Below are 40470 nucleotides of genomic sequence, written 5' to 3'. Positions count from 1 at the left end.
CGCTCTCGGCGAACCGCCGGCCGGCTGGCACCTGCGCAACAATCTCTTCAAATACCATGCCGCCTGTTACCTGACGCACGCGCCCATCGAATGCGCCAAGGAAATCAGGCTGAAGAACAACTTCCCGCCGGAACGAGTGAAGAAGATCCTGCTGCGTATCGATTCGGGCTCGAACAAGGTCTGCAACATCCCGCATCCGACGACCGGCCTGGAAGCCAAGTTCTCGCTGCGTCAGACCATCGCCATGGCGCTCACAGGTATCGATACGGCCAACCTCGATTCCTACAACGACGCGGTGACACAGGATCCGCGCATCCAGGCACTGCGCGGAAAGGTCGACATCGACTTCAAGCCCGACTGGGCCCACTCCCTGGCCGAGATGGCGATCCAGCTTGACGACGGCACGACCATCGAGGCCTCGCACGACTCGGGCATTCCCTGGGCCGACGTCGCCAAGCAGCGCCAGGCGATCGAGGCCAAATACGAAAGCCTGGTGACGCCGGTCCTGGGCGCCCCGGGCGCCAGGCGCCTGCACGATGCCATCGAACGCATCGACAGCCTCGCCGACGTAGGCGAACTCGCCCGCGCCTCTGCCAAGAACTGACGGAGACAGAATGTCGGAGGATTTCAGGGCCCGTGCCCGGTTGGTGCCGAAGGGTAACCGATACGAGGATTTCGAGGTCGGGCGGGTCTTCAAACACCATTGGGGTCGCACCATCACCGAGTCGGAGAGCACCCTCTTCTCGACGCTGACGCTGCATTTCAATCCGCACTACTTCAACGCCGCCTATGCCCGCGCCCATGGCCATCCCGGCATGGTCGCCAACCCGCTGCTGGTCTTCACCACGGTCTTCGGCCTCACGGTCGAGGATCTGAGCGAGGGCGGCGGGCCATTCCTGGGCGTAAACGAACTCACCTATCACCAGTCCGTCTATCCCGGCGATTCGCTTCGCGCCGAATCGGTTGTGCTCGACCGGCGTGTCTCGGACTCGCACAAGGGGTTCGGCATCGTCACCTGGCACACCAAGGGTCTCAACCAGCGCGAAGAGCTCGCCATCGACTTCAAGCGCACCAATCTCGTCCGCCTCAGGAACCCGTAAAGATGCCTTTCCTCACCGAAGAACGCCGCATGATCCAGGAGCAGGCGCGCGAGTTCACGCTAAACGAGGTCCTGCCCGTCGCCAACAAGCTCGACCCCGAGAAGGGCGACATCCCGATGGACCTGCGCGACAAGATGGCCGCGCTCGGCTACTTCGGCATCCTCATCCCCGAGCAGTATGGTGGCTTGGGTCTCGGCTGTTCCGAGTACTGCATTGTCACCGAAGAACTCTCGCGCGGTTGGATGAGCGTTGCCTCCATCATCGCGCGCGGCAACCTGCTGATCGGCTCGCAGATGATGAGCGAGGAACAGCGCACGCGCTACCTGCCACGCATGGCCAAGGGCGAGTTCCTTGGTGCCTTCTCCATGTCGGAACCCAATGCAGGCTCCGACATCTCCAACATCTCCTGCCGCGCCAGGAAGGACGGCTCGGGTTATCTGATCAGCGGCAACAAGTACTGGTGCACCTTCGCCGACGGCGCCGACTTCCTGATCATCATCGCTCGCACCTCCGACGCGCCCACGAGCAAACGCCATCTCGGCCTCTCCATGTTCTTCGTCGAGAAGAAGCGCGGCGAACTGCCCAAGGGTGTCAACGGCGCCCCAATTCCCAAGATCGGCTATTTCGGCTGGAAGACATGGGAATTGGCCTTCGACAATTTCCGCGTCGATGCAGCCGACATGATCGGCGAGGAAGGTCAGGCCTTCTACTACGCCACTGCCGGTCTCGAGACGGCGCGCGCCCACACCGCGGCCCGCGCCATCGGCCTCGCCCAGGGTGCGCTCGACGATTCGATCCGCTACGCCGGCGAGCGCCGCCAGTTCGGCCAATCGATCTCGGAATTCCAGGCGATCCGCTTCAAGATCGCCGACATGGCGACGCAGATCGAGGCAGCGCGCCAGCTCAACTACTTCGTCTGCGAGCAGATCGACACCGGCCAGCGCTGCGACAAGGAGGCCTCGATGGCCAAGCTCTTCGCCTCGGAGATGGCCGAGCGCGTGTGCAGCGAGGGCCTGCAGATCCACGGCGGCGCCGGCTACACCACGCTTCATGCCGTGGAGCGGCACTGGCGCGATGCCCGTCTCACCAAGATCTTCGAGGGCACTTCCGAGATCCAGAAGCGCATCATCTCGGATCGCCTGCTCGGACGCGGGAGGAACTGATGAAAGTCTCCGCCCTCACCGGGAAGACCAACTACTTCGAGGACTTCAAGGTCGGCGACGTGATGAAGCACGCGCGCGGCAAGACCGTGGAGCCGATGGAACAGGTCTGGATCACCAACGTGACCATGAACACGGCCGAGGCCCACTTCAACGAGCACCTGACCAAGTCGACGCCCTACGGCCAGCGGCTGGGCTTCGGCGGCGTCACCATCTCGATGTGCATCGGCCTCGCCGCCGAAGACACCGCCGAGAACGCGCTGATGGAGATCGGCATGGACAAGATCCGCCTGAAGGGCCCGCTCCATCACGGCGATACGCTCTATTGCTACACCGAGGTGCTGGAAAAGAAGGACGCCCAGCAAGCCGACGCCGGTATCGTGCGCTTCAAGCACTACGGCGTGAATCAAGACGACAAGCACATCTTCGAGGGCGAGCGCACGGTGCTGATCAAGAGGCGCAGTCACTGGGGAGACAAGTGAGCGACGCCCAGCCACTGGGAGCGCTGGATGGAGTCCGCATCGTCGATCTCACCCAGATGCTGGCAGGGCCGTTCTGCACGATGCTCATGGCCGATCAGGGCGCAGAAATCATCAAGGTCGAGCCACTCGACGGCGATCACACCCGAATCATCGGCCCCTACCACGCCGATGATCAACTGAAGGCGTTCGGCGGCTACTTCGCCTCGGTGAATCGCAACAAGATGTCGATCGCCATCGACCTCAAGCGACCCGAAGGCCGCGATCTCGTGATGCAATTGTGCAAGGATGCTGACGCCGTAGTCGAGAACTACCGCGGTGGCGTCATGGATCGCCTCGGTCTCGGCTACGAAGCGCTGCACGAGCGCCATCCCAAGCTGGTCTATGCCACCATCCGCGGTTTCGGCGACTGGCGCACCGGCCGCAGCCCCTACACCGACTGGCCCGCCTACGACGTCGTGTCCCAGGCCTTCGGCGGCATCATGGCGATCACCGGTCCCGACAGGACCACGCCGATGAAAGTCGGCCCCGGCATCGGCGACCTGATGCCCGCCACCATGTGTGCCTTCGGGATCGTCAGCGCCATCTTCCGCGCCCACAAGACCGGCAAGGGTCAGTTCGTCGATGTAGGCATGGTCGACGCGATCCTGTCGCTTTGCGAGCGCATCGTGCACCAGCATGCCTATACCGGTGGCGTGCCGACGCCCGAGGGCAACCACCATCCTCTGCTCTGCCCGTTCGGCATGTTCCCGGCCAAGGATGGCTTCATCACCATCGCGGCCCATGCCGACGCCCACTGGCCGATCCTCTGCCGGCTGATCGGCAAGCCGGAGCTCGGCAACGACCCGCGGCTTGCCAACGTGCAAGACCGGCGGGCGAACCAGGACGAGATCATCGCCGTTGTGTCGGCCTTCACCAGCCGGCACACCAAGAAGGAGCTGCTCGCCCATCTCGGCGGCCAGGTACCGTTCGCGCCCGTCAACGACGTGCGTGACGTCTTCAGCGATCCGCACTTCGCCGCCCGCGACATGATCGTCTCGGTGCCCCATCCCGGCCTCGACCATGAGACCAAGGTGGCGGGCGTGGCGATCAAGATGACCGAGACCCCCGGCCGTGTGCGCCATCGCGCCCCCTTGCTGGGCGAGCATACGGACCGCTATCTGACTGAACTCGGCCTCGGTGGCGCGGAAATTGCCCGCCTGAGGGCTGAAAAGATCGTTGCCTGAGGAGATTTGCCATGACCGACCGCCCTCCCCGCCGCCCGCGCCGCGTCCAGCTCTCCACGCCGGGCTCAAGCGAGAAGATGATCCAGAAGGCATCCGAGTCGAAGGCGGACCATGTCTTCCTCGACCTCGAGGATGCCGTGGCGCCCAGCCAGAAGCGCGACGCCCGCAAGAAGATCATCGAGGGCCTGAAGACGCTCAACTGGAAGGGCAAGACGCGCTGCGTGCGCATCAACGATCTCACCACCGAGTACGCCTATGAGGACATCATCGAGGTCGTCGAGGGCGCGGGCGAGCATCTCGACACCATCATGATGACCAAGGTCATGACGCCTGCCGATGTGCTGTTCGCCGACAAGCTGCTTTTTCAGATGGAGAAGAAGCTGAAGCTCAAGCGCCGCATCGGCCTCGAAGCCCTGATCGAGGAAGTCGAGGGCATGCAGAATGTCGATGCCATCGCCAAGAGCACGCCTCGTCTGGAATGCCTGGTGTTCGGCATGGGTGATTTCTCGGCCTCGATGGGCGTCACCAACAAGAATGTCGGCGAGAACGACGGTTACCCGGGCGACATCTGGCACTATGCCCGCTTCCGCCTGGTCATGGCCTGCCGCGCCGCCGGCATCGATCCGGTCGATGGCCCGTTCGCCGATTTCAAGAATCCCGAGGTCTATCGCGAGGAGTGCCGGCGCTCGATGATCCTGGGTTGCGTCGGCAAATGGGCCATTCATCCCTCGCAGATCGACGTCGCGCTCGACGTCTATTCGCCCAAGCCCGAGGACATTGCCCGCGCCCGAATGCTCGAGAAGGCCTATGCCGAGGCCGAGGCCAAGGGCCTGGGCGCCATCAACGTCGACGGCATAATGGTCGACGTGGCGTCCATTCGCATCCTGCGCAACACCATCCTGAACAAGGCCGACCTCTACGGGATGTAAGCCAACACCATGAAACGCGCGATCATACCGGTGGCCAGCATGCTGGCCATCCAGGCGATGATCTCGCTCTCGGTGATATCGCTCAGCGTCATGATGCCCGAGGTCGCGCGCGACCTCGCGATCGACCCCAAGCTGGTCGGCGTCTTTACGGCGATCATCTACGCCATCGCGGCAGGCGTGGCCCTGGCCGCGGCCGGCCCGATTGTGCGGCTGGGCGCAGTGCGCGTCTGCCAGGCGGCTCTTCTCATGGCCGCCATCGGTCTCGCCCTCAATGCCATGGCGCTGGTCGCCGCGACCGTTTTAGCCGTGGCCTTCATCGGCGCGGCGCAAGGACCGATCAACCCCGCGTCAGCCCATGTGCTCTCACAGCGCGTGCCGCGCGAATATTTCGGCATGGTCTTCTCGGTGAAGCAGACCGGTGTGCCGATCGGCTTCGCGCTGGCGGGCATAATCTTCCCTTTTCTGCTGTCGCTGGTCGGTTGGCAGGGCGCCAGCCTTATCGCGGCCGGTGCGGCGGTGCTGGCGGCAATCATCATCGAGCCTCTGCGTCCCAGTCTCGACACCGTGGCGACGACCGGCAAGGCGCCACGCAACATATGGTCGTCGATCCGCTTCGTGCTGGGCCACAGCCAGCTTCGCGTGCTGGGCTGGTCGGCTTTCGTCTACGTCATCGCCCAACACACCTTCACCTTCTATCTCGTCACTTACCTCTACGAACATTGCAGCCTGTCGATTGTCGAGGCCGGCGCCCTGCTCTCGGCGTCGCAGCTCGTCGGCACCGGTGTGCGACTGCTGAGCGGCGGCGCGGGCGATCGTATTCCGCGCATGCAGCTTCTGGGCTGGACCGGCATCGCCATGACGGTCGGCTGCATCGCGACGGGCCTGTTGGCCGCCGACACGCCCCTTTGGCTGATCACCCTTGTTGTGGTCGGCTACGGCTCGGTCGTGATCAGCTGGAACGGCACCTCGCAGGCCGAGTTCGCCCATCTCTCGCCGCCCGGCGAGGCCGCCGCCACCGCTGCGGTGCAAACGGCGCTCGCCTTCTCCGGCGCCGTCTTCGGTCCGCCGATCTTCGCCCTCATCGCCTGGGCGGTCAGCTATCGCATGGCTTTCTTTTTCGTGGCGGCCTGCGTGCTCGTGGCCGCTGTCTGGCAGATCGCGGCGGCTCGGCGGAGACGGCAGGGCGCCTAGGGCTCCCTCATGCCTGCGATCCTCACGACCTCGCCCCACTTGCGGGTCTCGCTCTCCTGGAACGCAGCGAGCTCTTCCGGCGAGCCAGGAAACGGAACGCCTAGGGTCGTGCGCATCAGACCCCGATAAGCCTCGGAGGCTACCGCCTCGCGAATCAGCTGGTTCAGCTTGTCGATGATCGGCCTTGGCGTGCCGGCTGGCGCGTAGGCGGCGTTCCACGGCCGCGACTCGTAGCCAGGCAGGCCGCCCTCGGCCACTGTCGGGAATTGTTCGAGGCCGGGATAACGCTGGGGGCTGGTCACTGCCAGGCCGCGCGCTCGACCGTCCCGCACCGGCGGCAGGCCGGTGGTGAAATCACTGAAAGTGACGTCAATGCGGCCGCCCAGCAGGTCGGCGATGACCTGCGGCTGGGCCTTGTAGGGCACGCCGAGCAGGTCGACCTTGGCCATGATCTTAAACAGCTCCGCGGCGCCGCGGGCCGAGCCGTTGCCGCTCCCGAAAGTGAGTTTTCCGGGCTGCGCGCGGGCAAGCGCGACGAGATCGGTGATCGATTTCACCGGCAGTTCGTTACGCACCATGACGATCTGCGCGCCGCTCGACAGCCCGCTGATCGGCGCGAACCCCTTCACAGGATCGTAGGGCAACGCCTTGTAGACATGCTGGTTGATGGCCTGCGTCGTCTGCGTCGTGACAAAGATCGTGTATCCATCGGGCGGCGCCGCGGCCGCCATCTGGGCGCCGATCTGGCCTTCGGCGCCCGGCTTGTTCTCGACGACAACGCTCTGGCCGGTTCGGCGCGACAATTCGGAAGCGATGACGCGCGCCACCGTGTCCGTCGCTGTTCCCGGCCCGAACGGTGCAATGATCCGGATGGGCTTGCTGGGATAGTCCTGGGCGGCGACGGGCGCTGCCCATGCCGCCAACGCCATTGTGATCAGGAGAGCAACCATTCGCATGGCCGCACTCTACGCCGGTTGCCCGGCGGGTGGTAAGATGGTGGCTTGCGGTCGATCCGCAGGGAGGAAGCGATGAAGCTCTATATGCACCCCGTCTCCACCACCAGCCGGCCGGTGATGCAGTTCATCTCCGACAGCAAGATCGATGTCGACATGCAGGTCGTCGATATCCTCAAGGGCGAGCAGTACGAACCTGCCTACAGCAAGATCAATCCCAACCATCTCATTCCGACGTTGGAGGACGGCGATTTCCGGCTCACCGAAAGCGCCGCCATCCTGCGCTATCTTGCCGAGAAGTCCGGATCTTCCGCCTATCCGAAGGACCTGAAGCAACGCGCCCGGGTCAACGAGGTGATGGACTGGTTCAATTCCAACTTCTACCGCGACTGGGGCTACGGCCTGGTCTATCCGCAGGTCTTCCCCCACCTCAAACGCGAGGACGCCAAGGTGCAGGAGGCGGTGGTGGCGTGGGGCAAGGACAAATCAAAGGGCTGGTTGCAGATCCTGAACGACCATTGGCTCGGCCCGAAGGGCCAGTATCTGTGTGGTAACGAAATCACCATCGCCGACTATTTTGGAGCCGCGATGGTGACCGCCGGCGAGTTGGTGCATTGCAATCTGGCGGCCTATCCCAATGTCGAGCGGTGGCTCGGCAACATCAAGAAGCGGCCGAGCTACGCGAAGGTCTACGAGACCTTCAACGGCTTCTGCGCCTCGACCAAGGGACAGGCTTGGCAGGCGATCTGAAAGGGAGAGCATCCATGATCAAGGGTCTGCACCACAATGCCTACCGCTGCCGCGACTCCGAGGAGACCCGCCGCTTCTACGAGGACTTCCTCGGCCTGCCGCTCGTGCACACGCTGAAGATCGAGCAGACGAAGACAGGCCGCGCGACCGGCGTGCTGCATACCTTCTTCCAGCTCGACGACGGCTCGTGCCTCGCTTTCTTCGAAGCGCCCGACATGCCGTTCGAGTTCAAGGAACAGCACGACTTCGACCTGCACATCGCGCTCGAGGTCGAGCCGGAGGCCCTCGAGAAGATGCAGGCCAAGGGTAAGGCCGAAGGCCGTGAGGTCCGCGGCGTTTCCGACCACCATTTCATCCGGTCAATCTACTTCCGCGATCCCAACGGCTACGTGATCGAGTTGGCCGCCAAGGTGGCCGGCCGTGAGAGCGACATGGATCCCGGGAAGAACCACGCCCGCGACATGCTCGACAAATGGCAAAACGCAAAGCCGGCGGCTGCCCGGGCGGCCTAGCTCAAACGACGGCGGTAAAGCGCGATCAACCGTTCCCAGTGCCGCTCGGCGGCCGGCTTGTCGTAGCACCAGCGTTGCGGGAAGGCGAAACCGTGATGGACGCCCATGTGGACTTCCAGCTCGCCAGCGTTGCCTGACTTGTCGAACAGCGCCTTCAGCTCCTTGACCATCTCCGGCGGCGCCAGATCGTCGTGTTCGGCACAGGAAATGTAGAGTTCGCCTTTTGCCTTGCCGAGCGTGAGATGCGGACTCTCGACCGCGTCGCTTACCAACCAGGTGCCGTAGAACGACGCGGCGGCGGCAACCCGATCGGGATAGCGCGCGGCTGCGGCTAGTGAATAAGGTCCACTCATGCAATAGCCGTGGGTGCCGACCGGTCCCTTCTTCGCTGCCTTCTGCTTGTCGGCGAAGGCAATCATCGCGGCGACATCGTCCATCACCGGTGGAATGGTCATTTTGGTGCGCACGGCGCGCATGCGCCCGTGCTCCTCGCTGCCATGCTTGAGAACGTCTGGTCCATATTTCGTATCGCGGCCGGCGCGGTAGTAGAGGTTCGGCAACATCACGTAGTAGCCCGACGTTGCCAGGCGACGCGCCATGTCGTGCAGCTCCTCACGAATGCCGGGCGCATCCATCAGAAAAAGTACCGGCGGACACGGCCCGCCGCGCTCCGGATGACAAATGAAGGTCTCCATCGCGCCGTCCCTGGTCGCGATGTCGAGAGTCTGTTCGATCATTTCGGGGCTTCCTCCCATTTGCAGCATGCCAGCACCTTGCTAGGCTTCAGACAACAAGAAAGCCTAGGGAGCGAAACGATGAAGCGTCTTATGTTTTGCGGCGCGGCGTTGGCCGTCGCGGCGTTGGCTGCACCTGCGCCGGCGCAGCAAATGACCGACGGTGTGGTGAAGCTGGGCGTGCTCACCGACATGTCGAGCCTCTACTCCGATATCAATGGGATCGGCGCCGTCATCGCCGTGCAGATGGCTATCGAAGACTTCGGCGGCGCCGTCGGCGGCAAGAAGATCGAGATCGTGCAGGCCGACGTGCAGAACAAGGCCGACGTGGCCGCGACCATTTCCGGCCGCTGGTTCGACACCGAGCAGGTCGACGTGATCCTGGGCACCGGCGCGTCGTCCTCATCGATCGCGACGTCGCGCGTGGCCAATGACAAGAAGAAGATCTATCTGGCGACCGATCCCGCGTCGTCCGACCTCACCGGCAAGCTCTGCAACGCCTACACAGTCCACTGGACCTACGACACCTTCGCCCTCGCCAACGGCACCGGCTCGGCCGTCGTCAAGGCTGGCGGCAAGTCCTGGTTCTTTCTCACCGCCGACTACGCATTCGGTTACGCCCTGGAGCGCGACGTCAGCACCGTGGTGAAAAAGTCGGGCGGAACGGTGATCGGCGGCGTCAAGCATCCGATCAACACCAACGACTTCTCGTCGTTCCTGCTGCAGGCCCAGGCCTCCAAGGCGCAGATCATCGGCCTCGCAAATGCCGGCGGCGACACCATCAACTCGATCAAACAGGCGGCCGAGTTCGGCATCGTCAAGGGTGGTCAAAAGCTGGCGGGCTTGCTGGTGTTCGTTTCCGACGTGCACTCGCTTGGCCTCGAGCGTGCCCAGGGTCTCAGCCTCACCGAAGCCTTCTACTGGGACCTCAACGACAAGACCCGCGCCTTCTCCAAGCGCTTCGCCGCCAAGAACAACGGCAAGATGCCGACCAGCATCCAGGCCGGCTTCTATTCGGCCGCCCTGCAGTACCTCAACTCGGTCAAGGCTGCGGGTAGCGACAACAGCGACGCGGTGATGGCCAAGCTCAAGGAGATCAAGTGGGACGACCCGGTCTTCGGGCTGAGCTACATTCGCGCCGACGGCCGCAAGATGCACAACATGTATCTGTTCGAGGTCAAGAAGCCGTCGGAGTCCAAGGGACCCTGGGACTATTACAAGCTGGTCTCGACGATGGCCGGCGAGGAGGCGTTCCGTCCGCTGGACCAGGGCGAGTGTCCGCTGGTCGCCAAGAAGAACTGACCCGACAGAAACCCGACGAGGGAGCGTCCGACATGGCCGATCAATCCAACATCTATGTGGGCGTTGCCGGCTACTTCGGGAAACCCGACCATCCGGGCCGCGTCGGTGTCTTCCGGCGCGGTGCGAAAGGCGGCGACTGGCAGCATGTGCTGGGCACCGTCCAGGCGTTCACGGTGTTCGTCCATCCCACCGATCCGACGATCGTATTCGCCGGCACCAACGACGGCGTGTGGCGTAGCACCGATGCAGGCGCCACTTTCCGTCGGACCGACTTCCCCGACGCCAAGACGCAAGTCTGGTCGTTCCTGGTGGACTTGCGCGATCCCCGAAGGATCTTCGCCGGGGCCTCGCCGATCGACGTCTATCGCAGCGACGACGGCGGCACGAGCTGGCGTAAGCTGCCCCATCCCGGCATGGCCACCCACTGCAAGGGGCCCTTCGCCTCGCGGGTGATGCGCCTGGTGCAGCATCCCAAGCGGCCGGACGAGATCTACGCCGCGCTCGAGATCAACGGCGTCATGCGCAGCACCGATTCGGGCGAGACATGGACCGACTGCAGCGCCGGCCTGATCAAGCTCGCCGAACTGCCGCACCTCCAGAGCAAGATCGTGAGCGACACCACTGCCGAGGGCATGCTCGACAGCCATGCAGTCACCATCAATCCGGCCGATCCAGACGCCGTGATCGCGGCGATGCGCATGGGCCTGTTCCGCAGTGCCGACCAGGGCCGCACCTGGCAGGACATGGACGTCGGCCGCTTCTCGCCCACAACCTACGGACGCGACGTCAAGGTTTCGACTGTCGAGCCCAACACGCTCTACTCGGCGCTGAGTGTCGCTGCTTCCAGCCACGACGGCGGCCTCTACCGCAGCCAGGACGGCGGCCAGAGCTGGAAACGCTTCGACAAGGTACAGGTTCACGGAACCATCATGTCGATCGGCCTGCACCCCAGCGACGCCGCGCAAGTCTATATCGGCGCGCGCTACGACGGCGAGGTGTTCGGCACGCGGGATGCCGGCAAGACCTGGCAGGCAATGCCCCTGCCCGGCGAGGTCCAGCACATCTACTCGGTGGCCTGCGGGTAAGACCTTCGGCCGCGCCGGCACAAAAAAGGCGGCCCGGAGGCCGCCTTTTCCATGAAGAGATGGCCGGCCCAGAGGCCGGCCATCCATCTAATCTGGCTTCTAGATCATCTTCTTCGCGGGAAGCTGAACCTTCGAATCCGTCAGCGCCTTTTCGAGGACCGGGATGCCCAGGTCGTACTTGCCGGCGGTGCAATTCGCGATAGCTTCCGGAACGGGACCCTGAGCCGGCGAAGCCGTGCTGGTCTTCCGCCACGAAGCCGCCAAGTCCGAGCAGTAGGCGGCCTTGTCGTAGGCAGCCATCTGAACGACGACCACGATCTCGACGCGGCGGTTCTGCGGCTCACGCACGCCGTCGCCCGTCTGAACGAGCAGGCCTGCTTCGCCACGACCGACGGTGGTGATAGCCGTCGCCGGCACGCCTTCCTTGACGAGGGCATCCTTGACGGTGTTCGCGCGACGCAGCGACAGCGCCATGTTGTAGGCTTCCGGGCCCGACGTATCGGTGTGGCCGGTCGCGGTGACGCGGGCACCGCCGCGAGTCTTATAGGCAGTAGCCGCCTGCTGGATGGTGCTCAGCGCCTGAGGTGACAGGTTGGACCTATCCCAATCGAAGAACACCATAAAGGTCGGCGGTGCGGGTGGCGGCGGCGGCGCAGCGGCCGGCGGCGGCGGCTCGTCGCAAGCGCCCAACAACAGCGCTGCGGCGATAACGGCGAACAGTGACTTCAACATGGATATCATCCCCCCATTAAAAGGCGTGTAGCACGGACCATGATGGAACACTCCGCGTAAAACGTAAAGCGTACGTTTTGACTTGGCCGAGTGCCCGTAAAGGCCGTTCTTCCGAATTGGCGTCCCCAGCGGGATTCGAACCCGCGTCGCCGCCGTGAAAGGGCGGTGTCCTAGGCCTCTAGACGATGGGGACGAAGCCGAAAGAGCGGCTGCATGTAGCGGCTAGAGGCCCTGAAATCAAGCAAACACCGACCCAACGGCCGCTGCGGCGTCGTCGATTTGCAGGCGGACCGATTCACGCCCTCCGAAACGATCGATCCGGAGGGCTCCTGCGACATGGAGTACCGGCCGGGCCGGGTCCAGGAGAGCCGGCCCCAGCGCTGTCTGATTGGCCCGGAAGGCGATTGCGTCGACCCGGCCGCGCTCGGCCCCCACCAGGGTGCAGCGCACATGCCCCTCGCCCACGGTCTGGGCGTAACTGACCCGAACGCTTGTGAGAACGAACCGCGGCAACGCGTTGCCGGCACCAAACGGGCCGACACGCTCGATCATGCTCACCAGTTCCTGGGTCGCTGCCCCCGGCGAGAGCGCCGCATCGATGCCGAGTTCACGCACCGGCGGCGCCGCCCCGAGCTGAGGAGCGATGCGCTCGTCGAGGAAGCGCGCAAGGCCAGGCAGCGCCTCGCGCGTCACCGTCAACCCCGCCGCCATGGCATGACCACCGCCATTCACCAACAGTCCGGCCTGGCGGGCCGCGATCACTGCCGCGCCAAGATCGACGCCGCGCACCGAGCGTCCCGAACCTTTGCCCAGATCTCCGTCGAGACCTATCACGAAGGCCGGCCGGCCATAGCGCTCGACCAGGCGGCTGGCGACGATTCCGATCACACCCACATGCCAACCGTCGCTCTCGACCACGAGCGCCGCCGGCAGCCCCTTGCGGTCCGGTCCGTAGAGCCCTTCCACCCGTGAGATCGCCTGGTCGAGAACGTCACGCTCTATGGCCCGCCTTTCGGCGTTGAATTCATCCAGGCGGAGCGCCAGGGCACCGACTTCATGAGGATCGTCGCTCGACAGCAGCCGAGCGCCGAGATCCGCCTGCCCGACACGGCCGCCGGCATTGACCCGAGGTCCCAGCAGAAATCCGAGATGGTAGGCGCCCGGCACCTCTTTCAGGCGGGCGACGTCGGCCAGGGCGGCGAGCCCGACATTGCGGCGCTCGGCCATCACCTTCAGGCCTTGGCGCACCAGCGCGCGGTTGACCCCGGTGAGCGGCACGACATCGCACACCGTGCCCAGCGCCACGAGATCGAGCCACTGGCGCAGGTCCGGCTCGGGCCGTGACGTCTCGTACCAGCCGGCTTCGCGCAGCGCGCGGTTGACGCCGACGGCCAGCAGGAACGCCACCCCCACTGCCGCCATCTGCTTGTGCGGACTCTCGTCGTCGATCCGGTTGGGATCGACCACCGCAAGCGCCTCGGGCAGCGCAATCTCGGCCATGTGATGGTCGATAACGATCGTATCGAGCCCTGCCCGCTTGGCTTCGGCCAACGGTTCGAAGGCCGTGACGCCGCAATCGACGGTGACCACGACGGTCGCACCCTCGGCCTTGAGCTTCAGGAGCGCCGCCGAATTGGGGCCGTAGCCTTCCTTGCGACGATCAGGAATGTAGACACCGATATTGCCGCCAACAGCGCGGAAGAAACGCAGCAGAAGCGCCGAGGAGGTGGCGCCGTCGACGTCGTAATCGCCGAACACGACGACGCGCTCCCCGCTCTTTACTGCCCGCACCAGCCGCGCGACGGCAGTATCCATGTCTTTGAGATGCAGCGGGTCGGGCAGGAAGCGTCGCAGCGTCGGCTCGAGGAACTCGGTCACGGAATCGAGGTCGACGTCGCGGGCCGCCAGCAACCGCGCCACCGGATCGGGCAGGCCGTGGCGCTGGGCGATGGCCAGCGCCGTGCGCTCGTCGGCCAGCCGCGCCGCCCAGCGGCGTCCGGTCAGCGATCGCTCGACGCCGAGGAACGCCGCACGCTCGACCCTGGAATCATCGGACATGCCGGCACCTTAGCCCAAAGCGCTGTGGACGACTTGGCACATGCCGCCTGCTAACATTCATGCGGGGCTTGGAGGGAACGGCATGACGAGAATCCTGGTCGCTGCGCTGCTGGCGGCCGCCGCGCTTGCAACGCCTGCGGCCGCGCAAAGCAGCCCGGACTGGATCACCGGATTTCCGCGCGAGCAGATGCAAGTCAAAGCCTGGCCGGAGGGCCGCAAGGTCGCGATCTGCTTCGTCCTCTACGTGGAGGTGTGGGGCAAAGGCAACGGCCCGAACTTCCGGCCCGACATGGCCGATCGCAAGCCCGACATCGTCGACGAATCCTTCCGCCAGTACTCAATCGAATGGGGCGTCCCGCGAGTCGGCCGCTTGTTCAAGGAACAGGGCGCGCCGCTCAGCATCGCGCTCAACGCGCAATTCCCCGAGCAGCATCCCGAGGTCTGGAAGCAGTTCCGCGCCTTGGTGCCCAAGGCGCCGATCGTGGCGCACGGCATCAACAACTCGACCGACCAGTTGCCGCTCGACAAGGGCACCGACGCGCAGAGCGCCTATGTCCGCCGCACGCTCGACATGATCCAGAAAAGCACGGGAATACGTCCGACCGGCTGGTCGAGCCCCAGTGTCTATTCCAACGTCGAAACCTTTCCCGCGACGGCGGCCGAAGGCATCAAATACACGCTCGACGGCATGGACTCCGACGTGCTGTCGCGGCTCGTCACGCCCCTGGGCAAGTTGATCATGGTCCCCTACCCGGCCGTCACGGTCGACATGGGTCACTATCTCTCGCGCTTCAAGGAGCCGCTCGATCTGGAGCGCTTCTGGATCGACTACATCTCCGAGCTGGCGCGCGAGGCGGAAAGGGACCCCGGCCGGCCCGCTGCTGTCGTTGCGATCGGCATCCATCCGTTCGTCGTCGGCACACCCGCCGGCGCCGCGTCGCTGCGACGCGTGCTCGACGTCGTCAAGACGCAGAAGCTCGTCTGGATCACCGACGTCGAAGCTGTCGTGACGGCAGCCGGCGAGAAACTCTAGGCCCAGCTCGGCAAGCCGGTCTTGATCGAGAAATTGTGGTTGGCCGAGATCCAGCGCACCGTGCCGGTCTTCGAGCGCATGACGATGGAATGGGTCTCGGCGCCGTTCGCGAAGCGGCGCACACCCTTCAGCATCGAGCCCGACGTCACGCCGGTTGCAGCAAACATGACGTCGCCCTTGGCCATCTCGGTCATCGAATATTTGCGGTTGAGGTCGGTGATGCCCCACTTGCGCGCGCGACCCTTCTCGTCGTCGTTGCGAAACAGTAGACGGCCCTGGATCTGGCCACCGATGGCGCGCAGCGCCGCCGCCGCCAGTACGCCCTCCGGCGCACCGCCCGAGCCCATATAGATGTCGATGCCGGAATCGCCGGTCGAGGTGGCGATCACGCCCGACACATCACCATCGCCGATCAGCATGATGCGGGCGCCCGCGTCACGAACCTTGGCGATCAGTTCGGCATGCCGCGGCCGGTCGAGGATGCAGACCACGAGATCGGCGACATCCACTTTCTTGGCCTTGGCGAGGTCGACCAGGTTCTGCTTGGCTGTCTTGTCGAGGTCAACGATACCGTCGGGCAGGCCACCGCCGACGGCGATCTTGTCCATGTAGACGTCGGGCGCGTTGAGGAACCCACCATGCTCGGCCATCGCCATGACGGCGAGCCCGTTGGGCAGGCCCTTGGCTGTGATGGTGGTGCCCTCGAGCGGATCGAGGGCGATGTCGATCTTGGGCCCGCCAGCCCCGACCTTTTCACCGATATAGAGCATCGGCGCCTCGTCGCGCTCGCCCTCGCCGATCACCACGGTTCCTTCGATCGACAGCGTGTTCAGCGCGCTGCGCATGGCGTCGACGGCCGCCTGGTCGGCCGCCTTTTCGTCACCCCGTCCCATTAGCTTGGACGCCGCCAGCGCGGCGGCTTCAGTCACCCTCACCGCTTCCATTGCCAGATTGCGATCCATCTTGCCTGTGTCGGCCATCACTTCCTCCGTCCGGCGTCTAAGGCGCCTTCCTAGAATGCCTCTATCCTGATCACGCAGGGCTCCTCGGCCACCGCCTTCAGCTTGGCGATGCGCGCCAGAGCGCGCCGCATCGCCGCCTCTTCCGTCTCGTGCGTCGTCAGCACCACCGGTACTTCTCCCGACTGCGAGCGCCCGCGCTGGAGCATTGATTCCAGCGAGATATGTTCCTTGGCGAGTGCCCCCGATACCGCCGAGATCACGCCGGGCCGATCCTGCACCATCAGGCGCATGTAGTAGGCGCCGACATGGCGGTCCATCGGCGAAACCTTCTTGTCGGCAAGCCGCGCCGCCGGCACGACGAAGGCCGGCATGTGACGGCCGCGCGCGACATCGACCAGATCAGCGACCACCGCCGAGGCGGTCGGTCCCTGCCCGGCGCCGCGGCCCTGGAACATCGTGGTGCCCACGAAATCGCCTTCGACCACCACGGCATTGAACACGCCTTCGATATGGGCGATCGGTGTGGCCAGCGGCACCATGCACGGATGCACGCGCTGCTCGATACCATATCGGGTCTCGCGGGCGAGGCCCAGCAGCTTGATCCGGTAGCCGAGCTCCTCGGCGAACTGGATGTCCATCGAGGTGACGCGGCGGATGCCCTCGATATGAACGCCGGCGAAATTGACCTTGGCGCCGAAGGCCGCCCCCGTCAGCACGGCGAGCTTGTGCGCGGCGTCGATACCATCGACGTCGAAACTCGGGTCGGCCTCGGCGTAGCCCGCCGCCTGCGCCTCGGCCAGGACGACGTCGAAGTCGCGTCCGGTCTCGCGCATGGTGGTCAGGATGTAATTACAGGTGCCATTCAGGATGCCGTAGAGCCGGCTGACCTTGTTGCCGACCAGGCCTTCGCGCAGTGCCTTGATGATCGGGATGCCGCCCGCGACCGCCGCCTCGAAGGCGAGAATGCGGTCCTTCTTCTCGGCCGCAGCCGCGATTTCCGCCCCGTGCAGCGCCAGGAGCGCCTTGTTGGCGGTGACGACGTGCTTGCCCGAGGCAAGCGCCTTCTGCACCAGCCGGCGCGCAATGCCGCCCGAGCCGCCGATCAGCTCGACCACGACGTCGATGTCGGGAGCCGTCGCCAGTGCCAGCGGATCCTTCTCCCAGCGCACGCGGGAGACGTCGATGTCGCGCTTCTTGGTACGCGAGCGGGCGCTGACGGCCACGAGCTTCAACGGACGGCCGCCGCGCAGCGAGAGAAGCCGGCCGTGCTCGGCCAGCAGCTTGACGACGCCGGCGCCAACGGTGCCGAGACCGGCGATGCCGATTCTGAGGGGAGATTTCATGGACGCCTGATACGACAGGATGATGCTAGGCGCGAGCCTTGATCAGCGTGACGTTGTCCCCAACGCCGCGCAGATAAAGATCGATGGCGCGCGCCGGGTCGGCCATCACCTGGCGGATGTTGCGGACGGCCTGGCGGATGCGGTGCTTGTTCTCGACCAGCGCGATCCGAACATGCGCATCGCCGTGCTCACCGAAGCCGATGCCCGGCGAGACCGCGACATTGGCCTGCGTCAGCAGCAGCTTGGAGAAGGCGAGCGAGCCCAGCTCGGCGAAGTCCTTGGGGATCGGCGCCCAGGCGAACATGCTGGCCGACGGTGCCGGCAGATCCCAGCCGGCCGCGAGCAAGCCTTCCATCAGCACGTCGCGGCGTTCCTTGTAGGTATTGCGCGCTTCGGCAACGCAATCCTGCGGACCGTTCAGCGCCGCCGTCGCGGCCACCTGGATCGGCGTGAAGGCGCCGTAGTCGAGGTAGGACTTGATGCGCGTCAGCGCCGTGATCAGCGTCTTGTTGCCGGCGGCAAAACCGATGCGCCAGCCCGCCATCGAGTAGGTCTTGCTCATCGAGGTGAATTCGATGGCGATGTCGCGCGCGCCCGGCACCTGAAGCACCGACGGCGGCGGCACGCCATCGAAGTAGATCTCGGCATAGGCGAGGTCCGACAGGATCCAGATGCCCTGGCGTTTGCAGAAATCGACGATGGCGCCATAGAAGTCGAGATCGACGACCTGCGCCGTCGGGTTGGACGGATAGTTCAGCACCAGCGCCAACGGCTTGGGCACCGCATGCTGTACGGCACGCTCGAGCGCCGGCAGGAACTCGGCGAGCGAGGTGCTGCCCGGCACCGGAATGTGGCGCACTGAGCCGCCGGCAATGATGAAACCGTAGGGGTGGATGGGATAGCTCGGGTTCGGCACCAGCACCGTGTCGCCCGGCGAAGTAATGGCCTGCGCGAGATTGGCGAGCCCCTCCTTCGATCCCAGGGTAACGATGATCTCGCTCTCGGGATCGAGGTCGACATTGAAGCGGCGCGCGTAATAGGCCGCCTGCGCCTTGCGCAGGCCCGGAATGCCGCGCGAGGCGGAGTAGCCATGCGCGCGCGGATTGGCGGCGGCTTCGGCGAGCTTGGCGACGATGTGCGGCGCCGTCGGCAGGTCGGGATTGCCCATGCCAAGATCGATCACGTCCTGTCCGGCGCCGCGGGCACGCGCTTTCATGGCGTTTACTTCGGCAAACACATAAGGCGGCAGGCGCTTCAGCCGGTGAAATTCCGAATCGTCCATCGTGTTCTTCCCTGGCGTCCTAGAAATCGATGAAGACTTCGGCACGCCGGTTGGCGGCGATGCCGCGGGCGGTGTTGGTCTGGTAGACAGGTTCGTCGTCGGAGGCTGCCTCGGCCACGATGCGGTCGCGCGGCACACCGAGTGCCCGGAGCTGCTGGGCGACGGCCAGTGCCCGGCGCCGCGACACTTCGAAATTGCCGCGTTCGATCTGCGTCGCCGAAGCGCCGTAGGCATCCTGGTCGGCGTGCGCCACGACACGGATGGTGCCGCCATTGCGGCGCTGGATCTGCGCCACCTGGGCCAGCACGTTGTAGTCGTTTTCGCCGAGGCCTGATGACGCGCGGCCGAACTGGATGACCGCGACCTGCATCGGCCCGCCGAACGGCGGTGATTTGATGTCGCTGAACGGCACCGCACCCGATCGCGCGGTCGCGATGTTGGCTTCGATCGGCATCGGCGGCGCGGGGGTTGGCGTCACTACCACCGGCTCGGGCCGCGGCGGCGCGGCAGCAACAGGCGCCGGCATCGGCGTCGTGGCCGCCACCGCATCGGGAGCACGACTGGGCGGCGTCCAATCCGGCGGTGGTACGAAGGCCTTGGCCGGATCGGCCGCGCGGGCGGGCGGCGGAACCGCCGGCTCAGGCTGAGGCGCCGGCGCCACGGCAGCCGTCATGACGGGCGCCGGCGGAGGCGATGCGACAGACGTTGCGGCCGGAGCCTGACCGGGCGGTGTCCAGCCCGGTGGCGGCACGAAAGCCTTGCTCGGATCGGCCGAGCGCGTGGGCGGCATTGCAGCCGGCGGCGGGGTTGGCTCCGGTTGAGGCGCCGGTGCCGCCGCAGCCGTCATCACCGATGTGGGCTGAGGCGCAGGCGACACGACAGGCGTCGGCGTTGCCGCCGGAGCCTGACCGGGCGGTGTCCAGCCCGGCGGTGGCACGAAAGCCTTGCTCGGATCGGCCGAACGCGTGGGCTGTATTGCAGCCGGCGGCGGGGTCGGCTCCGGTTGAGGCGCAGGCGACGCAACAGGCGTCGGCGTCGCGGCCGGAGCCTGACCGGGTGGTGTCCAACCCGGGGGCGGTACGAAAGCCTTGCTCGGATCGGCCGAGCGCGAGGGCTGTATTGCAGCCGGCGCCGGGGTCGGCTCCGGCTGAGGCGTCGGTGCCACGGCAGCCGTAATCACGGGCGCGGGTGGCGGCGCAGGCGACTCGATAGGCGTCGCGGCCGACGCCTGTCCGGGCGGTGTCCAACCCGGGGGCGGCACGAAAGCCCGGTTCGGATCGGCCGAACGCACCGGCGGCCTCGCCGCTGGTGGCGCCTCGGCAGACGCCATCACGATCGGCGTCGGTGCGGAAGCAGGAGCCGGAGCAGGTGTGGCCGTTCCGACGGCGACGGATGCCGCAGCCTGACCTGGCGGTGCCCAGCCCGGCGGCGGCACGAACGCCTTGTTGGGATCCCCTTGCGGTACCGGCGCGGCAGCGACCACCACCGGCTCGGGTGCCGGCGTGGGCATTGGTGTTGGCGGAGGTGTGGCGGCAGCAGCCATTTCGACCGGTGCCGGCGCGCTTGTCACCGGCGCAGGTGCAGGTGGTGTGGCCGTTCCGACAGCGACGGACGCCGCGGTCTGACCGGGCGGTGCCCAGCCCGGCGGCGGGACAAAAGCCTTGTTGGGATCGGCCGGCGGCGACGGCGCCGCGGCAACGACAACCGGCTCGGGCGCAGGTGCTGCGGTCGCTGGAGGACTGGGCACTGCGGCAACGGGCGCAGGCGCCACTCTCGCCGGTTCAGGTGGCGGAGGGGCCGCAGCCGTGGTGACAGGCGCCCGGGCCGCGGGTGGCTCTGCCGGCGCCCGCGCCTTGGCTTCGCGGTCGGCCGTTGCGCGTGCCTGACGCTGCTCGCGCGCCTTGGCGTCCGCCTCGGCGGCTTCCTTCTCGATCGCTTCCTTCTGGGCTTTCTGGCCGCCACGACCGGCGACGATGGAGCCGACCTGCGGGCCCGTGCGCGTCTCGTCGACGGCGGCGATGCCCGCGTCGTACTGACGTCCGGAACTGGCCGACGGCAGGCTGCTGCTCACCGCGGCCTGACGGTCGGCGCCCGGACGGACCTTTGCGCTTTGTACCGGAGTGCTGCTGTCGAACATGCCGCAGCCCGCCATGAGCGCCAGCGTCGACACGCCGAGCAGGCCAAGCCAAAGGCGCCGGCTGCCGCTCGTGTCTTGTTGTCGCTGCATCGTCGTCACCCGCTTGAAGCCCGGCTTGCCCACTGTCTTTAGCGGAGGCCGAGAGGAAGTTTGACCCGTCTGTTGTCGCAGCCTACCTATAACAGGGCGTTCGGCGACCCGGACAGACAAGCACTAGGTATGGTACCGGGTCGTTGAAAATACCGCAAGAAACGCCACAAGGGCAATGATTCAGAAGGGGAAACGCATGTCGGAGACGCCTGCCCCAACTGCCTTTCCGGGAGTGACGCCGGCCGAATCGCAGAAAATGCAGGCCGCTTTCAAGGATATTGCCGAACGCAGCCAGAAGCTGCTCCAGGATTTTGCCGAGCGCTACAAGGCCGATGGCTCTCAGCCCGCCGATCCGATGGGTCTCACCCAGACCTTCATGGATTTCACCGCCAAGATGCTGGCCGACCCCAATCGGCTCGTTCAGGCCCAAATGGAACTCTGGCAGCAGTACATGCAGCTGTGGCAGCTCACGGCCCAGCGCCTGATGGGCCAGAAGGTCGAGCCGATGGCTGAGCCCGCCAAGGGCGACAAGCGCTTCAATGATCCCGCGTGGAAGGACGAGGTGGTCTTCGACTACCTGAAGCAGTCCTACCTTCTCACCGCGCGCTGGCTGCAAGGCACCATCAAGCAGGTCGAAGGCATCGACGACAAGACGGCGAAGAAGGTCGACTTCTACACGCGCCAATTCATCGACGCGGTATCGCCGTCCAACTTCGCGATGACCAATCCGCAGGTCGTGAAGGCAACCGTCGAGTCCAAGGGCGAGAACCTGCTGAAGGGCCTGCAGAACCTGCTGACCGATTTGGAGCGCGGCAAAGGCAAGCTCGCGATCCGCCAGACCGACATGAAAGCCTTCAGGGTCGGCGAGAACGTCGCCACCTCGCCCGGCAAGGTCGTCTACCAGAACGACCTGATGCAGCTGATCCAGTACGCGCCGGCAACCGCCGAGGTCTACGAAATTCCGCTGCTGATCGTGCCGCCGTGGATCAACAAGTTCTACATCCTCGACCTCAAGCCCGAGAACTCGTTCATCAAGTGGGCGACCGAGCAGGGCTACACCGTGTTCGTCATTTCCTGGGTCAATCCCGACGAGCGCCTCACCAAGCTGGTGTTCGAGGATTACATGAAGCTCGGGCCGCTTGCCGCACTCGGTGCAATCGAGCAGGCGACCGGCCAGCGCCAGGTGTCGGCGATCGGTTATTGCATCGGCGGTACGCTGATGGCGGCGACGCTCGCCTATATGGCGGCGCGCGGCGACGATCGCATCGCTGCCTGCACCTTTTTCACCGCCCAGGTCGACTTCACCGAACCGGGCGAACTCGGCGTCTTCATCGACGAGGATCAGCTCGCCAGCATCGAGGAGATGATGTCCAAGAAGGGCTATCTCGACGCCAGCGACATGGCGACGACCTTCAACCTCCTGCGCGCCAACGATCTCATCTGGTCTTTCGTCGTGAACAACTATCTGATGGGCAAGGACCCCTTCCCCTTCGACCTGCTGTACTGGAACGCCGACGCCACGCGCATGCCGGCGGCGATGCACAGCTACTACCTGCGCAACATGTACCAGAACAACCTGCTGAGCCGGCCGGGCGGCATCGTCATCGACAACGTGCCGATCGATCTCAGGAAGATCGCGATCCCCGTCTATATCCAGGCCGGCAAGGAAGACCACATCGCGCCGGCGCGATCGGTCTACAAGGCGACCCAGATCTACAGCGGACCGATCCGCTTCATGCTCGCGGGCTCCGGCCACATCGCCGGCGTCGTCAATCCGCCGCGCGCGAAGAAGTATCAGCACTGGCTGAATGAAACCGACAAGAATCCGCCGACGCTCGCCGAATGGCAGGCCGGCGCCAAGGAATTCCCCGGATCGTGGTGGAACGACTGGGACAAGTGGCTGTCCGAAAAGTCCGGTGCGAAAGTGCCGGCACGCAATCCCGGTGATGGCGCCCTGCCCCCGATCGAGGATGCGCCGGGCAGCTACGTGAAGGTGCGGGTGGTCGAGTAGGCGTCCTTACGCCGCCGCCCTCAGTCGATCGGCCATCTTCTCGGCAAGCATCACGGTCGTAAGGTGCGTGTTGGCGCGCACCACCTCCGGCATGACAGAGGCGTCGATTACCCTCAGCCCCGTGCAGCCGATGACGCGGCACTCCGGATCGACAACCGACATTTTGTCGTCCCGCGCCCCCATGCGACAGGTGCCGCTGGCATGCTGGGCATCCGAGCATTCGGCGAAGAGCCAGTCATCCAGTTCCGCCGGCGTGAGATTCTCTTCGATCGATCGCCCGGTCGAGCCATATTCCACGCGCGTCGCGACGGCGCGCACGCTCTCGTGCAAACCGATTTCCCTCAACCGGCGCACGCCGTCACGCATCCGGACGAGGTCGCGTTCGTCCGACAGCATCCTCTCGTCGATCCGAGGATCGATGGCCGGATCAGTCGTCGTGATGCGCACGCTGCCTTGGCTGAAAGCCTGATAGACCGAGACGACCAGGCGGCCCCTGGAAGTATCGCCGCCGCCCAGCGACACGAGGTTGCCCGCGATCACGATCATGTCGTTCTCGCCCGCTCCGCCGAGACCCGAGGAGTAGCGCAGGCAGCAATTGGTGTGGCGATGCATCATGGTGCCGACCCGCGCCTCGTCCCGGAGATGCAGGTAGAGCGGCATCGCCGGATGATCGAGCAGGTTCTCGCCCACCGGCAGATCGGCGATAACCGGCACTCCAAGCGACTTCAGAAAGGCTGCGGGCCCGATGCCCGAGCGCTGCAGGATCGCCGGCGAGTGAATGGCACCGGCAGAGAGAATGACCTCGCGGGTGGCGCGCGGCGCGAAGCCCTGCCCGTCCACCTGCACGTGCACGCCGCTGACATGCGGCCGGTTGCCTTCGAACTGGAAGGCCGACACCAGAGCGTTGCCCACGATCTGCAGGTTCTTGCGGCCGCGCGCCGGCTCGAGATAGCCGTCGTTGGTCGAAACGCGGACGCCCGCCCGGCTGTTTATGGCGTAGGGCGACGCACCTGTCCCTTCGGGCGCGTTGTGGTCCTCGCACCAGCCGTAGCCCAGCGCGATCGACCCTGCCCCAATCGGCGACGGGCGCGCGATAGACCGGGATCGGACCGCTGTCGCCATGATAGGGAGCGGCGCCGAAATTGACGTCGGTCTCGAGCTTGTTGAAGTACGGCAGAACGTCCTGCCAACCCCATCCGATACAGCCGAGCGCACGCCAGCGCTCGAAATCGTCGGGTACGCCGCGGATTGCGATCTGGCCGTTGATGGTGGAGCTGCCGCCCATGGCGCGGCCACGCCACAGCAGTTTCGGCTCCTGCCGTTCGGTGCGGCGCGCCATCAGATGGGGCCAACGGTAGTCGTCGTCGCCGATCGCCCGCATGGGATTCGGAATGCGGATGTGTTGGGGCGTCTCGGCCGAGCGGAAATCGCGCCCGGCTTCGAGCAGGAGCACCCGGATGCGGGGATCTTCGCTCAACCGCGCCGCCAACACGGCGCCGGCGGATCCCGCGCCCACAACGATATAGTCGTAGTCACGCGCGATCATGCCCGGTCTACTCCGCCGCCTTCGGCCGGTCGCCGCGATAGGTCTGCGCCAGTCTCACATAGCCCGCGGCGGAGCGCCTGAAGGATTCGAGATCCTTCTCGGTGATGTCGCGCATCTTCACCGCCGGATTGCCGGCCCACAGCTCGCCCTTGCGCACGATCTTGCGCGGCGTGACGACGGCGCCCGCCGCCACCATGGCGCCGGTCTCGACAACGGCCTCGTCGAGTACCGTCGAGTGCATGCCGATGAAGGCGTCGTCCTGCACCTCGCAGGCATGCAGCAGGGCGAGATGCCCGACCGTGACGTTGCGGCCGACCACGGTGCCGACCCCGCGCGAGGCGATGTGGATCACCACGCCGTCCTGGATGTTGGAGCCGTCGCCGATCCTGATGCCGGGCCCGTCGCCGCGCAGCACCGCGCCGAACCAGATGCCGCAGTTGGCGCCGATCTCGACGTCGCCGATCAGGGTGGCGTTGGGCGCGATGAAGGCCGAGCTGTCGACCTTGGGAATGAAGCCGTTGAACGGAACGATGAGACCGGCCATCGGATCGTCTCTCCACAAAAACGAAGGGCGCCTTGCGGCGCCCTTCGAGGATATCCCAAGTGCCGTCCTAGCGCTTGGAGAACTGGAAGCGCGCGCGGGCGCCGGCGCGGCCGTACTTCTTGCGCTCGACCACGCGGGAGTCGCGGGTGAGGAAGCCGTTGGCCTTGATGGTGCCACGCAGGCCGGGTTCGAATTTGGTCAGCGCCTGCGAGATGCCGTGACGCACCGCGCCCGCCTGGCCCGAGAGACCGCCGCCCGAGACGGTGGCGATCACGTCGAACTGGCCGCCACGTTCGGAGACGTCGAACGGCTGCTGGATCATCATGCGCTGGGTCGGGCGCGCGAAGTAGATCGTCTGGTCGCGACCGTTGATGGTGATCTTGCCGGTGCCGGGCTTCACCCAGACGCGGGCAACGGCGTTCTTGCGCCGGCCGGTGGCGTAGGCGCGGCCCTGGGCGTCGATTTCCTTGACGCGGACCGGCGCGGGCGCCTGCTCGCCGCCTGCCGGCGCCTTCTTCAGTTCCGCGAACGTCGAAAGTTCAGTAGCCATGTCAGCCGATCCTCGAATTCTTGCGGTTCAGTGCGGCAACGTCGAGCTTCTCCGGCTGCTGAGCCTCCTGCTCGTGCTTGGGTCCGGCATAGACGCGCAGGTTCTTCATCTGCGCGCGGCCCAGCGGTCCGCGCGTGATCATGCGCTCGACGGCCTTGATCAGGACGCGCTCCGGGAAGCGGCCCTCAAGGCGCTTGCCCAGGGTCTCGCCCTTGATGCCGCCGGGGTGACCGGTGTGCCAGTAGAAGACCTCGCGCTCGGCCTTGCGGCCGGTCAGGCGGACCTTCTCGGCGTTGATCACGACGATGTTGTCGCCGCAATCGATGTGCGGCGTGAACGTCGGCTTGTGCTTGCCGCGCAGGCGCGAGGCGATGATCGAGGCGAGCCGGCCGAGGACCAACCCTTCGGCGTCGATCAACAGCCACTTCTTCTGCACGTCGGCAGTCTTGGTGCTGGGAGTCTGGTTGGTAATGAGGGCGTGCATGGTTCTTTCTTCCAATGAGCGCGCGCTTATGGGCGTCGTGCACCGTCTTGTCAAACAGTTCGGAATAGTAACGAAAAAACAATGAATTAGATATGTGGTATTATTTTACCGCGATCTATCTCTTTGGTGGAATGGCATAAGTCACCGTCGCATGGGCGACGGGCTCCTTCACCCCATCGCTCCAGATCGTGAAGTCGCCCACGGCCAGCGTCTTGCCGAGCTTCAGCAGGCGGCCCTCGCCGATCAGGTCGGCCGGCTCCGGCTTCCTCATGAAGTTGATGTTGAGGTTGGTCGTGACGGCCAGCGCCACCGGGCCGAGTTGGGCCAGGATCAGCAGGTAGAAGCTGCAATCGGTCAGCCACATCAGCGTCGGACCTGAGATCGTGCCGCCCGGCCGCAGGTGACGCTCGTGCGTCGGCAGGCGCACGCGGATGGTCCTGTCGTCGAGATGCTCGATCGCAAGATCGAGGTGGCCGGCCTGCGGAAAATTCTCATCCAGGAACTTCAGCAGATCGGCCGGACTCATCACCGGCATGACGACACTCCCCTGAGCCAGTACACTGCGGCCATGACAGCCGCCTCCAACGAACCGGTCCTGCTGCGCCGCGACGAAGGCCGCGTCGCCATCCTGACGCTCAACCGCCCCAAGGCGATGAACGCGCTCTCGGGCGAGCTTATAGACGCGCTGCAGGCGGAATTCGACAGGCTCGCGAAGGACCGGGAAATCCGCTGCGTCGTGATCGAGGCCCAGGGCCGCGCCTTCTCGACCGGCCACGACCTGCGCGAGGTCGCCTCGAGCCGTGACCATGCCTTCCATCACGACCTGCTGACGCGCTGCAGCGCCATGATGATGGCGATCCGCGCCCTGCCTCAGCCCGTGATCGCCAAGGTTCAGGCCATCGCCACCGCCGCCGGTTGCCAGCTCGTCGCCGCCTGCGATCTGGCCGTCGCCTCAAGCGATGCCACCTTCGCGACTTCCGGCATCAACAACGGGCTGTTCTGCGGCACGCCGTCGGTCGCGGTCGGCCGCAACGTCGGCTCGAAGCGCGCGCTCGACATGCTGTTCACCGGCCAGTTCATCGATGCCGCAACGGCGCTGCGCGACGGGCTGGTGAGTCGCGTCGTGCCGCCGGCCGAGCTCGACAGGGAAACGATGACCTTCGCCCAGCACATCGCCGCCCAGCCGCCGCAGCAGATCGCCGAGGGCAAGGCGATGTTCCACAAGCACATGGAAATGGATCTCGCGCAGGCCTACGCCATTGCGACCGAGTTCATGGCCGGCGCCATCATGACCGAGGATGCGCAGGCAGGCATCGACGCCTTCGTGAACAAGAAGCCGAAGCCGGAGTGGAAGGGGCGTTAGTCTCCCTCTTCTCAACTCTCGAAAATCAGGCACGTGGTCGTGCCGTGGGCGAGCAAGCGGCCTCTGTCATCCGTGATCCGCCCTTCGGCGGTGCCGACGCGCCGTCCCCGGTTCAATACCACGCCTTCCGCCTTGATCAGCCCCGTCTCGGGAGTGATGGGCCGCACGAGCGAGATCTTGAATTCGAGAGTCGTCTGGCTGACGCCCTTCTCCAGGGTCGACCAGATCGCCAATCCCATGCAGCTGTCGAGCAAGGTGGCCGCGAGACCGCCGTGCACGGTGCCGGACGGATTGAGATGGGTGTCGTTCGGCGTCGCCGTGACGACGACCCGCCCGTTCGTCACCTCATTCACGTCATAACCCAGGGTCCGCGCAATCGTATTGAGGGGCAGCGTTCCCTCGACGAGTCCCTGGACGAACTCCAGGCCGCTCATCTCCTTCCGCCTGTCGGCGGGAACAGTCCCATAAGTCTTGCGGGCGGCATGGCTCGGCATTTCTGCTCCTCGCTGAACTCCGGATGAGTACAGCCAGCCTACCGAGCCCTTGCGAGCGCGGCTCGCGGAATTCGGACCTTATTGGCGTGTTGACGTGCAATGACGCGAGACCGTTAACTCCCACGGAAGACAAAACAGAAGGTAGTGGAAGGACGCTTATGAAGGTTATGAAATTGTCCCGACGCGCGGCCGTCGCGTCGGCGATGGCGGGCGTTGCGACCGCGGCGGCTCCGGCGTGCGCCCAGAACCTTCAGCAGGGCAAACCGATCACGATCGTGGCACCATTCGGTGCCGGCACGACCAACGACATCATCGCCCGCCTGCTTGCCCAGGACATGTCGGTCACGCTTGGTCAAAGCGTCATTGTCGAGAATCGCCCCGGCGCCACGGGCAATATCGGCGCCGATTACGTTGCGAAATCGCGCCCCGACGGCCACACGCTGGTGATCGCCTCCTTGAGCAACATCATCAACCAGGCCACCGGCAACGCCACAGCCAACCTGATCAACGACTTCACGCCCATCTGCTTCGCCGGCGGCGTGCTCTATTCGATGTTCGTGCCCAACGAGCTTCCGGCGAAGAACGTGGCCGAGCTCGTCGAGCTCGCCCGCAAGGAGCCCGGCAAGCTCAACTTCTCGGGCTTCGTCGGCGGCGTGCCGCAGTTCCTGGGCGAGATGCTCAATCGCGCGGCCAAGATCAACACGGTGATGGTGCCCTACAAGAGCACGACCGACGCGCTGAGCGACTTGCTGACCAACCGCATCCAGATCTGGTTCACCCCCGTCGCATCGGGCGTGCCGGTCCAGAACGCCAAGCAGGCTCGCATGCTCGCCGTCACCGGAGAGAAGCGGGCGGCGGTGCTGCCCGACATCCCGACCTTCAAGGAACTCGGCTATCCCGATATCATCGCCGACGTCTCCTTCTACTTGATGGCGGCGAAAGGAACGCCGCAGCCGATTGTCGACAAGCTCTACCGCGCCGCCGACAAGGCGCTGCAAAGTCCCAAGGTCAAGGAGTCCTTCAGCGTCCAGGGCATCGAGGACAAGCGAGGCGGCCCCGCCGAGCTGAGCGCCTATCTCGCCAGCGAACTTCGCCGCTGGGGTGAAATCGTCAAGCTCTCGGCCGCGAAGTAGCGTCGCTATCTGAATCAAAAGGGCGCGCCCTGCGGCGCGCCCTTTTCGTGAGCGATTCGGGAGAGGATTACTGGCGCCAGTCGCTGCCCTTGCCCTCGATCTGGCGCAGCGCGGCCTTCCAATAGGTCATGCCGTATTCCGGGTTGGCGCGCTGTTGCTTGGCACGCTCGCCGTACTGGCGGATGACTTCCGGTTCGATCGGATCGGGCTCCTCGTTCATGCCGCGGGCGATGACCTCGACCTCACAGGCACGTTCGAGCATGTACATGCGCCTGAGCGCGCCCGGGATCGACGAGCCCACCGTCAGCAGGCCGTGGTTGCGCAGCACAACCGAGTTTCCGCCCTGACAGGTGACGCCCAGCGCATCGCATTCTTCCTGCGACGTCGGCATGCCGTACTCGTGATAGACGAGGTCGTCCCACACCGAGAGCACGTCCTGGCTGATCGGGCGCAGGCCCTTCTTCAGCACCGAGACGCCGGTGCCGGCGCGGGTGTGCGTGTGCATCACGCAGTTGGCGTCGGGCCGGGCCTTGTAGACGCCGGAGTGGATGGTGAAGCCTGCAGCGTTGAACTTGCCGTCCTTGGCGTAGACGTTGCCGTCGATGTCCATCTTCACCAGGCTCGAGGCGGTGATCTCGTCGAACAGGTCGCCGTAGTTGTTGATCAGGAAGCACTTCGGCTCGCCCGGGATGCGCACCGTCATGTGAGTGTCGATCGTGTCGGTCCAGCCGAAGACATCGGTGATCCGGTAGAGGGCGGCGAGATCGCAGCGCGCCTGCCACTCGGCCTCGGTCATCTCGAGGCGATCCTGTTGAACAACTGTGTCCATCCCGCACTCCTGTTCGTTCAGCCGGCGCCGGGCGCCGTTGGCCAGAGGCAATTCTAGCGCAACTGAGCGGCGCGCGCGACGAACTCATGCCCCTGCGAGACGCAGAGCCGCCCTGCGGATGCTCGGCACAGTATTTGCGTCTGCTTTCCCGTCTGGAGCGGAAGCGGAGGCATCGGGCGTGGCCAAGCCATTTCATCTCGCGTGGTTCTTGCAAGGTTCGAGTGTCCAGGCCTGGGGTGAGCCCTGGACCGGGCACATCGGCACCACCTGGCAGCAACCGGAGCTTTTCCTCGACATGGCCCGCAGCCTCGAGCGCGCCTGCTTCGATTACATCCTGCTCGAAGATTCTTCATATGTCGGCGAGAGCTTCGGCGGCTCGACCGAGATCTACCTGAAGAAAGCCATCGCCGTGCCGCGGCAGGACCCTTCGGTCGTCGCCGCCCTGATGACCCAGGTGACATCGCGCATCGGCATCGTGCCCACCTTCGGCACCTACGCCTATCACCCCTATCTGCTCGCCCGGCTGGTGGCGACGCTCGACCAGGTGTCGGCGGGCCGCGTCGGCTGGAACGCTGTCACCGGCAGCTCCGACTTCGCGGCGATGAATTTCGGCATGAACGGCATGCCCGAGCACGACCTCCGCTACGACATGGCAGATGAATACATGCAGGTCGTGCGCGGCCTGTGGGGCTCGTGGGAGCCAGGCGCCATCATCGCCGACCGCAAGAGCGGCAGCCTGGTCGATCACACCAAGGTCCACGCCGTCAATTACGAGGGCAAATACTTCAAGACGCGTGGCCCCCTCAACTCGGGGCCCGGTCCGCAAGGCCAGCCCGTCATCGCCCAGGCCGGCGGCTCGCCCCGCGGCCGGCGGTTCGCGGCGGCCCATGCCGACACCATCGTCGTCAACGCCAAGGGCATCGACGCCATGAGTGCCTATCGCGGGGATGTCCACAAGCACATGGTCGCCCAGGGTCGCAAGCCCAGCGATTGCAAGGTGCTCTTCCTGATCAATCCGATCCTGGGAGAGACCATGGAAGAGGCGCTGGATCGCAAGAAGAAGCGCGAGTGCATGGCGCAGGCCAATATCCAGGAGCGCCTCGCGCACTTCGGCAAGGTGACCAACATCGATTTCGGCAAGTTCGATCTCGACAAGCCGCTGCCCGACGACGTCACCACCAACGGCCACCAGCTCAACCTCGAGCAGTTCCGCACCATGGCCGCCGGGCGATCCATCCGTCAGACCATGGCGTCCTTCAATGCGGTCGATCTCTCGATCGATCTCTGCGGAACCTGCGACCATGTCGCCGCGCGCATGGGCGAGGTCATGCAGGAGGTCGGCGGCGACGGCTTCCTGTTCTCGATGCCCAACGTAAACCGCCGGACCCTGGCCGAAATCGAGGACGGGCTGATCCCTGCCCTGCAGGATCGCGGCCTGGTGCGCAAAGCCTACGAGCACAAGCAGTTCAGGGACAATCTTTTGGCGTTCTAACTCGAGCAGGAAGGCAGGCAAGCCGTCATGGGCAAAAATCGCTCTCACCTACATCTCGGCCGGCGCACTGCGCTTGGCCTTGTCGGCGCCGGTCTTGCGGCGCCGTTCATCCGGCCGAGCCTGGCGCAGCAGGCCTGGCCCGAACAGACCTCCATCCCGGATATCCTGAAGGGCAGCGGCGAGATCCGCATCGCCGGCTATGGCGGCACCATGCAGGAAGCCCAAACGAAGGGCTACTACGAGTCCTTCGAGAAGCTCTCCGGCATCAAGGTGCGGCCCTTCCCGGGCGCCAACGCGCCTAAGGTCAAGGCCATGGTCGAGACCGGCAACGTCGAATGGGATCTGGCCCAGCTCAGCCGCGGCTCCATCATGAACCTGCAGAAGACCGGCGACTATTTCGAGAAGATCGACTACTCGATCGTCGACGACGGCGTCGGCAAGGAATACCGCTTCGAGTATGGCCTCGAGATGCTGCTGTGGGCACAGGTGCTCGCCTATCGCACCGATGCCTTCAAGGGCGCCGTGCCCACGGGCTGGGCGGATTTCTGGGACACCAAGAAGTTCCCCGGCGATCGCGCCATGTTCGGCACCGGCGGCGGCGGCTGGCCGGAGATGGAAATCGCGCTGATGGCGGCGGGCGTTCCAGCCGACAAGCTCTACCCGCTCGACGTCGACAAGGCGCTGGCCAGCTACAGCAAAATCAAGAAGGACGTAGTCAAGTGGTGGGAGACCGGCGCGGTGCCGATCCAGCTTCTCACCGACCGCGAGGTCACCATGACCACCGTCTGGAACGGCCGGATGGCCGCCCTGCAGGCAGCCGGCGTGCCGGCTGCGATCAGCTGGAACCAGGGCCTCCTGAAGCGCGACGCCTGGGGCATCCCCAAGGGCGCCAAGAACAAGGTCAATGCGATGAAATTCGTGGCCTTTTCGACCATGGCGATCCCACAGGCGCGCGTGGCGCTCGGCATTCCCTACGGCTCGGTCAACATCAAGTCGGACGAGTACATTCCGGCCGCCCGACAGGAAGTGCTGCCGAGCGCCCCGGCGATCAAGAAGCAGCTCGTCAACTACAACTACGACTGGTGGATCGCCAACCGCGAGGCGGTGATCCCGAAGTTCAACAAGTGGCTGCTGAGCTGAAGCTGATGGGCGAAGCTGGCATGAACGACGCCGGCCGGGGAGCATCGGTAACGCTCGCCGACCTGGAGAAGAGGTACGACCGCGTCAATGCGGTCGACGGCGTGTCGCTTGATATCCTCTCGGGGGAGTTCCTTACTCTCCTGGGGCCGAGCGGCTCAGGCAAGACCTCGACCCTGATGATGATCGCCGGCTTCGAGACGCCGACTGCCGGCGACATCGCGATTGACGGCACGTCGGTGGTCGCCATGCCGCCTTACCGCCGCAACATCGGCATGGTGTTCCAGAACTATGCCCTGTTCCCTCACCTCACCGTCGACGAGAACATCGGCTTCCCGCTGAAGCAGCGCGGCGTGCCGAAGGCCGAGCGCGCCAAGCTCGTGGCAGAGGCGCTCGAGCTGGTGCATCTGCCGGGCTATGGCGAACGCTATCCGCGCCAACTTTCCGGCGGCCAGCAACAGCGCGTCGCCGTCGCCCGCGCCGTCGTCTTCAAGCCGCGCCTGCTGCTGATGGACGAGCCGCTGGGTGCGCTCGACAAGCAGCTTCGTGAGAACCTGCAGCTCGAGATGCGCCGCCTGCATTCCGACCTCGGCATCACATTCATCTATGTGACGCACGACCAGGAAGAAGCGCTGACCATGTCCGACCGCATCGCCGTCATGAACGACGGCAAGGTGGCGCAAGTGGGTTCCCCGGAGGATCTCTACGACCGGCCAAGCGACCGCTTCGTCGCGGGCTTCATCGGCGAGTCGAACTTCCTGCCTGCGATTGTCCGCGGCATGGAGGACGACGTCGTTATCGCCGAATGCGACGGCGCTCTCATTCGCGCCATGTGCCCGGGCCGGCCGGCAAGCGGCGACAAGGTCACTCTCACCACGCGGCCAGAGCGCCTGCGCTTCGCCGACAGCGCCTGGAACGCGACCACCCCGCAAAATCGCCTGAGCGTCACGGTCACCGAAGCAGTCTTTGCCGGCGAACGCTGCCGCTACATGCTGCAAGCGGGCGACGGCACCTCGATGGTCCTGAAAGAACCTTCGAGCGCTGCCATCCGGCGCCGCGCCATCGGCGAGCGCGCGGAGATCTCCTGGTCGGTCGCAGACACCATTCTCGTGTGAGGCAATCCTTGTCCGAGATCGCGCAGCCCTCACCCATCGCCGTCCCCTTGGGAGCCGTTCGGCCGCTGCTGCTGAACTGGCGGCGGCACGTGCCGCTGCTGCTGGTGGCGCCCTTGCTGATCTACATGCTGGTGCTCTACGCCTTGCCGGTGCTGGCGATGCTGCTGCGCAGCCTGAATGACCCGACCTGGACGCTCTCGCACTACACCGCCCTGTTCGAGGACGTAGTGTTCGCAAAAACCTTCTGGATCACCATCAACACCTCGGTCACCGTGACGCTCGGCTGTCTGGTCCTGGGCTATCCCGTCGCCATGGGCCTGGTGCGGGCGAAAGCGATGGCGCCGCTCATCCTGATCGTAATCCTGCTGCCCTTCTGGACCAGCGTGCTGGTGCGCAGCTACGCCTGGATGGTGCTGCTGGGCCGGCATGGCCTGGTCAACGAAGGCCTCATCGCGATCGGCATGATCGACCGGCCGCTCCGCATCCTGAACACGCCGCTCGCGACCCAGATCGCGATGATCCACATCCTGCTGCCCTACATGATCCTGCCCATCGCCAATGCGCTCCGGCAAATCGATCCGTCGCTGATCCGTGCCGCGTCGGGGCTCGGTGCCACGCCCTTCATGACTTTCCGCCAGATCATCCTGCCGCTGTCGATGTCGGGTGTCGCCGCGGGCACGCTGCTCACCTTCGTCCTGGCGCTCGGCTTCTACATCACGCCGGCGATGGTGGGCGGGCCGCGCGACATCACCCTTTCGATGCTGATCGCCCAGGAGGTCGACCAGCTCAACTGGCCCTATGCCGCGACGCTCTCCGCCGTCCTGCTGGCCACCGCGCTCGCCATTCTCGCCGCCGCTCGTCACCTGCCAGGCGTCGGCAACGCCTTCCGGATGAGCATGCGATGATCCTCGCGCGGCTTGTGCCGGCTGGCGTCGTCGGCCTGATCCTGTTCTTCCTCGCCTTCCCGATCGTCGTGGTGACGGTCGTTTCATTCTCGGAAGCCACCTATCTCACCTTCCCGCCACCCGCTTTCGGCTTCCGCTGGTACGAGACCTACTTCAGCAACCCCGACTGGCTGAACCCGACATGGGTCAGCCTCTGGGTCGCGGCGGCCGTGGTCGTGCTGGCAACCTTCCTCGGCACGCTCGCCGCACTCGGCATCGCCCGCCTGCCGAAAGCCATGCGCATCTTCGCGACGGGTCTGATCCTCTCGCCGCTGATCGTGCCCGGCATCGTCGTGGCGATCGGCATCTACTACGCCTATTCGCACTACGGCCTGGTCGGCACGCCGATCGCCATGGTGCTGGCGCACACCTGCCTCGCCGTGCCCTTCGTCGTCACCAGCGTGACGGCAAGCCTCTCCGGCATCGACCCACGGCTGGAGCAGGCCTCCCTCAGCCTCGGCGCCACGCCCGGCGCCACCTTCTGGCAGGTCACGCTGCCGCTGATCCGGCCCGGCGTGCTGGTCGGCGCGCTGTTCGCCTTCATCACGTCGTTCGACGAGCTGATCGTGGCACTCTTCATCTCGGGTACCGGCGCGGTCACGCTGCCCCGCCGCATGTGGGATGATCTGCGCTTCCAGATCGATCCCACCATCGCCGCCGTCTCGACCCTGACGATCGTCCTCACGGTCACCCTGATGGGCGCCGCCCACCTGCTGCGCAAGCGCAGCCAAGCCTAGCCCGCGTTCATGCCCTTCATGTAGGTCGACGGCACGACCGTCTTCACCGACTGCGCGCGCTTGGCCAGCCAGTAGGCCTGGGGCGGTGGCACCGAGCCGAACTGCTTGTCGACGCCCAGCTTCTGCGCCGCGTCCATCGGCCAGTTCGGGTTGTAGAGAAGCTCGCGGGCGAGCGCGATCAGGTCGGCGCGGCCCTCCTGCAGGATCTGCTCCGCTTGATCCGCATGGACGATCAGCCCGACCGCCATGCTCATTATGTCGGCATCCTTCTTTAGACGCTCGGCGTAGGGCACCTGATAGCCGTAGGTGACGGGCCCGGCGCTCACCACCGGCGAGCCGCGCATGCCGCCCGAGCTGCAGTCGATCACATCGACGCCCTTGGGCTTCAGGATCTTCGCCAAAGCCACGCTCTGGTCCGGTCCCCAGCCAGAATCGTCCTCGACCGAGAAGCGCACAAACAGCGGCTTCGACGCCGGCCAGTGCGCCCGCACGCTTTCCACCACCTCGATGGCGAAGCGCATCCGGTTCAACTCGCTGCCGCCATACTCGTCGTTGCGTACATTGGAGAAGGGCGAAAGGAACTGGTGGATCAGGTAGCCGTGCGCCATATGCAGATCGAGCACGTCGAAGCCCGCTTCATGGGCGCGCCGTGCGCCCTGGCCCCAGCGCTCAACGACTTCCGGAATCTCGGCGCGCGTGAGCGCGCGCGGCGTCGGATCGGTGTCGGGCGAGTTGATGCCGCTCGACGAGACCAGCTCCCAGCCGTCCCAATCCCAGATATCCGGCGACGGCTTCAGGGGCGCACCCCCCTCCCACGGCCTGAAACGGCGCGCCTTGCGGCCGGAATGGCCGAGCTGGATGCCGGGCACCGAATTGTGCAGGCGGATGAAGTCGACGCAGCGCTTGAGGCCGGGAACGTGCGCGTCATCCCAGATGCCGAGATCGCCCACCGTGCCACAGCCGCGGCGCTCGACCTTGGTCGATTCCATGATGACGAGGCCCGCGCCGCCGGCGGCGTAGCGGCCGGCGTTCATCAGGTGCCAGTCGGTGGCGAAGCCCTTTTCTGCCGAATACTGGTGCATCGGCGCCACGACGACGCGATTCTTCAGCGTCACGTCGCGGATTGAAATCGGTTCGAACAGCATGGGCTGCGCCATGTATACTTCCCCACCATGAATCACGACCGTTACGACGATCTGTATCTGCGCCGAATCCTGCGCGAGACCAAGACCATCGCCATGGTCGGCGCTTCCGCCAACTGGAATCGCCCGAGCTATTTCGCCATGAAATATCTGCTCGACCGCGGATACAAGGTCATTCCGGTCAATCCCGCCGCCGCTGGCCAGGAAATCATGGGCCAGAAAGTCTATGCCTCCCTCGACGAGCTGCCGGTGAAGGCAGATATGGTCGACATCTTCCGCAACTCCGAGGCCGCCGGCCCGATCACCGACGAGGCGATCAGGCACGGCGCCAAGGTGGTGTGGATGCAGCTGGGCGTCGTGAACGAAGCGGCCGCCAAGCGAGCCGAGGATGCCGGCCTGAAAGTCGTCATGAACCGCTGCCCCAAGATCGAGCATTCCCGGCTCGCCGGCACCATCGAATGGCACGGCATCGCGAGCGGCGTCATCAGCAGCAAGAAACGAGCGCTCTAGGGCAAGCACATATGCCAGATCTCGCCACACTCACCCTCTTTGCAGCGGCTGCCCTGGCCCTCTGCGCCACGCCCGGGCCCGACATGCTGCTCATCGCCTCGCGCAGCATCAGCCAGGGGCGCGCCTCCGGCTTCGCGACCTTGGCCGGCATCCAGGTCGGCACCTACTGCCATGCCCTTGCCGCAGCCCTCGGCCTGTCGCAGTTGTTCCTGGCCATCCCGCTCGCCTACGACATTGTCCGCTACGCGGGTGCCGCCTACCTGCTCTATCTCGCGTGGCAGGCCTTTCGCTCGACTGGCGTCGTGCCGGCGCCCACCGCCGGGTTGCAGCGATATCCGATCGGCGTGGTGTTTCGCCAGGGCCTGCTCACCAACCTGCTCAATCCCAAGATGGCGTTGTTCGTCCTGGCGCTGTTCCCGCAGTTCGTCGATCCGGCCGCAGGTTCCGTTGCGATGCAGATCCTGCTGCTGGCGACCGTGCTCAACCTGATCGGGATCGTGGTCAACGGCGCCGTCATCCTGACAGCGAGCGGCCTCGGCCGGGCGTTTTCCGGCCGAACTCGCTGGCGCCGCGCGCCGCAGTTCCTCCTCGGGACAGTGTTCGCCGGCCTTGCCGCGAAACTCGCCTTCGACGAGCGGCGCTGATGCCCGAGTACGCGGTCTTCACGGAGCTCTCACCGGCGTCGAAGCCTATGACGCCGGGTTGGAACAGACGCGTCTTCACCGACACCGACGCAAGGAACGGCAACGCGATCCAGTGCGACTTCGCGACGGGTATGGTGACGCTGGCGCCTGGTGCCTACCACATCACCGGCCTGTCCATGGTCGCCTACAACACCGGGCAGGAGCTGCCGGAAACCGCCACGATCCGCGCGCCCGCCTCGGCGGGCTACTGCAGGCTGCGCGTCTTCGATCCGGATGTCGCCCTGGATCCAGCCAGCCTGCGCGAGCTCCCCAACGACCATCCCTCGGTTATCTGTATCGGCAGCCCGAGTACCGCCAATCTCGTGCCGAGCCTGTTCGAGACCTTCTACGAAACCGACAAGACGGCGCGGATACTCCTGGAGCATCAATCGGGATCGAAGCCGGACCAGATCTACCTCAGGGTCTTCGTCCAGAATTCCAAATGGCATGCGTTCGCCCGGATCAGCATCCGGGGACTCTGAGCCAAATGCGCAACCGCTAGAGCGCCGTCTCGACCAGCAACAGGTCGGTGCCCGACCGGGCGGCAATCTCGATCCGCTCCTCGCCGCTCAGCGCCATGCTGTCGCGCCGGCCGAGGACGGTGCCGGCGATTCCGGCCTCGCCCTCGAGCACGAAGACATAGACGCCGTGCGCGGGCGATGAGCGGTAGACGGGCGTACCGCTGCGCCCGGTCACAAGACGCGATACCTTGATCGTCTGGCCGATCGGCAGCGCGCCCGCTTCATCGCCGACCAGGCAGACGATGCGATCGGCGCCGACCTTGGTGTCGAAGTGGCTGCGCACGTAGGACGGTGGCGCCAGGAGTTTGCCTGGCAGCACCCAGAGGTAGATGACGCTCAAGTCCTCCTGGCCGATGTTGAGTTCGGCATGCTTGCCGCCGCTGCCGGCGGAGAAGACGTAGTAGTCGCCCGCGCGCAACTCATCGACCTTGCCGATCGTGTTGACGTGCGTCAGAGCACCGCCAAGCACGAAGGCGGCGATGATGAAATTGTGGTGCGGATGCATGTTGTAGCCCGTGCCACCCGGGCTGAAGACCTCGTCGCCGAACACGCGGATGTGGCCGAAGCCGGCGATGCCCGACTGGTATTCATGGAAGTTGAAGCTCGAATGGCGGGTGATCACGCCATCGGGATGGCCCGCAACGTAGGTTGCGTTGACACCGGTCGAGACCAGCCGCGAGAAGCCGCGCTCGCCGGCACGCAGGACGAAGCGGATGTTCATGCCTGGCTCCAGTAGGGTATCTCGACCATCTCGAAGCCCGACTTGGGCGTGCCGCAGTCGGGACAAATCCAATCCTCGGGAATGTCGGCCCAGCGCGTGCCGGGCGCGAGGCCGTGCTCGGGCAGGCCGCGGGCCTCGTCATAGGAGAAGCCACAGCCGAGGCAGAGATACTTCTTCATGGCGCCGTTGTAGCATCCCCTCAAACGGGAGAAACGTTCATGAAGTTCGGCGTCTTCGATCACATGGACCGCGCCGGTCCCGAGCTCGGCCGGCAGTTCGAGGACCGCCTGAGGCTCATCGAGCTTTACGAGCGCGCGGGCTTCCATGCCTATCACCTGGCCGAGCATCACGCGACGCCGCTCGGCATGGCACCCTCGCCCAGCGTCTTTCTCGCAGCCGTCGCCCAGCGCACCAGGACGCTGCGCTTCGGGCCGCTGGTCTACACCCTCAACCTCTATCACCCGCTGCGCCTGATCGACGAGATCTGCATGCTCGACCAGATGAGCGGCGGAAGGCTGGAGCTCGGCGTCGGCCGCGGCATCTCACCCTATGAGGTGGGTTACTATGGCGTCGATCCAGCGACCGGCCCGGAGCGCTTTGCCGAGATGCTGTCGGTGGTCCTGAAGGGCCTTACCGGGAAGCGGCTGAGCCACGCCGACAAGTATTTCTCCTTCGACGACGTCCCCATGGAGATGCAGCCGGTGCAGCGGCCGCATCCGCCGCTGTGGTACGGCGCCAATTCGCCGGAGAGCGCCGATCGCCTGGCCGAGCAAGGCCTGAATGTCGTGGTCGGCATGAAGGCGGAAGGCGTCGGTGCGTTTGCCGCCCGCTACCGCGCCGCCTGGAACGCGCTCGGCCACGACGAGGCGGCCCTGCCGTTCATCGGCCTCAGCCGCCATGTCGTGGTCGGCGACACCGACCGCGAAGCGCAGAGCGCCGCCAAGCGCGCCTACGCACTCTGGTACGACGCGCTGATCCATCTCTGGCGGGCCCATGGTGTCGGCCTGCCGCGGCAGATGATCCCGGCCGAATTCGAGGGCGCGCTCGAAGGTGGCTATATCGTCGCCGGCTCGGCCGCCACGGTGCGCGATCGGCTGAGCCGCGACAATGCGATCGCCGGCATCAACTATTGCCTGTGCCGGCTCGCCTTCGGCGATCTCTCCTTCGAGGAGTCCCGGCGCTCCGTCGAACTGCTGGCGCGCGAGGTGATGCCGGCCCTTTAGGCCCTCCGAGCTATGCACTTTGGCAGGCGACTTTGCTCAGGGTTGTATGTAGAATAAGAGGGCAACCCCCCGTCATAAAAAGAAAATATGAAGTTCGCCGTTTTCGATCACCTGGACCGGTCCGGCCCCGATCTGGGACGCCAGTATGAAGATCGCCTGAAGCTGATCGAGCTCTACGAATGGGCGGGCTTCCATGCCTATCACGTGGCCGAGCACCATGGGACGCCGCTCGG

42 protein-coding genes, 1 tRNA gene and 1 pseudogene are annotated in these 40470 nt (G+C 65.3%); 24 read left to right on the top strand and 20 right to left on the bottom strand.

All coding sequences use genetic code 11. The features are described 5' to 3' along the window. The 7 genes from EPO55_RS09105 to EPO55_RS09075 all read left to right on the top strand — a co-directional run. A partial coding sequence (locus EPO55_RS09105) for a hypothetical protein (protein WP_296336344.1) occupies positions 1-604 on the top strand: 604 nt, incomplete at its 5' end. 10 nt (positions 605-614) lie between these two features. After that, positions 615-1100 carry a MaoC family dehydratase gene (locus EPO55_RS09100; RefSeq protein WP_296336343.1) on the top strand — a complete coding sequence of 162 codons (486 nt, stop codon included), beginning with the start codon at positions 615-617 and terminating at the stop codon, positions 1098-1100. A gap of 2 nt (positions 1101-1102) precedes the next feature. Next, positions 1103-2263, top strand: a complete 1161-nt coding sequence (locus tag EPO55_RS09095) for an acyl-CoA dehydrogenase family protein (protein WP_296336342.1) — start codon at positions 1103-1105, stop codon at positions 2261-2263. Beyond that, a complete protein-coding gene (locus tag EPO55_RS09090; protein WP_296336341.1) occupies positions 2263-2742 on the top strand; it encodes a MaoC family dehydratase in 480 nt (159 codons plus the stop codon). Before EPO55_RS09095 ends, EPO55_RS09090 begins: the two co-directional genes overlap by 1 nt. Beyond that, positions 2739-3965: a CoA transferase gene (locus tag EPO55_RS09085; RefSeq protein ID WP_296336339.1), complete on the top strand. Its 1227-nt coding sequence runs from the start codon at positions 2739-2741 to the stop codon at positions 3963-3965. Before EPO55_RS09090 ends, EPO55_RS09085 begins: the two co-directional genes overlap by 4 nt. 11 nt (positions 3966-3976) lie before the next feature. Next, a complete protein-coding gene (locus tag EPO55_RS09080) occupies positions 3977-4894 on the top strand; it encodes a CoA ester lyase (RefSeq protein ID WP_296336338.1) in 918 nt (305 codons plus the stop codon). Between the two features lie 9 nt (positions 4895-4903). Beyond that, positions 4904-6085: an MFS transporter gene (locus tag EPO55_RS09075; protein ID WP_296336337.1), complete on the top strand. Its 1182-nt coding sequence runs from the start codon at positions 4904-4906 to the stop codon at positions 6083-6085. On the opposite strand, the gene EPO55_RS09070 is transcribed toward EPO55_RS09075, so the two are convergent. After that, on the bottom strand, positions 6082-7041 hold the full coding sequence (locus EPO55_RS09070) for a tripartite tricarboxylate transporter substrate binding protein (RefSeq protein ID WP_296336334.1): 960 nt from the start codon (positions 7039-7041) through the stop codon (positions 6082-6084). The two genes, EPO55_RS09075 and EPO55_RS09070, sit on opposite strands and share 4 nt — an antisense overlap. A gap of 72 nt (positions 7042-7113) precedes the next feature. Here EPO55_RS09070 and EPO55_RS09065 point away from each other — a divergent pair, with 72 nt between their 5' ends. Both EPO55_RS09065 and EPO55_RS09060 read left to right on the top strand, forming a co-directional pair. Beyond that, entirely contained in the window at positions 7114-7788 is a 675-nt protein-coding gene (locus EPO55_RS09065; protein WP_296336333.1) for a glutathione S-transferase family protein, read from the top strand. A 14-nt stretch (positions 7789-7802) separates the two neighbouring features. Beyond that, positions 7803-8300: a VOC family protein gene (locus EPO55_RS09060; RefSeq protein ID WP_296336332.1), complete on the top strand. Its 498-nt coding sequence runs from the start codon at positions 7803-7805 to the stop codon at positions 8298-8300. On the opposite strand, the gene EPO55_RS09055 is transcribed toward EPO55_RS09060, so the two are convergent. Next, on the bottom strand, positions 8297-9037 hold the full coding sequence (locus EPO55_RS09055; protein WP_296336331.1) for a dienelactone hydrolase family protein: 741 nt from the start codon (positions 9035-9037) through the stop codon (positions 8297-8299). The genes EPO55_RS09060 and EPO55_RS09055 overlap by 4 nt on opposite strands. 78 nt (positions 9038-9115) lie before the next feature. Here EPO55_RS09055 and EPO55_RS09050 point away from each other — a divergent pair, with 78 nt between their 5' ends. Both EPO55_RS09050 and EPO55_RS09045 read left to right on the top strand, forming a co-directional pair. Beyond that, positions 9116-10336 carry an ABC transporter substrate-binding protein gene (locus tag EPO55_RS09050; RefSeq protein ID WP_296336330.1) on the top strand — a complete coding sequence of 407 codons (1221 nt, stop codon included), beginning with the start codon at positions 9116-9118 and terminating at the stop codon, positions 10334-10336. 32 nt (positions 10337-10368) lie between these two features. Further along, positions 10369-11421: a hypothetical protein gene (locus EPO55_RS09045; RefSeq protein WP_296336329.1), complete on the top strand. Its 1053-nt coding sequence runs from the start codon at positions 10369-10371 to the stop codon at positions 11419-11421. A gap of 99 nt (positions 11422-11520) precedes the next feature. Here EPO55_RS09045 and EPO55_RS09040 read toward each other — a convergent pair whose 3' ends face one another. The 3 genes from EPO55_RS09040 to recJ all read right to left on the bottom strand — a co-directional run bounded on the left by EPO55_RS09040 (position 11521) and on the right by recJ (position 14211). Continuing rightward, positions 11521-12153 (bottom strand): OmpA family protein, encoded by a 633-nt coding sequence (locus tag EPO55_RS09040; protein ID WP_296336327.1) that lies wholly within the window; start codon positions 12151-12153, stop codon positions 11521-11523. A 117-nt stretch (positions 12154-12270) separates the two neighbouring features. Beyond that, a tRNA-Glu gene (locus tag EPO55_RS09035) sits at positions 12271-12346 on the bottom strand. 44 nt (positions 12347-12390) lie between these two features. Continuing rightward, the gene (gene recJ / locus EPO55_RS09030; RefSeq protein ID WP_296336326.1) at positions 12391-14211 is read right to left on the bottom strand and encodes a single-stranded-DNA-specific exonuclease RecJ; all 1821 of its coding nucleotides are present in this window, start codon (positions 14209-14211) and stop codon (positions 12391-12393) included. Between the two features lie 82 nt (positions 14212-14293). Here recJ and EPO55_RS09025 point away from each other — a divergent pair, with 82 nt between their 5' ends. Continuing rightward, on the top strand, positions 14294-15244 hold the full coding sequence (locus EPO55_RS09025) for a polysaccharide deacetylase (protein WP_296336325.1): 951 nt from the start codon (positions 14294-14296) through the stop codon (positions 15242-15244). On the opposite strand, the gene glpX is transcribed toward EPO55_RS09025, so the two are convergent. From glpX to EPO55_RS09005, 4 genes are read right to left on the bottom strand one after another with little or no spacing between them, the layout of a single operon-like run. Beyond that, positions 15241-16224, bottom strand: coding sequence for a class II fructose-bisphosphatase (glpX, locus tag EPO55_RS09020; protein ID WP_296336324.1), 984 nt, complete (start codon positions 16222-16224; stop codon positions 15241-15243). The two genes, EPO55_RS09025 and glpX, sit on opposite strands and share 4 nt — an antisense overlap. A gap of 32 nt (positions 16225-16256) precedes the next feature. After that, positions 16257-17549, bottom strand: coding sequence for a homoserine dehydrogenase (locus tag EPO55_RS09015; RefSeq protein WP_296336323.1), 1293 nt, complete (start codon positions 17547-17549; stop codon positions 16257-16259). Positions 17550-17574: 25 nt separating this feature from the next. Then, positions 17575-18831 (bottom strand): LL-diaminopimelate aminotransferase, encoded by a 1257-nt coding sequence (locus tag EPO55_RS09010; protein WP_296336322.1) that lies wholly within the window; start codon positions 18829-18831, stop codon positions 17575-17577. Positions 18832-18850: 19 nt separating this feature from the next. Next, positions 18851-21058 carry an OmpA family protein gene (locus EPO55_RS09005; RefSeq protein WP_296336321.1) on the bottom strand — a complete coding sequence of 736 codons (2208 nt, stop codon included), beginning with the start codon at positions 21056-21058 and terminating at the stop codon, positions 18851-18853. A 196-nt stretch (positions 21059-21254) separates the two neighbouring features. Here EPO55_RS09005 and phaC point away from each other — a divergent pair, with 196 nt between their 5' ends. After that, positions 21255-23069, top strand: a complete 1815-nt coding sequence (gene phaC / locus EPO55_RS09000) for a class I poly(R)-hydroxyalkanoic acid synthase (RefSeq protein WP_296336320.1) — start codon at positions 21255-21257, stop codon at positions 23067-23069. Positions 23070-23075: 6 nt separating this feature from the next. Here the strand turns inward: phaC and EPO55_RS08995 are convergent, their stop codons facing one another. From EPO55_RS08995 to EPO55_RS08975, 6 genes and pseudogenes are all read right to left on the bottom strand, one after another. Further along, a complete protein-coding gene (locus EPO55_RS08995; RefSeq protein WP_363718794.1) occupies positions 23076-24191 on the bottom strand; it encodes a GMC oxidoreductase in 1116 nt (371 codons plus the stop codon). Positions 24192-24237: 46 nt separating this feature from the next. Continuing rightward, positions 24238-24615: pseudogene (locus EPO55_RS26135) on the bottom strand (GMC family oxidoreductase N-terminal domain-containing protein); the annotation flags it as partial. Positions 24616-24622: 7 nt separating this feature from the next. Continuing rightward, on the bottom strand, positions 24623-25159 hold the full coding sequence (locus tag EPO55_RS08990) for a gamma carbonic anhydrase family protein (RefSeq protein WP_296336319.1): 537 nt from the start codon (positions 25157-25159) through the stop codon (positions 24623-24625). A gap of 67 nt (positions 25160-25226) precedes the next feature. Next, positions 25227-25709, bottom strand: coding sequence for a 30S ribosomal protein S9 (gene rpsI, locus EPO55_RS08985; RefSeq protein ID WP_296336318.1), 483 nt, complete (start codon positions 25707-25709; stop codon positions 25227-25229). A gap of 1 nt (position 25710) precedes the next feature. Beyond that, a complete protein-coding gene (rplM, locus tag EPO55_RS08980) occupies positions 25711-26193 on the bottom strand; it encodes a 50S ribosomal protein L13 (RefSeq protein ID WP_296336317.1) in 483 nt (160 codons plus the stop codon). Positions 26194-26308: 115 nt separating this feature from the next. Next, positions 26309-26728 (bottom strand): PaaI family thioesterase, encoded by a 420-nt coding sequence (locus EPO55_RS08975; protein ID WP_296336316.1) that lies wholly within the window; start codon positions 26726-26728, stop codon positions 26309-26311. A gap of 33 nt (positions 26729-26761) precedes the next feature. On the opposite strand from EPO55_RS08975, the gene EPO55_RS08970 reads away from it, so the two are divergent. After that, positions 26762-27556: an enoyl-CoA hydratase gene (locus tag EPO55_RS08970; protein WP_296336315.1), complete on the top strand. Its 795-nt coding sequence runs from the start codon at positions 26762-26764 to the stop codon at positions 27554-27556. 11 nt (positions 27557-27567) lie between these two features. Here the strand turns inward: EPO55_RS08970 and EPO55_RS08965 are convergent, their stop codons facing one another. After that, entirely contained in the window at positions 27568-28050 is a 483-nt protein-coding gene (locus EPO55_RS08965) for a PaaI family thioesterase (RefSeq protein ID WP_296336314.1), read from the bottom strand. Positions 28051-28217: 167 nt separating this feature from the next. Here EPO55_RS08965 and EPO55_RS08960 point away from each other — a divergent pair, with 167 nt between their 5' ends. After that, on the top strand, positions 28218-29183 hold the full coding sequence (locus EPO55_RS08960; RefSeq protein ID WP_296336313.1) for a tripartite tricarboxylate transporter substrate binding protein: 966 nt from the start codon (positions 28218-28220) through the stop codon (positions 29181-29183). A gap of 67 nt (positions 29184-29250) precedes the next feature. On the opposite strand, the gene EPO55_RS08955 is transcribed toward EPO55_RS08960, so the two are convergent. Continuing rightward, a complete protein-coding gene (locus EPO55_RS08955) occupies positions 29251-30012 on the bottom strand; it encodes a class II aldolase/adducin family protein (protein WP_296336312.1) in 762 nt (253 codons plus the stop codon). A gap of 178 nt (positions 30013-30190) precedes the next feature. Here EPO55_RS08955 and EPO55_RS08950 point away from each other — a divergent pair, with 178 nt between their 5' ends. From EPO55_RS08950 to EPO55_RS08930, 5 genes are read left to right on the top strand one after another with little or no spacing between them, the layout of a single operon-like run. Next, entirely contained in the window at positions 30191-31504 is a 1314-nt protein-coding gene (locus tag EPO55_RS08950; protein WP_296336311.1) for an NtaA/DmoA family FMN-dependent monooxygenase, read from the top strand. 27 nt (positions 31505-31531) lie between these two features. Beyond that, positions 31532-32644 (top strand): ABC transporter substrate-binding protein, encoded by a 1113-nt coding sequence (locus EPO55_RS08945; protein WP_296336310.1) that lies wholly within the window; start codon positions 31532-31534, stop codon positions 32642-32644. Then, entirely contained in the window at positions 32629-33756 is a 1128-nt protein-coding gene (locus EPO55_RS08940) for an ABC transporter ATP-binding protein (RefSeq protein WP_363718789.1), read from the top strand. Before EPO55_RS08945 ends, EPO55_RS08940 begins: the two co-directional genes overlap by 16 nt. A gap of 8 nt (positions 33757-33764) precedes the next feature. Beyond that, positions 33765-34661 carry an ABC transporter permease gene (locus tag EPO55_RS08935; protein WP_296336309.1) on the top strand — a complete coding sequence of 299 codons (897 nt, stop codon included), beginning with the start codon at positions 33765-33767 and terminating at the stop codon, positions 34659-34661. Continuing rightward, positions 34658-35437: an ABC transporter permease gene (locus EPO55_RS08930; RefSeq protein WP_296336308.1), complete on the top strand. Its 780-nt coding sequence runs from the start codon at positions 34658-34660 to the stop codon at positions 35435-35437. The genes EPO55_RS08935 and EPO55_RS08930 overlap by 4 nt, the downstream gene beginning before the upstream one ends. On the opposite strand, the gene EPO55_RS08925 is transcribed toward EPO55_RS08930, so the two are convergent. Continuing rightward, entirely contained in the window at positions 35434-36594 is a 1161-nt protein-coding gene (locus EPO55_RS08925; protein ID WP_296336306.1) for an NADH:flavin oxidoreductase/NADH oxidase, read from the bottom strand. The genes EPO55_RS08930 and EPO55_RS08925 overlap by 4 nt on opposite strands. A 15-nt stretch (positions 36595-36609) precedes the next feature. Here EPO55_RS08925 and EPO55_RS08920 point away from each other — a divergent pair, with 15 nt between their 5' ends. The 3 genes from EPO55_RS08920 to EPO55_RS08910 are packed head-to-tail and all read left to right on the top strand — an operon-like array spanning position 36610 to position 38254. Continuing rightward, positions 36610-37089: a CoA-binding protein gene (locus tag EPO55_RS08920; protein ID WP_296336304.1), complete on the top strand. Its 480-nt coding sequence runs from the start codon at positions 36610-36612 to the stop codon at positions 37087-37089. Between the two features lie 11 nt (positions 37090-37100). Beyond that, the gene (locus EPO55_RS08915; RefSeq protein WP_296336302.1) at positions 37101-37733 is read left to right on the top strand and encodes a LysE family translocator; all 633 of its coding nucleotides are present in this window, start codon (positions 37101-37103) and stop codon (positions 37731-37733) included. Next, positions 37733-38254, top strand: coding sequence for a hypothetical protein (locus EPO55_RS08910; RefSeq protein WP_296336301.1), 522 nt, complete (start codon positions 37733-37735; stop codon positions 38252-38254). Before EPO55_RS08915 ends, EPO55_RS08910 begins: the two co-directional genes overlap by 1 nt. A gap of 16 nt (positions 38255-38270) precedes the next feature. Here the strand turns inward: EPO55_RS08910 and EPO55_RS08905 are convergent, their stop codons facing one another. Then, positions 38271-39014, bottom strand: a complete 744-nt coding sequence (locus tag EPO55_RS08905) for a pirin family protein (RefSeq protein ID WP_296336300.1) — start codon at positions 39012-39014, stop codon at positions 38271-38273. Next, positions 39011-39193 (bottom strand): rubredoxin, encoded by a 183-nt coding sequence (locus EPO55_RS08900; protein ID WP_296336299.1) that lies wholly within the window; start codon positions 39191-39193, stop codon positions 39011-39013. The genes EPO55_RS08905 and EPO55_RS08900 overlap by 4 nt, the downstream gene beginning before the upstream one ends. A gap of 39 nt (positions 39194-39232) precedes the next feature. Between EPO55_RS08900 and EPO55_RS08895 the strand changes: the two genes are divergently transcribed. Further along, entirely contained in the window at positions 39233-40237 is a 1005-nt protein-coding gene (locus tag EPO55_RS08895) for an LLM class flavin-dependent oxidoreductase (RefSeq protein WP_296336298.1), read from the top strand. Positions 40238-40470: the final 233 nt, after the last annotated feature.

The sequence above is a fragment of the Reyranella sp. genome (assembly GCF_004296935.1).
Taxonomy (GTDB): Bacteria; Pseudomonadota; Alphaproteobacteria; order Reyranellales; family Reyranellaceae; genus Reyranella.
Note: the sequence above shows the minus strand (reverse complement) of the source record. Positions and strands in the feature narration are given on the sequence as shown.

Excerpts from the sequence above, each read along its gene's own strand:
- EPO55_RS08995 (WP_363718794.1), bottom strand. The coding sequence starts at position 24,191 with ATGGCGACAGCGGTCCGATCCCGGTCTATCGCGCGCCCGTCGCCGATT.
- EPO55_RS09080 (WP_296336338.1), top strand. The coding sequence starts at position 3,977 with ATGACCGACCGCCCTCCCCGCCGCCCGCGCCGCGTCCAGCTCTCCACG.
- EPO55_RS09075 (WP_296336337.1), top strand. The coding sequence starts at position 4,904 with ATGAAACGCGCGATCATACCGGTGGCCAGCATGCTGGCCATCCAGGCG.
- EPO55_RS08955 (WP_296336312.1), bottom strand. The coding sequence starts at position 30,012 with ATGGACACAGTTGTTCAACAGGATCGCCTCGAGATGACCGAGGCCGAG.
- EPO55_RS09010 (WP_296336322.1), bottom strand. The coding sequence starts at position 18,831 with ATGGACGATTCGGAATTTCACCGGCTGAAGCGCCTGCCGCCTTATGTG.
- EPO55_RS08970 (WP_296336315.1), top strand. The coding sequence starts at position 26,762 with ATGACAGCCGCCTCCAACGAACCGGTCCTGCTGCGCCGCGACGAAGGC.
- EPO55_RS09050 (WP_296336330.1), top strand. The coding sequence starts at position 9,116 with ATGAAGCGTCTTATGTTTTGCGGCGCGGCGTTGGCCGTCGCGGCGTTG.
- EPO55_RS08975 (WP_296336316.1), bottom strand. The coding sequence starts at position 26,728 with ATGCCGGTGATGAGTCCGGCCGATCTGCTGAAGTTCCTGGATGAGAAT.
- EPO55_RS08900 (WP_296336299.1), bottom strand. The coding sequence starts at position 39,193 with ATGAAGAAGTATCTCTGCCTCGGCTGTGGCTTCTCCTATGACGAGGCC.
- recJ (WP_296336326.1), bottom strand. The coding sequence starts at position 14,211 with ATGTCCGATGATTCCAGGGTCGAGCGTGCGGCGTTCCTCGGCGTCGAG.
- phaC (WP_296336320.1), top strand. The coding sequence starts at position 21,255 with ATGTCGGAGACGCCTGCCCCAACTGCCTTTCCGGGAGTGACGCCGGCC.
- EPO55_RS08925 (WP_296336306.1), bottom strand. The coding sequence starts at position 36,594 with ATGGCGCAGCCCATGCTGTTCGAACCGATTTCAATCCGCGACGTGACG.
- EPO55_RS09055 (WP_296336331.1), bottom strand. The coding sequence starts at position 9,037 with ATGATCGAACAGACTCTCGACATCGCGACCAGGGACGGCGCGATGGAG.
- glpX (WP_296336324.1), bottom strand. The coding sequence starts at position 16,224 with ATGGCCGACACAGGCAAGATGGATCGCAATCTGGCAATGGAAGCGGTG.
- EPO55_RS09025 (WP_296336325.1), top strand. The coding sequence starts at position 14,294 with ATGACGAGAATCCTGGTCGCTGCGCTGCTGGCGGCCGCCGCGCTTGCA.
- EPO55_RS08945 (WP_296336310.1), top strand. The coding sequence starts at position 31,532 with ATGGGCAAAAATCGCTCTCACCTACATCTCGGCCGGCGCACTGCGCTT.
- rpsI (WP_296336318.1), bottom strand. The coding sequence starts at position 25,709 with ATGGCTACTGAACTTTCGACGTTCGCGGAACTGAAGAAGGCGCCGGCA.
- EPO55_RS09040 (WP_296336327.1), bottom strand. The coding sequence starts at position 12,153 with ATGTTGAAGTCACTGTTCGCCGTTATCGCCGCAGCGCTGTTGTTGGGC.
- EPO55_RS09060 (WP_296336332.1), top strand. The coding sequence starts at position 7,803 with ATGATCAAGGGTCTGCACCACAATGCCTACCGCTGCCGCGACTCCGAG.
- EPO55_RS08990 (WP_296336319.1), bottom strand. The coding sequence starts at position 25,159 with ATGGCCGGTCTCATCGTTCCGTTCAACGGCTTCATTCCCAAGGTCGAC.
- EPO55_RS09100 (WP_296336343.1), top strand. The coding sequence starts at position 615 with ATGTCGGAGGATTTCAGGGCCCGTGCCCGGTTGGTGCCGAAGGGTAAC.
- EPO55_RS09045 (WP_296336329.1), top strand. The coding sequence starts at position 10,369 with ATGGCCGATCAATCCAACATCTATGTGGGCGTTGCCGGCTACTTCGGG.
- EPO55_RS09015 (WP_296336323.1), bottom strand. The coding sequence starts at position 17,549 with ATGAAATCTCCCCTCAGAATCGGCATCGCCGGTCTCGGCACCGTTGGC.
- EPO55_RS08930 (WP_296336308.1), top strand. The coding sequence starts at position 34,658 with ATGATCCTCGCGCGGCTTGTGCCGGCTGGCGTCGTCGGCCTGATCCTG.
- rplM (WP_296336317.1), bottom strand. The coding sequence starts at position 26,193 with ATGCACGCCCTCATTACCAACCAGACTCCCAGCACCAAGACTGCCGAC.
- EPO55_RS08915 (WP_296336302.1), top strand. The coding sequence starts at position 37,101 with ATGCCAGATCTCGCCACACTCACCCTCTTTGCAGCGGCTGCCCTGGCC.
- EPO55_RS09090 (WP_296336341.1), top strand. The coding sequence starts at position 2,263 with ATGAAAGTCTCCGCCCTCACCGGGAAGACCAACTACTTCGAGGACTTC.
- EPO55_RS08895 (WP_296336298.1), top strand. The coding sequence starts at position 39,233 with ATGAAGTTCGGCGTCTTCGATCACATGGACCGCGCCGGTCCCGAGCTC.
- EPO55_RS08910 (WP_296336301.1), top strand. The coding sequence starts at position 37,733 with ATGCCCGAGTACGCGGTCTTCACGGAGCTCTCACCGGCGTCGAAGCCT.
- EPO55_RS09065 (WP_296336333.1), top strand. The coding sequence starts at position 7,114 with ATGAAGCTCTATATGCACCCCGTCTCCACCACCAGCCGGCCGGTGATG.
- EPO55_RS09095 (WP_296336342.1), top strand. The coding sequence starts at position 1,103 with ATGCCTTTCCTCACCGAAGAACGCCGCATGATCCAGGAGCAGGCGCGC.
- EPO55_RS08920 (WP_296336304.1), top strand. The coding sequence starts at position 36,610 with ATGAATCACGACCGTTACGACGATCTGTATCTGCGCCGAATCCTGCGC.
- EPO55_RS08965 (WP_296336314.1), bottom strand. The coding sequence starts at position 28,050 with ATGCCGAGCCATGCCGCCCGCAAGACTTATGGGACTGTTCCCGCCGAC.
- EPO55_RS09070 (WP_296336334.1), bottom strand. The coding sequence starts at position 7,041 with ATGCGAATGGTTGCTCTCCTGATCACAATGGCGTTGGCGGCATGGGCA.
- EPO55_RS09005 (WP_296336321.1), bottom strand. The coding sequence starts at position 21,058 with ATGCAGCGACAACAAGACACGAGCGGCAGCCGGCGCCTTTGGCTTGGC.
- EPO55_RS08960 (WP_296336313.1), top strand. The coding sequence starts at position 28,218 with ATGAAATTGTCCCGACGCGCGGCCGTCGCGTCGGCGATGGCGGGCGTT.
- EPO55_RS08905 (WP_296336300.1), bottom strand. The coding sequence starts at position 39,014 with ATGAACATCCGCTTCGTCCTGCGTGCCGGCGAGCGCGGCTTCTCGCGG.